The sequence below is a fragment of the Terriglobus sp. 2YAB30_2 genome (assembly GCF_052114765.1).
Classification (GTDB): domain Bacteria; phylum Acidobacteriota; class Terriglobia; order Terriglobales; family Acidobacteriaceae; genus Terriglobus.
The window spans coordinates 519,043-576,713 of record NZ_JBFRFJ010000001.1; the positions used below are offsets into that span (position 1 = coordinate 519,043).

A 57,671-nucleotide genomic window follows, 5' to 3' on the forward strand; every position below is an offset into this window, starting at 1 on the left:
AGATTATTGCGTAGCGGATGAAGCTATTGCTTCCGGCTCGTGCGTCCATGTCACCTGTCCACGAGCGTTGATCACGAACCAATAAAAGACTGTCCCGGTCAACAGAAACGCACTCGCAATGGAGAAGGCTGCGCCAAAGCTGTGGGTCGCTGCCAGCGTCGCTCCTGTCAGCCACGCGGAAAGTGTCGCCGAAAGATTCGCAAAGAGGTTCTGCAGGCTCGTCCACTTTGCGGCGGCTCGTGGACCGGACAATGATTGGGTGAGCGCCCAGTTGTTCGAGGTGAAGAGACCGAGCCCGAAGCTGGCGATCATCATCGCTCCCATGCTGACGGCCTGCCGATTCGACGCTACGACAACAATCAGAGCGATCGCTGCCACGATGCAGCCGATGCACACCGTACCTTTGCGGACCATCACTGCATTGCGACCTTGCCGCACTAGCCGGTCTGAGACCACCCCGGCAACGCCGCATGCCACCGAAAGACACCAGAAGGGCAGAGAACTGACAACCACCAGTTGCTTCGCACTGTAGTGATAGCGCTGCTCGAAGTAGTACGGAAGCCAGCTGACGAACATGCTCCACGCATAGTTGCTTCCGATGTGGCCGATGGCCGCGCCCCAGAACTGCCGCTGCGCCGCGACCTGCAGGTAAGTAGGAGACCATGCCCGCTCACTTCCGTGTGACACGCGGATCGAACGTGTGGCCACAAACCACAGCGGGATCCAGAGCATGCTCCCCAGGCCGAGGACCAGGAACATCATCCGCCATCCGGATGCGGCAACAATGGCTGTACCGGCCATGATGCCAAGCGCCGGGCCGATCTTGGTGCCGACATCGATCAGGCTATTGGCGGTACCGCGCAACTCTTCCGGAAAGAGCTTCGTGATCAGTGCCGAGGTTGCCGGAAAACTTACCGACTCGCCGCAGCCCAGGATCAGGCGCAGCGTGAAGAGCACGGCAAAGCTACTGAGGGTGATGCCAAAGAGATGCAGGTCGCGGCTGAAGCCAGTCGCTGCGGTAGCCAGTGACCAGACGACAAAGGCCAGACCGAAGACTTTAGCTGCGTCAAACCGTTCCAGCAGTTTGCCGACGGCTAGCTGCATGAGCGTGTAGGAGAGAAAGAAGGCTGAGCTGAGCAGGCCGAGCTGCTTCTCGTCCAGGGAAAGGTCGCGTTTCAGGCTGGTGAGCGCAATCGACAGGCTGCCGCGGTCGATGAAGCAGATACTCATCGCCAGCACCAGCAGCAGAAGGATCTGCCATTCTTTCGAGCGCTTCGGCGCAATCTCAGGCACGGTCGTAGGGCCTGCCTTTCACAGCCAGTTGCAGCATCGTCTCGGCCACGCGGTCATAGTCGTGCCGCAGCACGGCGCCCTCGTAGACGAAACTGCCCGTTACCGGTTCGACTCCAAGTTCGCGTACCGCATCGAGGTCAGCGACAATTGGCGCCTGGCCCTCACGGGCGTACTGTGCCAGCGATGCAGCGCTCATAGGCGCGGTATTGATCAGGGCATAGTCGAAGAGCCGGTGGCCGCCGGCGTGGTCCATGATCTTCTGGATATGCTGAGATGCGGTCAGGCCCAGGGACTCGTTCGCCTGGGTCATCAGGTTGCAGACGTAGATGCGGGTCGCCTTTGCCGTGGCGATCGCTTCGGGGATGCCACGGACCAGCAGATTGGTGACCAGTGACGTGTAAAGGGAGCCCGGTCCCACGCTGATGAGGTCCGCCTGTCGGATCGCCTCCAGCGTTTCAGGCACGGGATGCGCCTCGGCTGGTTCGAGATACAGCTCGTGAATCCGCTGCTTGCTCGCCGTGATGCTGGTCTCTCCGTGAACGTGGCTGCCGTCGTCCATCAGGGCGGCGAGGGAGACATTGTCCGTGGTCGCTGGGTAGATGCGTCCGCGCGTGGCCAGAATCTGCGAGGAGTGCTGCACCGCCTGCGCGAAGTCGCCGCAGAGATCGTCCAGTGCCGCCAGGAAGAGGTTTCCCAGCGAGTGACCTTGCAACTCGCCCTGTCCGAAGCGGTACTGGAAGAGCCGTGAGAGCAGATGCTCATCCTCGGACAACGCCACCAGGCAGTTGCGGACGTCTCCGGGGGGCAGCATGTTGAAGTCTTCACGCAGACGGCCGGAGGAGCCTCCATCGTCGGTTACCGTGACGATGGCCGCCAGATCGGCAAGCAGGCAGGGACCGTCAGCACAGCCAGAGGTAGCTCCGGAAACAGCAACATATCGCTTTAGACCGCGAAGCAGCGTGGAGAGGCCGGTACCGCCTCCGATTGCGACGGCACGTAGAGCAGTTGGGGGAACGGACCGCATTCCCGCCAGTGTACGGGAAAAGCTTTGAGGACACAGAGCCATCCCCTAGAAGGGCCGGGGCATCATAGAGATCGGTCCTCACCGGAGGTAACATTTCGAAAATGTTACTTGAGTTACCGGATCTTCTCTGAGATGATGACTTTTGATGTCGTACGATTGCCCGGCCGACACAAAAGGCGCTCAGACCTGAATGGCCGAAGGGCATGACATGGAGTGTTGCTATGCACGACTTGATCGTTGTAGTTGCTTGCCTCGGCGTGGTCCTTATCCCGGCCGCCGTCCTCGCGTTTCGTGGTGAGGAAGCCCAGGAAGAGTAATCACCCACTGTGGTAGCATCGGGCCACCGTGAAGAATCCGAATAGCGCCCACCAGCGTCTGACGCCGTCGCAGAGGAATGCATTCATCGCATGTTTTCTCGGCTGGTCGCTGGATGCCTTTGATTTCTTTATCTTTAACTTCTGTATTACGGCGATCGCCGCGGACTTTCACGTCAAGCGCGCTGTGGTCGTTGAAGGTACCTTTTGGACGCTGGCCATGCGGCCGCTGGGAGCGCTGATCTTCGGAGCTCTGGCTGAGCGCTGGGGCCGCCGTCGTACCCTGATGCTCAACGTCATCAGTTTTTCGATCTTCGAGCTCGCCAGCGCTTTTGCACCCACGCTTACATTCCTGATGATTACCCGCGCACTCTTCGGCATCGCCATGGGCGGAGAGTGGGGCGTCGGCGCGGCGCTTGCTTTCGAAACGCTGCCGAAGGAGCGGCGAGGGTTCTTCTCCGGCCTGTTGCAGGAGGGCTACGTCACCGGCAACCTGATCGCCGGCCTAGTCTACGCCCTTGTCTTCCCGCATCTGCACATTGGCGGCCCCTGGGCGCCCTGGCGGACGATGTTCATCATCGGTGCTGCACCCACACTGCTGGTCTTCTACATCCGCAGCAAGGTGGAAGAGAGTCCGGCCTGGATCGCAGGGCGTGGCGAGCGTGCCATAGCTCCTAAGAGGGGACTCTCGATGCACGACATCAGAACGTACCTTCCATCGTTCGTCTTCCTCATTCTGCTGATGACCGCCTTTACCTCCTTCAGTCACGGATCGCAGGACCTGTATCCGACCTTCCTGCAGGCCGATCGTGGGACTAACGACTTCTGGAAGGGGATGATCTCAAATGTCTCCAGCGTCGGCGCCCTGGCCGGAGGCATCACCTTCGGCAGCCTGTCGGAAAGGATTGGGCGACGGCGCGCCATTATCCTGGCAGCGTTGCTTGCCATCCCGATGATTCCGCTCTGGGCCTGGACACATCACTTTGTCCTGATCGCACTCGGCGGTTTCCTGATGCAGTTTGCCATCCAGGGGGCGTGGGGAGTGGTCCCGGCCTATCTGAACGAGATGGCTCCGTCAGCCGTACGCGCAACCTTTCCGGGTGTAGCGTACCAGCTCGGCAATCTGCTCTCGTCACGCAATGACGTCTTTCAGGAGAAGATCGCTGAACTCCACTTCGGCGGCGATCTGACAGTGGTCCTCAGCGCAACCGTCGCTATTGTCGCCGTCATTCTGGCGATCATGACGGCCCTGGCGAAGGAACGCAAAGGCCTGGATATGTCACAAGCTCTCTGAGCATTGAATCATTGAATGATGAAAGGGCGCGGCTTCTGCCGCGCCCTTTCCACTTCGCTCAAACATTATTCAATTATTTCGTTATTCAATTCTTCAATTCTTGGGTTTGAAACTCCGGATCACCTTCAGGAGCTGATCGAGTTGCTCATCGGTGAAGGTGCCCTTGAAGGCGGGCATGCTGCCGTTGCCGTTCTTGATAACGTCCTTGATCTTGTCGTCGGTCATATCCTGAATCTCTTTGGAGCGCAGGTCTTTGACCTTCAGCATCTTGCCCATGTCGGAGCCGGCGCCGTCTTCGCCGTGGCACATGACACAGTTCTTCTTGAAGAGATCTTTGCCTTCAGCCGGCGGGTCCTGCGCCAGGGCGGCGGTAGAGAAGGTTGCGACAACAGCGACGAGGGAAAGGGTACAGCGAAGAAGGGACACGATGGCAACTCCGTCGAAGAAAGAATTAGCTTGCTGTTCGATTCCATCCGTTCGGCCACGCGATGGATGAAAGGAACGATACACGGTTTCAACTACGGTTCGCCAGCGGGACGCCGCGACAGCCCAGCATGTAAGCTGCCCGCATGGCTATTCGTGTGCAATTCTGGGGCGCGGCCCGTACGGTTACCGGATCTTCTCATCACCTGGAGTGCGCTGGACGCAACATCCTGCTTGATTGCGGCTTGTTTCAGGGCCGCCGGCGTGAGGCTCGCGAGATCAATACGAACTTCGCTCTTCCCCCAGAGGACGTCAGCGCTATAGTCCTTTCCCATGCACACATTGACCACTCCGGCAATCTGCCGGGATTTGTCCGCGAAGGCTACCGCGGTCCCATCTACGCCACACCGCCCACCATCGACTTGTGCGATCCCATGTTGAAGGACTCAGCCCACGTGCAGGAGATGGAAGTTGAGTTCATCCGGAAACGCGCGCGGCGCAAGTTGTCGATCGGGCGCGATGGCGCCATCGAGCAACCGGTTGATCCTCTGTACTCGATGGAAGACGCTGCCGCAACGATCGAACTCTTCCGGCCAATGCAGTTGCACGAGCGCCAGGCTCTCAACGGCTCCACGGCAACAGAGGGATTTGCGGTCACGCCCTATGGCGCCGGACACATGCTGGGTTCGACCTGCGTTCTGATGGAAGGTACTGAGAACGGGAAGACGACGCGCGTGCTCTTCTCGGGCGACGTCGGCCGCGTCAGTCTGCCGATTATCAAAGACCCCGAGTCCGCCCCGGCCGCCGACTATCTGATCATGGAGAGCACCTATGGCAACCGCCTGCACCAGCCCATCGGACCGGTAAAGAACAAGCTGGCTGCTCTCATCAAGCGCACGGTTCAACGAGGCGGGCATGTCGTGATGCCTGCCTTTGCCGTAGGACGTTCCCAGCAGGTGGTCATGATGCTGCATGAGTTGATGCAGGAGAAGAAGATTCCCGAGCTTCCGATCTTTCTCGACAGTCCTTTGGCGACTACCGTAACCCAGGTCTTCGAAAAACACACAGAGGAGTGGGATGCAGACTTAGCGACCTTTGCTGAGTTGACTACTCCTTTCGCCTGGAAGCAGATGAGCTATACCCAGACGGTGCAGGAGAGTAAGGCGCTGAACCAGATGCACATGCCGTTCATCGTGATCTCGGCCTCAGGAATGTGCGAGGCCGGCCGTGTGCTGCATCATCTGCGCAACTCCATCGAAGATCCCCGCAACCTGATCCTGTTGACCGGCTATCAGGCGGAAAACACCCTGGGCCGCCGCATCGAGCGTCGCGAACCTGAGGTCCGCATCTTCGGCGAATGGATGCGTCTGCGCGCCGAGGTCGATTCGATCGGCGAGCTGAGCGGTCACGCCGATCAAAAGGAGCTTCTGGACTGGATGGAACCGGTCACGAAGACGCTGAAAAAGGTCTTTCTGGTCCATGGCGAGCCTGAGGCACAGCAGGAACTCAAGGCCGAGATCGAGAAACGCTACCGGCTGCCGGTGGAGATTCCGGCACGCGGCGATCAATACGTGCTTGAATAGGGAGGCGTCGTCCGGTTCAATAGAAAGCAGAGGTCGCTCGCTTGCCGCGCATTCACTTCCACCAACAACTCGCTGCGTTGAAGGATAAGCTGCTTGCTATGGCAGCCCTGGCGCATCAGGTGCTGGAGTACTCGGTGACGGCCTATGTCAACGGCGACATGTCGCTCTGCGCCCACGTTCTGGAGATTGAAGCTGCGATCAATGCCGCCGAGCGGGAGGTGGACGAGATGGCGTACGAACTGCTCAGCCGTGAGCAGCCGATGGCGATCGATCTCCGCTTCATCCTTTCGGTAATCAAGATTAATGGAGATCTGGAGCGAATCGGCGACCAGAGCGTCAATATCGCTCAGCGTGCGCGTACGTTGGACGGCCTACCGCGCATCACTCTGCCGGTGGATATCGTCCGCATGGGGGAACACGCCGGGAAGATGACCCAGTTGGCAATCCAGGCGCTGGTGGAGGGCGATGCCGCCATCGCCGACCAGGTGCTTGCCATGGACGACGAGATGGACCTCATGAACCGCGAGGTCCAGGATGTGATGGTGGAGCTCATGCAGGAGAAGCCTGAGACCACCGATTACGCCCTGAACGCCATCATTATTGCCCGGAACCTCGAACGGAGCGGGGACCACGCCACCAATATCGCAGAGGACGTCATCTTCTGGGTCCGAGGTTCCGACGTACGGCATAAGTTTGCCCTGGCCGACGCGGACTAGAGCATTTTCCTTTTGTGGCGAGGATGAATCTCACCGCGCGGATGCAGATTCGCCGCTTCACACGCCTGACGAACGCCTTTTCAAAGAAGATGGAGAACCATGAGGCTGCGGTGGCTCTCCAGTTGATGCACTACAACTTTTGCCGGGAGCATAAGACTCTGCGTATCACCCCGGCGATGGAAGCTGTTATCGCTGGTCATGTTTGGGAGATTGAGGAGTTGGTGGCCATGCTGCCTGAGCCGGGAGCAAAGAAGCGCGGGTCTTACAAGAAGCGGTCCGCGTAGTAGCATTGGCGGCATGACGAGACGGGAGATTGGGTTCCTCATAATTGGAATTGGCTTGGGACTGCTATTTTCCCTGGCAGTGACCCTCGAAGTCATGCTGACACTCCGTAATGGCAGTACACTGTCCGCCTTCAGCATCGACAAGGTAATCCTGATATTTCCGATTGCCCTGCTGATAGTGGGTTTGGCCGTGGTGGTCTACCGCAAAAAGTCGGAGCGGATTTCAAACTGAGGTACTACCGGAAAACGCTCTAACTTGACTCCGCCCCGCCACCTCGATAGCCTTAACATTATGCAGACAGCGAAAAATGCGTGTTGTTGTCCCGTCTGCTGCTGGGTGTGACGCTTCCGTCCTTTGAGTATTTCTCCGCAGCCAGCGCCCGCGTTCCAATCGCGGGCTTTGTTATTGAAAGCTTCAAGAAATTCTTCTAACCCACCGATTCGAGGAAACTTAGCAACGCCATGATGTCGCCCGATGCAGTGCAGACCGCTCCCGTAAAAGAGACCAAGGCCCAGAAGTCTGAGCGCTTGAAACTAGCCAAGAACCCGTGGGAGTCTTGGTCGGACGTGGAGGCGTTTGCGAAGGCCGGTTCTGCTTCGGTTGCCTCGGAGTGGTCCGGGCTCTACTTCAAGTGGTGGGGAATCTATACCCAGGGCGACGGAATCGGAGCCGTAGGCGGCGTCGGAGGCGAGGGTAAAGCCACCGAATACTTCATGATGCGTATCGCCGTCCCCGCCGGCTTCCTGACCAGCAAGCAGGCGCGGGTTGTTGCCGACCTGACGAAGAAATATGCCCGCAACCTGGCCGACGTTACCACCCGGCAGGCTATCCAGTTGCACTGGCTCACCATCGAGTCGCTGCCGATCATCGTGCAGGAGCTGGAGAAGGTTGGTCTCTCTCCTAAGAGCGCCTGCGGCGACGTGGTCCGCAACGTGACCGGCTGCCCGCTGGCCGGTATCGATGGGGAAGAGATTACCGACGCCTCTGGCCTTGCCAAAGAAGTCGCGGCCGAGATGAACGGAAATCCGGAGTTCTACAACCTGCCGCGTAAGTTCAAGATCGCGGTGAGCGGGTGCCCGGTGTGGTGCTGCTATCCGGAGATCAACGATCTCTCGCTTACGGCGATCAAGCGTGGCGACGAGCTCGGCTATAGCCTGCGTGTCGGCGGTGGTCTCTCCAAGGAGCCGCACATGGCGGTTCGCCTGCCGGTATTTCTCAAGCCGGAGCAGTGCATCGAGGCCGTGCGTGGTGTTTTGCGGATCTTCAGGGACCAGGAGGAGCTGCGTAAAGACCGCTCCAAGGCGCGCATCAAGTACATGTTTATGGAACATGGCTGGACGGCCGAGAGCTTCACGGAAGAGCTGCAGAAGCGCGTGGGCTTCACCTTCGAGCCTGCGGTCGAGGAAGTGCTGCCCGAAGATGTCTTCCGCGATCACTGCGGCATCCGCAAGCAGAAGCAGGAGGGCCTGAGCTCGGTCGGTATGAGCGTTCTGCGTGGTCGCGTAAGCGGCGAGCAGCTTGAGAAGATCGCCAACCTGGCCGATGAGTTTGGCAATGGGGAGCTGCGGACCACCATCATGCAGAACCTGATCATCCCCAATGTTCCGACAGAGAAGGCGCAGGCACTGGCGGCTGAGCTCGGCAAGCTGGAGCTGCACGTTGAGGGATCGGTCTTCTGGCGCGGAACCGTGGCCTGCACCGGTACAGAATTCTGCAAGCTGGCGATCAGCGAGACCAAGGGATTTTCCAAGTGGCTGGTCGATGAGATCGAAGAGCGCCTGCCGCAGTTCGATCAGCAGATTCGCATCAATGTGACCGGTTGCCCGAACGGCTGCGGCCAGCACTGGATCGGCGATATCGGCCTGGAAGGCAAGAAGGTCAAGGTCGACGGCAAGATGGTTGATGCCTTCAACTTCGCCGTAGGCGGAGCGGTCGGCAAGTATCAGCGTCCGGCGCGTCCCATCGGCTATCGCGCAGCCGCGACCGAGGTGCCGGAGGCCATCGAGCGCCTGCTGCGCGGCTACCTGGCCAAGCGTGAGCAGGGCGAGAACCTGCGCTCCTACTTTGCCCGCACCCCGGATGAGGAGCTTCGCAACCAGCTCGCAGGACCAGGGCCGGCGACGATTGGGGAGTAACAGCCTATGAGCAGTCTCTTTCCCATGTTCCTGAAGCTCGACGGCCGTAGATGCCTCGTCGTAGGCGCCGGCCGGATTGCGGATGGAAAGGCGGAGGGATTGCTGCGTGCCGGCGCTGATGTAACGGTGATCGCGCCCGAGGCGAACGACTCGGTTCGTGCTCTGGCTGCGGTCGGACGCGTGATCTGGCACGAGCGTGAGGTGCAGGCCGGAGATACAGCTGGTTTCTTCCTCGTGGTTGCCGGAACCAACGTCGCTGCGGTGAACCGTGCCGTCGTTGACGAGGCACGGGCAGCGAATATCCTCGTCAATGCTGTCGATGATCCGCCGTACTGCGACTTCTACTATGGTTCTATCGTTGAGCGTGGCGATCTGCAGATCGCTATCTCTACTGCCGGTGAGTCACCCGCTCTCGCACAGCGTTTGCGCAAAGAGATCGATGCGCAGCTTCCGCCGGATACGGGAGAGTGGCTCGCTGAGGTTGGTAAGCTGCGCCGCGAAGTAATCGAGATGGAGCCGGTTGCCAACGACGAGCGGAAGTGGATTCTGCACCAGTTGGCACAGCGTGAAACCTGTAGCAAAGATGATTGCCCGTCGCGTGCGATGGCTCGCGAACATGCCGCTGAGGTGACGCGGAAATGACGACGGCACACAAAGGCGTTGTCTATCTGGTAGGTGCGGGGCCCGGCGATCCTGAGCTTCTGACGGTGCGAGCCGTGCGCCTTCTTGAGACCGCGGACCTGGTGCTGCATGATGATCTCGTGCCCGGCTCGGTGTTGGCGCTGATTCACGCTGGAGCGGTGGTGGAGTCCGTAGGCAAGCGCTGCGGCCGAGCCCGCATCACGCAGCAGGCAATCAATGCCATGCTGGTCGAGGAGGCCCGCAAGGGGCTCTCCGTTGTTCGTCTCAAGTCCGGTGATCCCATGGTCTTTGGCCGCGCTGCTGAGGAGTTGGATGCGTTGCGCGAAGCGGGCATCCCCGCCGTCGTTGTGCCCGGGGTTTCGGCTGTCTTCGCCGCTGCTGCCACGTTGCAGACACCGCTGACGGACCGCCGTTCGGCCTCGCGTCTCATCCTTGCAACGGGCTCTCATGCTGAAGGCAAGCAGGCACCGCCGCTCTGGCAGGGAATGCTGCCCGACGAGGCAACACTGGCTGTTTACATGCCCGGACGCGACTTTGCTGCCACCGGAGCCGAGTTGCTGGCCAACGGTATGGATGCGACAACGCCTGTCGTTGCGGTTTCTCGCGCAGGGCAGCCGGAACAGTCTGTGGTGATGGGGCGTGTCGGCACCATGCATACGCTCGAGCCTGGACACGCGCCTGTGCTTCTACTGGTCGGCAGAGCCCTGGAAGATGTGGTCTTAGGGAAGATAGCCGTAGATCAGGGCCTTCGTCCGCTTCTCGCGGAACTCACTTAATCCCGCATCCCACATCGCTACGATATCGTGCGGATCTTTGTCTGCCTTGATGGCATCGATCGTCGCCTGATTCACGACTAACCGGTTCGCCCGATCCAGATCGAATTGCTGCGGATACAGATGATGCAGTGCCGCCAGGATCTCAAGACCCAGGGCTGGACCGTCGAGTCTCGTGCGATCCGTCACCACAATGCGCACGCCCGGAATCGCCTGTCCGTGGAAGGGATACTTGTGCTCGTCTTCGGCGACCTTCAGTGTGGTGGCTTCGAAGCGCACCTGCGTGATCTTACGGCTGTTCAGGTAGGTCACAAGCTCATCCGCCTTGATCCAAGGAGCTCCGAACTGCTCAAAGGGAAAGTCGGTGCCGCGGCCGATAGAAGCGTTTGAGGTCTCCACTAATCCCAGAGCCGCATAGATGGTCACGGAGGCCATGGTGCGCAGATTCGGGCTCGGATTCTGCCATGGCAGTCCGGTCTGATCGAACCATAGGCCACGGGTGTAGTTCTGGGTGCGGACGACGGTCAATGGCGCATCCAGCGGCTTGCCGTTAGGCCCGAGTTTGTTCTGGTTGAAGTAACGGGTCACTTCGCCCAGTGTCATGCCGTTCTGAGATGGAAGACCGGCCATGTAGTTGGTATAGCCATCGTGGCCGGTATCGGAGAGCGGTCCGCCGACGGTGGTGCCGGCGGGCATCGCCGGACGATCGAGAATCACGATGTCGAGACGATGATGGTACTGCTGTTCTTCCTGGGCGGCCGCGTCGAGGAAGTAGCCTACCTGTGCTTCGTACGTGTAGTAGCGGAAGCCTGCATCCTGCAGATCAACAAAGACGGCATCGAGGTTGGCGAGATCTTCGTGCTTCGGATGTCGCGCTGCTACCGACGCATAGAGCGAGATGACGGGCAGGCCCGATGCTTTGTCCTTGCCGGACTCGATGCCTTCGCGGTCCTCGGCGCCAAGAATGCCGTGCTCCGGCGAGAAGAGCATCGTGAGCTTCAGCCCAGGAAGGCTGGCGTGGGTAAGGATATCGATGGTGCGCTTCCCGTTGCGATCGAGGCCGGTGTTGTTGGTGAGCAGGCCGATGTTCAGATGGTTGTTGTGGTGCGCGAGTAGCGGCTTGAGCTGCGCGAAGCTTTGAGACTCGAGGGAATCGATGCCTGGAAGGATCTCTGCTCCAGTCGCTGTCTTCGATCCAGGTGTATAGAGGTTGAGTGCCTGCGCTGTTGCTGTTGCGATCTTGCCGCGCAAGGGGGTGATCGGAGGGCGTCCCTTGGGGTGAATCGCATTGGCCAGCAGGATGATGTAGGTATTGCTGCGTGGGTCCATCCACAGGCTGGTGCCGGTGAAGCCGGTATGACCAAAGCTACCGACAGGGAAGAGGTCACCACGTGGTCGGGAATAGGGCGAATCGATATCCCATCCATAACCGCGCAGGTATTTTGCGCCAGTCGGCTGTTCCGGCTGTGCCATCAGCTTCAGCGTCTCGGTCTTGAGCGGGAAGCTTGAAGGCCGTCCCGCGAGCTTATCGAGCAGAGCCTGCGCGTAGATGGCGACATCCTGCGCGGTCGAAAAGACACCGGCATGTCCAGCGACGGAACCCATGCGTCGCGTCGTCGGGTCGTGCACTGATCCTCGAATGAGCTGGTCGAAGTGCGGATTCACCTGGGCGTTGAGCTCATCGTCATGTGCCGTAGGAGCGATGCCCGGAATCAAGGTGCCGGGCCACGTTCCCTCGGCGCACTTGTACATGGCCTTGCTGTCCTCATAGACCAGCGCCGCGCCAACCTTCTTCGCATGTCCGCACACCTTGTCGAATGGGAGGTAGCGGGTGTGCGTCATCTTCAGCGGTTCGAAGATATGTTTTTGCGCATAGACGTCGAGCGGCTCACCCGAAAGCTTCTCGACCAGGGCTCCGGCAGTGATGAAGTTGATGTCGGAATAAACGAACTTCGCCCCCGGGGGATTGATCGGCGTGGACTCCATCGCCCGCGTGATGCCTTCCGCCTTGTCTGGAGCGGCCAGTCCCCACGGGTCTTTCAGAGAAACATCAGGCGCGAGACCGGAGTAGTGGGTCAGGACCTGACGAATGGTGATCTTTTCTTTGCCATTGGCGGCGAAGGCCGGCAGATACTTGGAGACCGGATCATCAAACTGGAACTTGCCCTGCTCATAGAGCTGCATCATTGCCGTCGCAGTCGCGATGCACTTGGTCAGCGAGGCCATGTCAAAGATCGTCTCTTCGGTCATTGGCTCCGCGGCGGTCGAGCCATCGAGGCCGATTTCGCCGGCGACCTTGCGGTCACCGTAAGCCTTGTGAAAGACAACCTTCCCATCGTGCCCAATCACTACGACACCACCGGGCAGTTGCCCAGCCTTCAGGGCGTCGGCCATCAGCGTATCGATGGAAGAGAAGTCCTGTGCGTGCGAAAAGGTACTGACAGCAAACAGAAGAGCGGCGGCGAAGACTTTGCGCATGGCGATCATTTTGGGGATAGCTTTCAGTGACTGGCGATTGCGTTAGAGCATTTCCCTGTAGGTGTAGTGTAGGGCTTCCGTATCTATGGGCGTTTTCCGCAATGAAAACGCCGCTGTACATTCCTTCCGGGATACCCAGCAACAGGGAAAATGCTCTTAGTTGTCCGTTGGTTTGTCGGCTTTGTCGACCACGAGGGTAGAGACCGATCCGTGAGTTGCGGTGATCTTCAGACCGAGTTGTTCCTGCAATGCGATGAAGAGCGGCGGGCTGGGCGCATCGTTCGATGCCCGAGGCACCTCGCCTCCGAACTGTGTCTCATCCGGAGCCCATTCCAGGTCGAAGTCATAACGCCCGCTCAGTCCGGTCTTATCCACCACAGGGCGGTCGAGCATCGCCCGCTGCATCATCGCGGCAAGTTCGCTAACGGTTGCGTTGCGTGCCGGCAGCACGATCTTCGAAGGGGGATAGACCGTGGCAATCAACGTTGGTGGATCATCCGGCTTCATCGTGCTGGGCTTCAGCTTTGGTCCATGAGGAGCCACGGTGAGCTCATAGATCGAGAAATCTTTTTGCTCGCGGTGGAAGGCAAGATGAAATCTCTCGGTGAGCAGGCCCCGCAGCATGACCATCTGTTCGGTGCGGACCGGACGGGTGTCTCCCGGTGTCAGGGCATCGATGTTGTAGTGTTCCGAATCAAGCCAGTCTGGTCCACCGGAGATGGTCCGCGGGTTCAGATCATAGGCCGCAGCAATAAGCAGTTTGAGAGTGTAGTCGCGGACGACGAAGCGGTTGTTGCTCTCCATGCGGAAGTAGCGGCCGCCTTGCGGATTATGTTCGATGGGTTTGACGGTCGCGACTTCGAACCCATCGAACTTCGGCCGGGACGTCGATGTCTGCTGCGCGGAAAGAACCGCGGTTGAGGCTGCCAGGGCTGTGATCAGAAATGGCCGGATCATAGAAGACCTCACGCAGGATCTTTGGATTGGACGAGGCTGATGCCCGCGCCGACGGCAACCGTCACCGTCGAGCCGAGCAGTACGTACCAAGTGTAGGCAATCGGAGGCAAACCGGGAATGGCTGGGATTATGTTGATGCTGCTCAGCCAGAGCACCAGATTGACGGCGAAGCCCGCAATCATGCCCACAATTGCTCCGGTCTGGGTTGCGAACTTCGTCAGCGTTCCTAGCAGAAAGACTCCGAGCAGCGAGCCGTACGCAACCGAGGCGATGGAGAGGCCGGTTTCAACAACATGGCCCTTGCCACCTGCAAAGACGGAGTAGACGGCGATGGCAAAGAGGATCACCGCCCATACACCGGTCGAAATACGCGACAGGCTGGTGCGTTCGCGTTCTGTCGCCTCAGGGCGGATCCGCATATAGAAATCGACGACTGTGGTCGATGATAGCGAGTTCAATGCGGCACTCAGGTTCGACATCGCCGCTGCAAGGATGGCGGCAATCAACAGACCGGCGATGCCGGTCGGCATCTCACGCACGATGAAGGCCGGGAAGATACGGTCGGCGCTGCTGAAGCCCGGTGTGCCGCTCGACGGCTGTCCGTAGAAGACCCAGAGGCCTGCGCCGATGATGAGGAACAGGAGGAACTGCAGAAAGACGACGCCGCCCGATGCGAGCAGAGCCAAACGGGATTCTCTGAGGCTCTTTGCCGCCAGCAGGCGCTGCACCATCAACTGATCGGTGCCATGCGATGCCATGGTGAGGAAGGTTCCACCCAGAATGCCGGCCCAGAAGGTGTAGGTCTTTACCAGCGAAAAACTGAAATCGAGCCAGTGCAATTTGCCTACCGCGGAGGCGGCTTCATGGATGTGTGTCCAGCCGCCGGGGACATGGCGGCCGAGTGTGATCAGCGCGACGAAGGTGCCGGCGATGTAGAGCGTCATCTGCACGACGTCGGTCCAGATCACCGCGGTCATGCCTCCCTCGAAGGTGTAGAGCAGAGTCAGTGCGGAGATGATGGCGATCGACAGGATGTCGTTGGTTCCTATCGCCAGTCCGACAACGATCGAGATGGCGAAGACGCGCACACCTTCAGCAGCTGCTCTGGTGATCAGGAACAGACCTGCGGTCACGGTGTGCAGGGTCGGTCCGAAGCGCCGACGGATAAGCTGATAGGCCGTAAACAGCTCGCCATGGAAGTAGCGCGGAAGAAACAGGACGCAGATCACAAGGCGCCCGATCATGTATCCCAGCACAAGCTGCAGGAAACCGAAGTTCGAAGTAAACGCGATGCCGGGGACCGAGATGATGGTCAGCGTACTGGTCTCCGCCGAAACGATGGAGAGTGCGATGGCCCACCACGGAATCGTCTTGCCGCCCAGAAAGTAGGAGCTCAGCGATTTGTCCTGCGACCGGAAGCGCAGACCGAAGAGAGTGATGCCAACAAGATAGGCGGCCACGATAGCCAGATCGAGCGGGTGCAGGCGAGTCATCTACGTGTGAGTGTAAGGGCACGGTATGATCACTGGCTATGGCGTTTTATCTGGGAATGGATGCCGGCGGGTCCCGTACCCGCGTGGCTGTCAGCGAGGATGGCCGGGAGCTGGCCCGCGTGGAAGGTGAGAGTATCAAGACCCTGCGCATTGCTGAAGGCGACGCCGACGCCCGTCGTGCCGCCGAGGCGCGTTTTGGAGCGTTGATAGAAGAGCTTGGCTCCAAAGCAGGCGTCGATCTGCGATACGTGGAGCGGAGCAGTGTCGGACTTAGCGGGGCCAGCGTTCCTGCGGTACGGGAGTTTGTAGATCGTGTGCTTAGCCGCCGTGTGGGCGGAACGGTGGAGATCGTCGGCGACCAGGTGATTGCGCTGGATGCGGCGTTTTCTGGTGGCGATGGAATTCTGGTGATCGCGGGTACGGGATCCAATGTGGGCGGACGGTTCGGAGACACGCTGTTCGGCGCCGGCGGCTGGGGGCCAATGCTGGGAGATGAAGGTTCTGGCTATTGGATCGGACACGAGGCATTGCGGTCTGCCACCAAAGCGCGAGATCGGGGAGAGAACCCGCTGGTGCTTACGGAGGCGATGCGGGCATGGAATGTAGAAGGTATCGGTGATCTCATCGCCGTTGCGCATCGGCCGGGCACTTCGTTTGCCGGGTTATCGCAGGTTGTGGTGGCCTGTGCGGATCGCGGAGATGCCGTGGCCATCGATGTCCTGCGGCGCGCGGGTGAGGAGCTGGCAACGCAGGTCGTCACGGTCCATCGCAAGATGCAGGCCGCAGGCTTTGCGGCGTCTGAGTGCGGTGTGGCGTACACGGGAAGTGTTCTCGGCAAGATCGATCGTGTCAGGGAGAGCTTCAATGCTGCGATTCTGCAGCAGATCCCCGGCGCACGATTTGTTGAGGGAGAAGTAGACGCCGTTGTCGGAGCTCTGTGGAGAGCGGCTCACCGTCGGTAGCCACAGATCCGGGTGCATGGGCTGTTTCGAATTTGTCGACACTCCAACGCAGTTCGTTATGCCAAAAACGTGCCGCCCAGACAGGTACCCAGCAGCTTGCCGTCTTCGGTAAACAGGTTGAGGTTCGCAGGCTTTCCCTCCGCAATCACCGGCGCTTCCAATCCAAGCATCGTTGCCGGATTGGTGCTCGCCAGCCCTACTGCTGTAGCCAAAGACGTCCCTGTAAAGGCACGCACGTTCTCAATTGCCTTATCGAGCGTAAGAACGCTTCCTGCCAGAACACCACGGGCGGTGGCGCGTCCATCGGCAACTGTCACCTCGAAGTCGCCTAGCATGTAGGTGCCTTCCGGCATGCCGGTGGCGGAGATGCCATCCGTGACCAGGATCCCGCGATGCGGCCCCTTGGCTTTGAGCCAGAGCCTTACCAGCTCCGGTGCGACATGGACGCCGTCGCAGATGAGCTCTGCGAACAGAGCATCGCGATCAAGGACCGCGCCGAGCACACCGGGTTCGCGATGGTCGAGCGCTCGCATGGCGTTGAAGGTGTGGGTTGCAGAAACAGCTCCGGCAGCAATGGCCGCGTCTGTTTCTGCAAGCGTGGCATTGGAGTGCCCGACGGAGACGCGAACGCCCTTCTCCACGGCGCGACGAATGACATCCATCGCACGCGGTTCTTCGGGAGCGATGGTCAACAGGCGAATGTGCCCGCGTGAAGCTTCATAGAAGCGGTCAAAGAGGTCCACACTCGGCGGCTGAATCAAGGCTGCGGCGTGGACGCCGCGCTTACTGTGCGAGACGAAAGGGCCTTCCAGATGGACGCCGACGGGGCGAGCCTGGCCTGGCTGCGCCGGCCCTTCGATGATATCGGCCAGTCCACTGAGTGCCTGCAACGTGGCATCGATCGGAGCGGTCACGGTCGTGGGCAGAAACTGCCCAACACCACGTGTTGCCAGAAAGCTTGCGACCGCCGATAACGCAGTCGGGTTCGCCTCCATCACATCGTGGTTCGCAGCTCCGTGCAGGTGGACATCGAAGAGCGCCGGAGTAATGGTGGCGTTGGGGAAGTGCTTGGCGCCGGCCGGCGTTTCACTGCTCTCGCGAGTGGAGATGTGTGCAATGCGGCCGTCCTCAAGGGTGAGGATGGGATTTTCGACAATGCCCTGCGATGTAAGGGCCCGTGCGGCTGTAAGAATCGTAGACACTACTCGGTTATGTTACCTGTTCTGGAAGCTGATTAGAGCATTTCTCCTGTTGCTGGGTATCCCGTGAAGAGCGTGCGGCGGCGTTTTCATTGAGGAAAACGCCCATAGATGCACGCCCCCTGCACTACACCTACAGGAGGATGGCTCTAACGTGTGGCGACTGGCGGTGCTGGAATCCCCAGATCACTGGCGGGTGGCAGTGTGCGGTCGTTGGTCCACTGCCGTTGCGCTGTACGTACCTTGTCGATACGCGACAGCCAGAGCTGAATGGTGAAGTCGTAACGCTCCAGGTTATTACGCAGGAAGTAAGGACGGTTCGACTTGAGCCATGCTGTTTCATATAGATCGCGCAGCAGTGAATAGTTATTGCGCAGGTCCTGCAGCTTGCCGTTTACGGCATTGATCACGTTGAGTTCGCGGCTTACTTCAAGACGGTCGTCGCGGGTCTTTGAGGCTTGCAGGCTGTATGCATGCTGGTATCCGGTTGCCATTTCGTCGGCGAGCTGGAACTTCAGGCCGATCAGGTCGAAGCGCCGCGCGCCGAGCTCCAGCGCGTCCAACGCATCGGTTTCGCGGAGGTTTGGGTTTGTTACGCGAGCCTTGGCAATCAGCGTCAGCGCCGCCTCGGCATGCAGACGCAGCTCGCGCAGCACCGGACGGAGCTGCGTCGCCTGTTTCTGTCCGTCCGAAGACCAGGGATCGATCCAGAAAAGAAGGTCTCCTCCGTCTGCCTTATAGTCAGAGTCCTTCAGAACCTGGTGGCAGAGCATCAGCTCCTTCTGCGCCTGGTCAATGGAGCCGGTCGTATCGCCGTGGAAGCTGCGGCCATAGCTGGCCTGGAACGCCGGGATCGAGGCCTGTCCCTGGTGCCATGCGGCTTCCGCGCCGAACAGAATGCCGTACCAGTCGTTGTTGGCCAGGGCCTCACCATCGTCGCGCCAGATAGTGTTGAGCTGGCCGGTGGCTCCCAACCGTTCTCCGTCGGCGGTGAAGTTCTGGATGTTGGAGAGCGCGTAGTTGTTGTTGGGATAGACGCGCGACCAATTGTTCACTCCCGGCGCGACCCAGGTCTCGAACGCCGCATTGGTGAAGGGAGTGATGTAGCTGTCGAAGCTCGCATGTGGGTTGTACTCCCAGGCCACGGCCAGCGTATCCCGCTTGAACTGCGCGGGCATCGCTTTCAGTAGAGCAGGCTCCTTGTAGGCAATATCACCCCAGAAGAGCAACCGCCGGTTCAGCGGCTTCAGGTCGGTAACGATCCGCTGCATGAAGTCGAGGTAGACCGGTCCAAGCCCACGCGCATCGACGTCGGGTTTCGTGGCGCCTTTGCCCAGGTCTACCGTCTCATCCGCACCGATATGCAGGAACGGTCCGGAGAAGATGTTCGAGAGCTCCGTGAACATATCGCGGATCAGCGTGGTGGAACCCGTCGCTCCGGGGGCCAGTACATGGCCGTGCGGTGTCTCCGCCAGCGGCGTGTACTGCTCCCAGTTGAGCAGGTAGTGGAGGTGGCCGAAGGCTTCCTGCTCGGGAATGATGGTGATGTGCAGCTTGGCTGCGTAGGCGGCCAGCTCCCGCGCTTCAGCCTGGGTCAGATGGCCTCCGGGCGGCTGCATCAGCGGATGCCCCGTGTACTGCATGGTGTGCTCGAAGTAGGGCGAGTAGATGTTGACCTTGTAGGCCGCCAGTACCCGGAGTTGCTTCTTCATGAAATCTAGTGTGGGAAAAGGGCCGCGCGAGAGATCGTCGTGCAGGCCGCGATACTTCAACGCCGGCCAGTCGCGAATGGTGGCCGTATGCAACACGGCCTGGGGTCCATTGCCGTCGATAAGTTGCTTCGCGGTCTGCAGGGCGTAGAAGACTCCGCTAGCAGTAAAGCCTGTCAGGGCGATGCCTTGCTTGTCAGGGATGATCGCATATCCCTCTGGCTTGATGGCATCATCGGGCTCTTGGGGAGCGCCTTTCGGCAGAGCGTCCGTGTAGATCGACTTCGCATTGGTGCTGCTGCCATAGCGAGTGACGAAGACGTGGACTGGAGCTCCAGCTGGTGGGGTAGCAATAGAGCGGGATGCCAGGAATGCCTTGAAGTCGTCTAACGCGAAGGCGTCTTCGGGATCGCACGGAGAGGCACATGTTACCTCGATGCCCTGGGTGAGGGGGAAGGTCTCACCTGCTGCTGCCTCGCGAGGAACCGGGATCAATGCAAGCTTCGGCGGAGTGGTGTTGGCAGAGGATTGAGCAAACAGGGAAGCAGAGCAGCCGAGGAGGATGGCTGCAGTTAAACGATGTGCCATGCAGACCACCGTACATCAGCGCTGTGGAAATGGAAATGTCGGGAATGCGACCATGAGATGATCGATCAATTTTTATGACCGGGAGAGATGTTTCAATGCGGTTTTGGCGTATTTGGTTGGTAGGTGTGGCATTGTTGCTGGGCGGAGGCGCAGTAGATTCAGAGGCGCAGGAAGCACGAAACGAAAGCGAAGAGACAAAAACGCTGCGTGCGGAGATGGCCGCCATGCGCAAGGAGCTGCAGGCGCAGATTGACCTGCTGAAGACACAGTTGGCGTTGAGTCGTGGCGCGCAGCCGGTCTCTGCTGCGGCTCCCATTCTGGCTGCAGAGGCAGCTCCGGCGCTGCCTGTTATAAAGGTCGTTCCGGCGGCGGCTCCTGTCGCGGCGGCGGAGTCATCCAGCGTCGCCATGGTAACGCCTGTCCCGGTCAAGCCGACCGAGGCGATTGTTGCTGCCGTAAAGCCTCCGGCAGTCGCCGATGGCCCATCGAGCTTCCGCTTCAAGGGCATTTCTCTGACGCCCGGAGGCTTCCTCAGCCTGGATACGATCTACCGCTCGAAGTCCATGGCCGCTGAAGTGAACACTATCTTCAGCCAGTTGCCATATGCCGGTTCGGGGCTGGCCCATGTAAGCGAGTGGTACGGCAGCGGACGTCAGTCGCGTTTCAGTCTGCTCGCCGAAGGCAAAACCGGCTTCGGAAAACTTACCGGTTACTTTGAAACCGACTTCGTTGCCGCCGGAGCCACCTCGAATAACAACCAGTCCAATAGCTACGTTTTGCGGCAACGCCAGCTCTGGGGGCAAGCTGCCTTTAACTCCGGCTGGACCTTTACGGCAGGCCAGATGTGGACCCTGGCGACAGAACACCGTCGCGGCGCGGAGCCACGTGCTGAGAGTCTGCCAAATGTTCTCGATGCTGCCCAGCACATCGGCTATACCTGGGGCCGGCTGGGATCGGTGCGTGTGACGAAGAAGTTTGGAGAGTCAGTGCAGGCGGCCTTCTCGCTGGAACAGTCGCAGGCGCTGTTCAATGCGACCAACGCACCCAGCAACTTCTTCCTCGGAGCTCCCGGCAATGCACTGGGTGCTTATAACCCAGGCTTCAACTACACCGAAAATCCGGCTCCCGATGTGCTGGCGAAGGTCTCCTATGATCCGGCGAAGGGTGGCGTATGGCGCGGACACTATGAGCTTGGCGTGATGGGACGTCTCTTCCGCGACCGCTATTATCCGACCGGCGCGGTGACACCGCAGAACGACACCAAGGCCGGTGGATCATTCTTTGTTAGCGGCCGTGTTCCAGTGGGACAACGGCTGGAGATCGGCGCCAAGGTGCTCGCAGGCCGCGGCGTAGGCCGTTACGGTGCAGCCACCCTGCCGGATGTCACTGTGCATCCGGATGGTACGTTGGCCCCGCTGCGCGGCGCTCAGGCATTCTTCCGCGCGGAATTCAAGGCGACGAAGAAGCTGGATCTGTTCACCTATGACGGCCTGGAGTACACGCAGCGGCTCTACTACCGCGACAGCAATGGAACGCTGGTTGGGTATGCTCCGCCGTCCATGGTGAATACGGGCTGCCTGACGGAGGCTGCTCCGACGGGGAATACCGGGTTCGTTCCCGGCACACCTGCGAATTGCGTCGGTGCAACGCGCATGCTGACAGCACGCTCGGTCGGCTATGTCTATCGTTTCTATGACGGTCCGGCGGGGCGCTTCCAGCTCTCGACGGTCTACAGTTACCTGACCCGCGATGGATGGGCTGGGGTAGGTGGAGCTCCGCGTGCGACCAACCACTTTGTCTACACGGGAGTTCGTTACTTCCTACCGTAGTCTAGTCGTGGAGATAGAACCAGAAAGGGCCGGCATTCGCCGGCCCTTCTTCTTGTTAGTGTGCAACTCTTAGTTCTGCTTCAGGCCTTCAAAGTAGCACCGTTCGGTCATCGCACAGAAGACGTGTTCAAGGGCCAGGTGGCACTCCTGGATGTGGGCGGTAATCGAGGAGGGAATAATCACGGTAAAGTCGCAAAGCCCGACCATCCGGCCGCCGTCCTTCCCGGTGAAGCCGACGGTAATCATGCCGCGCTTCTTCGCTTCGTCGATTGCCGCGAGGATATTCGGGGAGTTGCCCGAGGTGGAGATTCCAAAAAAGACATCACCCGTGGCGCCAAGGGCTTCGATCTGACGGGAGAAGAGGCGATCGAAACCGAGATCGTTGCCAATTGCCGTCAGATTGGAGCTGTCGACTGTCAGGGCGACGGCGCGCATGGCGGCGCGGTCATGCACCAGGCGGCACACGAACTCGGCAACCAGATGCTGTGCATCGGCGGCGGAGCCTCCGTTACCCGCGACAAGCAGCTTGCCCCCTTTTAGCATGGAGGCCGCTGTTGCTTCGGCTGCTGCAGCGACTGCCGATAAGATGGCTTCGTCGGCCAGAACCTTCTGGATGGTGGCGGCGGTTCCGTTGAGATGTTCGCGGACGAGGGATGTCATGTCCTTAGTTTCTAGGGTAGTTGTATGAGGCGCAAGTAAATCCTGTCGGCAGCGACCCCTTGGCGACGGAGTTGCGCGGACTTGATAGGCTGATTGTTGTGAGGATGAACAAAATGCTGAACGAAGCCCGTTTGTTCCCGGCGGAGCCGGGTGTACGAAAGATCGCAGAGAAGCTCTATGAGACGGTACGTGACCTGCCCATCATCTCTCCGCATGGACATACTGACCCGCGCTGGTTTGCCGAGGATCCGGCGTTTCCTGATCCCGCCGCGCTGCTGATTCAGCCGGATCATTATGTCTTCCGCATGCTGTACTCGCAGGGCGTCAAGCTGGAGAGCCTGGGGGTGCCGCAGATCGACGGCAAGCAGAAGGCAGATTCGCGTGAGGTGTGGCGGATCTTCGCGAAGCACTATTACCTCTTCCGCGGCACGCCGACGCGTATGTGGCTGGATTACACCCTCGAAAAGCAGTTCGGCCTCACAGAGCTGCTGAGCGAGAAGAACGCCGATGCGTTCTATGACACGATTGCGGCGAAGCTGCAGACACCTGAGTTCCGGCCGCGGGCTCTGTTTGAGAAGTTCAATATCGAGGTACTGGCGACGACCGATTCTCCGCTCGATAGCCTCGAATATCACGAAGCTATCCGCGAATCCGGATGGAAGGGGCGTGTGGTCCCGACCTTCCGTCCCGATGCGGTGATTGACGCCGAGTATGCCGACTTCCAGGGCAACCTGAAGAAGCTGGGTGAGCTAACTGGCGAGGATACCTCCAATTACAAGGGCTATCTGGCTGCTTTGCGCGCCCGCCGCCGTTTCTTCATCGAGATGGGCGCAACCGCTACCGACCATGGCCACTTGACGGCGAAGACGGCCGACCTGGGCGAGGCTGCTGCGAGCGCTCTGTATGCCAAGATCCATGCCGGTACGGCCGATGCCAAAGAGATGGAGCTCTTCCAGGCGCAGATGCTGACCGAACTGGCCGGTATGAGCGTGGAAGACGGCCTGGTGATGCAGCTGCATCCGGGCTCTGTGCGCAATCACAATCTCGGCATCTACAAGAAGTTCGGCCGTGACAAGGGCGCCGACATTCCGTCGCCGACGGAGTATGTCCGCAACCTGCGTCCACTGCTGGATAAGTACGGCAATGAACCTGAATTTACGTTCATTCTGTTCACGCTCGATGAGACCACCTACAGCCGTGAACTGGCTCCGCTCGCCGGACACTATCCGTGCCTGCGGCTTGGCCCGGCATGGTGGTTCCACGATTCGCCGGAGGGCATGACGCGCTTCCGCGAGCAGGTGACCGAGACCGCCGGCTTCTACAACACGGTCGGCTTCAACGACGATACACGTGCCTTCCTGTCAATTCCTTCACGTCACGACGTGGCGCGGCGTATCGACTGTGCCTTCCTGGCACGGTTGGTGGCCGAGCACCGCATCGAGGAGCAGGAAGCCTTTGAAGTAGCCCAGGACCTGACCGTCAACCTGGTGCGCAAGGCATACAAACTGTAACAACCCGTGACGAATGGGAGGGCCGGCAGAGTGCCGGCCCTTTTCCTTCGCCGGCTGGCAGGGACGTTCCGAAATTGCGGCATTTCAAGTGGTTTTACCTCTTGAGTAGCCGTTTCTCAGTTCCTTAGGGAATGCAAGTTTCTTCACGATAATCATGGGGCAGCTTTTCGTTGATATGCTTGGTGTCATAAAATTGGTTCGACCAGTTACGGGAAATGAGGAATTAGTTCGATGAGTGACGTATTGCGGCTTCCACGGTTTTCGATCGGTACCGGCGATCGGTTCGCCCACCAGGCAAAGGCGCAGCTTCAGGCTTGCGTGAATGCGGCTAAGGCCGGTGTAGAGGTGGTGCCGGTATGGAACAAGTCGAACCGTGAGCACACCATCATTGGCAGCGAGCCTTCGCTGACGCGCGCCGCCGCCGATGCTGCCGTAAAGGCGCTGGGCTGGGACAAGCCATACTTCCTCGACGCGGACCATATCAATCTGAAGACGATGGCGCGCTTTGTGGCTCCCTGTGACTTCTTCACCATCGATGTGGCGGACGACATCGGCAAGCCTGCTGCGGCTGCTGACGTGGATGCATTTGTAAGCCGTCACCCGGAGCTGGTGGGCACGGTGAACATTCCTGGTATCGCGGAGCCGTTCCGTACCGATGAGGCCTTTGTGCGCGGTGTAGCGAACAAGTTCCTCGGCGCGGTGCAGGAGGCCGGAAAGATCTATCGTGCCATCCTGGAAGCGAAGGGCGAGGGCAAATTCGTTCCTGAGATCTCAATGGACGAGACCGACCTGCCGCAGACCCCGGTAGAGCTGCTGATCATCCTGGCTGCGATTGCAGACGAGAAGGTGCCGATCCAGACCATCGCTCCGAAGTTCACCGGCCGCTTCAACAAGGGTGTGGAGTACGTGGGCGATGTCGCGCAGTTCACCCGCGAGTTTGAGGAAGACCTGGCGGCGATCGCCTTCGCCGTGAAGAACTACGGCCTGCCGGAGAACCTGAAACTGAGCGTTCACTCGGGATCGGACAAGTTCTCGATCTATGCTGCGATTCACAACGCTGTGACCAAGACCGGCGCGGGCGTTCACCTCAAGACGGCCGGCACCACCTGGCTGGAAGAGGTGATCGGTCTGGCTGAGGCCGGTGGTACGGGCCTGGCGATTGCGAAGGAAGTGTATGCCGAGGCGTTCTCGCATGCCGATGAGCTGATGGCTCCGTATGCCACGGTGATCGACATCAAGAAGGAACAGCTTCCGACGGTGGACGAAGTCAATGGCTGGACGAGTGCGCAGTTCGTTGGTGCACTGCGTCACGTACAGAGCAATCCTCTGTACAACGCGAACTTCCGCCAGTTGATCCACGTCGGCTTCAAGGTTGCGGCCAAGATGGGACCGCGTTATCTGGAGGCTCTGGAGGCGAACGAAGAGATCGTCGCCAAGAACGTGACCGAGAACCTGTGGGATCGCCACATTCGTCCGGTCTTCCTGGGCGCGTAATACTGAAGATGGATACAAAAAGCGCGGCAGAGCAGGTGCCGCGCTTTTTGCTGAGGCGAAGATGATTCTGGTTTTGATGGGAGTTTCGGGAGCAGGCAAGTCGACGGTCGGTCATGCACTGGCCGAACGGTTGAGTTGTCCGTTTGCCGATGCGGATGATTACCATCCGCCTGCGAACAAAGCAAAGATGGGTGCTGGGCAGCCGCTGAATGACGAGGACCGCCAGCCCTGGCTGGAGCGGCTGAACCAGCTGATGCGCGAATGGCACGAGAAGAGAAGCAACGGCATACTGGCCTGCTCCGCGCTGAAAGACAAGTACCGCGTGACTCTGAGCCAGGGTATGCCGGAGGGGGCTGTGCAATTTGTGCTGCTGGATCTTCCGAAGGAGACGCTCACGGAGCGCCTGGCGGCACGTCAGCACGAGTACATGAATCCGAAGCTGCTGGACAGCCAGTTGGCTACGCTGGAACGCCCGTCCGACGCTGTTATCGTGACGAATGACAGACCCGTAGAACAGGTCGTAGACGAGATTTTGAGCAAAGTGAAGTAGGAGGGGAAAGATGGGGCACAAGCTGTTTGATCTCACGGGCAAGACTGCCGTGGTGGTTGGTGGAACGTCGGGCATCGGTCTGGCAATGTCGCTGGGCCTGGCTGAAGCCGGCGCGGATGTGGTGGCGAGCTCGCGGCGCCAGGAGCAGGTAGACGAGGTGGCTGCGAAGATTGAGGCGCTGGGCCGCCGTTCGCTGCGCGTTCCGACGGACGTAAACGACCGTGCGACGCTGCAGACCCTCGCCGACAAGACTCTGGAGGCGTTCGGCAAGGTCGACATCCTGATCAACTGCGCCGGCAAGATCAAGCGTGAGCCCACGCTGACAGTTCCCGAAGAGACCTGGGACGACATCATGAGCACCAACGTGACCGGCACTCTGCGCGCCTGCCAGATCTTCGGCAAGCACATGCTGGAGCGTGGTTACGGTCGCATCGTGAACATCGCTTCGCTGAACACCTTTGTCAGCTTGAAGGAAGTCTCTGCTTATGCGGCCAGCAAGGCTGCTGTGGGCGCGCTAACCCGTTCGCTGGCGGTGGAGTGGTCGTCGCTGGGCGTGACCGTGAATGCGATCGCTCCGGGCGTCTTCCGCACGGACCTGAATGCCAAGCTGCTCGATGAGTCCCCGCGTGGACAGGAGCTGAAGATGCGTACGCCGATGGGCCGCTTCGGTAAGACTGAAGAACTGGTCGGTGCGGCGATCTTCCTGGCCAGCGATGCTGCTTCGTTTATCACTGGTGAGATTGTCGTGGTGGACGGCGGCTTCCTGGCCAGCGGTGTAAATCAGTAAGCTTCTGCGATGAAGCGGAAAAGGAGCGCCAATGGCGCTCCTTTTCATTGAAGGAAGTGTTTCCTTAGCGTGCGAGCCATCCACCATCGACATTGAGTACAGTGCCGGTGATGTAGTTGGCGGCAGGGCTGGAGAGGAAGACTGCGGTAGCGGCGATGTCTTCAGGATCGCCCCAGCGGCCGGTGGGGATGCGCTCGAGGATCTGGCGGTTACGCGTCTCGTCATTACGCAGCGGCAGCGTATTGTCGGTGGCAATGTAGCCGGGAGCGATTGCGTTGACCTGGATGCCGCGCGGCGCCCATTCATTCGCTAGTGCCTTCGTGAGCTGTGCCACAGCGCCCTTGCTGGCGGCATACGCAGGCACGCGGATGCCGCCCTGGAAGGAAAGCAGCGAAGCGATGTTTACGATCTTGCCTGGAGCTTTGCGTTCGATGAGCGCACGTCCGACCAGCTGAGAGAGCTGAAAGACAGAGTTCAGATTGATCTGGATGACGCGCTGCCAGTCCTCAAAGGGATAGTCGACAGCCTCGTGCCGGATAATGGTGCCGGCATTGTTGACCAGAATGTCGATCTGGCTAAACTTGGCGATGACCTGGTCGAAGAGCTGCTGGGCGCCTTCCGTCGAAGAAAGGTCGGCTTGGAAGGCCGCTGCGTTGCCGCCGATGGAAGCAGCGGTGGTTTCCGCTGGGCGCGAGTTGCCATGACAGGCAACTGTGGCTCCGGCTTCAGCAAGCGCCTGAGCGATGGATGCGCCGATTCCTGCAGAGGCGCCGGTGACAAGAGCTACTTTGTTATCGAGACGAAAATGATCGAGTACAGGCATGGTCTGGCAATAGATTACGGGAAATCAGGAAGTGGTAGCACGGGTTCTGGTAATGTTGGTTGGTAAAAAAAGGATTCCGTATATGAAAATTATGACAATGGCGGCAGCAGCGCTGCTCATGGCGATTCCTGTGGGTGCTCAGGAGTTCGGTCCAGCTACGGTAGACCCCGCAGAAGTACTGGCTTCGCGCGGGAAAGAATTCGTGGCGAAGGCAAGAACCGCCGAGACCGGCGTCTACAGTGAGACGCTAAAAGAGTATGGGAATCACAAAACTATGCTGGCGGCACGGGCAAAGACGGGTGCTCCCGAGTATCACGAGGCGTGGTCGGATTTCTTCGTCGTCCTCGATGGAGAATTCACTATGTTGGTGGGTGGAAAGCTGAAAGACCAGTACCCGATCGACGGGAAGCCTGGAGAGCTGAGTGGCTCGGGAATTGAGGGTGGAACGAAAATCGCACTGAAGAAGGGGGACGTTTTCCACCTTCGGCCGAAGACTCCGCATCAGGCCGTGCTGACTCCGGGTAAGACGCTGCTCTACTATGTCATCAAGGTGAAAGAGTAATGAAGCTGCTGCAGGTTGCGGATGCTGTGCGCTATGAGCGCATGACGACGGAGGAGATCCGGGAGGCGTTTCTCGCGGATGAGCTGGCCATAACCGGCTCGCTGGAACTGAGATATATCGATCTGGACCGTACCGTGGTTGGATTTGCGGTTCCTACCAGCGGCGCGTTGGAACTGCCATGTCCGGCGGAGCTGCGGGCAGACTTCTTCTGCCAGCGCCGTGAGCTCGGCATCCTGAATGTTGGCGGCCCTGGCGTGGTGACGGTCGATGGCACGGAGTTTGCGCTCGATAAGCTGGACTGCCTGTATGCCGGCCGTGGAGCGAAGCAGGTGACATTTGCCAGTAAGAGCTCTGATGCTCCGGCTGCCTTTTATCTACTGAGCTATCCGGCTCATGCGGAGTGGCCAACAGCGATGGTGAAGTTCGCCGACCTGAAGCCGGTGGAGTTGGGCGCGCTGGAGACCTGCAATCATCGCAAGATCTACAAGGCAATCCACCTTGAAGGCCTTCGTAGCTGCCAGCTCGTGATGGGCTTTACCCTACTGGAGCCGGGTTCGAACTGGAACACCATGCCGCCGCATACGCACATGCGCCGCAGCGAGGTGTACATGTACTTCGATGTGGATGCGGGACATCGTGTGCTGCATCTGATGGGACCGGCAACCTCGACAAAGCATCTGGTGGTCGCGAATCACGAAGTGGCGATCTCGCCCGGCTGGTCGATTCATGCCGGTGTCGGTACCAAGAGCTACGGTTTCTGCTGGGGCATGGGCGGCGAGAACCAGCGTTATGACGATATGGATGCACTCACGATTGCGGACCTGCGATAAATGATTGTCTCGATCAAGCCGGTGACAGAGACCGGACATGACCTGGTATCTCTTGGCGAAGTAATGGTGCGTTTCGATCCAGGCGAGACGCGGATTGCACGAACGCGCAGCTTTACCGTCTGGGAAGGCGGAGGAGAGTACAACGTCGCCCGCGGTCTGCGCCGCTGCTTCGGCATGAAGACGGCGATCGTGACCGCTCTGGTGGACAACCCTGTCGGTCGCCTTGTGGAAGACCTGATGCTGCAGGGCGGCGTCGATCTACGGCACGTCCTCTGGTCGAAGTTCGACAGCATCGGCCGGGAATCGCGCAACGGAATCTATTTCCTTGAACGCGGCTTCGGCCGCCGTGGCGCGGTCGGCATGATGGATCGCGGACATACGGCGATTTCACAGGTAAAGCCTGGCGAGATCGATTGGGATGGGATCTTCACGCATGCCCGTTGGTTTCATACAGGCGGCGTAATGGCGGCTCTGAGTGAGAGCTCAACTGCGGTGGTTCTTGAAGCGATGCTCGCTGCCAAGCGTCACGGAGTCGTGGTCTCCTTCGATGCCAACTACCGGCCTTCGCTCTGGAAGGAGCGTGGTGGCCGGCGCGCTGCGGTGGAGGTAAACCGTATGCTCGCTGAACATGTCGATGTCTTCTTCGGGCACGATGGAGACTTGAGCGCAGAGCTCGGGAAATCATCGCAGGGACCGGCATGGCATACGGTCGACAGCTTCGGTGAGATGGCGCAGAACGTGATTCGCGACTTCCCGGGATTGAAGGTGCTGGCGACGACGATGCGTCGGGTTCACTCAGCCAGCAGCAATGACTGGGGAGCCTTCGGCTATGCCAACGGCGCAGTCGCTGAGGGAATCCGGTACAACAACCTCGAGATCTTTGACCGTGTGGGCGGGGGCGACTCGTTTGCTTCCGGTCTGATCTACGGCCTGTTGATGGGACGCGATCTGAAGTGGTCGCTTGATTGTGGTGTGGCGCATGGTGCGCTGGCCATGTTGACGCCGGGCGACAGCTCGATGGCGACACTGGCAGAGGTGGAAGGTTTAATGGCCGGTGACGGCGCAGGAGTGAAGCGATAAATGGCTGCAAAGCAGGAGATTCTGAACAGGATTCGTGAGGCTTGTCTGGTGCCGGTGTTGCGCGCCAGCAGCCCGGAGAAGGCTGTACGCATGGCGCGCGCTGCGGCCGAGGGCGGTGTGATCGTCATGGAGGTCACAATGACGGTACCGGACGCGGTGCGCGTGATCCGCACCCTCGTCAAGGAAGACCCGCAGATGCTCATCGGTGCAGGCACAGTACTCGATCCGGAGACGGCAAAGGTGTGTATCGCAGAGGGTGCGCAGTTCGTGGTGAGTCCGGCATTGAATCTGCGGACGGTGCAGTATTGCCGTGAGATGGATATCGCAGTGTTTCCCGGTGCGCTGACGCCGACCGAGATCGTGACCGCATGGCAGGCAGGCGCTGACGTGGTTAAGGTCTTCCCGGCCGGAGCGATGGGGGGAGCGAAGTACCTGCGCAGCCTGAAGGCACCGCTGCCGCAGATCGAGATGATTCCGACCGGTGGAGTTACCGTCGAGACGGCTCAGGATTTTCTGTCTGCCGGAGCATTCGGCCTGGGGGTCGGAGCCGACCTGATGGACGAGCGCGGCCTGGAAAATGGCGGTGTGACCGCCAAGGCGCGCGAGTATATGCAGGTCGTGAAGAGCTTCCGCGCACGCTAGACTAGGACAAATTCAATGCTGAAAACGGAGCGCTATAAGCGCTCCGTTTCGTTTTAAACGCCGGGGACGCGGCGGGACCACAGTAGCGGCTGCCGCGCGGGATAGAGCCGCAGCAGGGCAAGATTGTCGAGATCGGCTGGGTCTGGCGGCAAGGCCTTCCAGATGGCTGTATATTCCGGCCTCTGGTAGGCACGGCCGGCCAGGTAAAGCGAGAGAGGGCGGAGCGGCAGGTCGCGGAAGTTCAGCGCGTCAGCGCGATAGCGCCACTGCTGCTTGTTCTCAAGCGACGGAGCCATGAAGGCGACGGCGGAGCGCAAGCCTTTTCCATCGCTGGTCTGGAAGGTCCACTGCGATTCGAAAGGTGTGGAGAGTACCTCGCAGGTAAGGGCCAGGCACTCCAGATGAAAGATGGAGTTGGCGAAAGGAGCCGTGGTTGCCAGCGCTGCGGGGAAGTTGCCATCCAGTGAGATCAGCGTCAGCAGGACTTCGCGGAAGCGGCGCAGGCAGTATCCGGAGATGGTGGCGATATTGGCGAAGCGGGCGTATTCGCCGGCCTGCGCAACCCAGCAGATGCCATGGATGGAGCGCGTATCCCGCTCTCCCTGGCCGAGGGTAGAGTCGTACATCCAGTGCGCGTAGTCCGCGAACCAGGAACGAAGCCCCTTCAGATCGGTATCCGGAAAGTCTTCCGAGGTTGCCAGAAAGCTGATGGCGCGGACAACCTCGACGAGATAGATGGTCTCAAGGATCCCGGTAGCCCGCCCCTCGGCCACGCCTTGAATCGCCTGCGCGTGGTTCAGCGACGGGTTCATGCGTGTCTCCGGAGTCAGGAACCAAGCCCGCAGATGAAGCAGGGCAGCGCTGACGTACTTCGCGTCTTTGGTGATCAGCCAGGCTGCGGCAAGTGCCGGAATCACCTGCGCCATACGCAGCAGAGCATCTCCATGAGCATGAAATGCATTTGGATTGCGTTCGCCTTGATGCCGTACCCAGGGCTTCTCCGGATCTACATCCGGAAACCATTCAGGATCTTCAGAGTAGAAGTCGTTCGGTGTTGCCTGAGATCGTTCCGCAGGAAAGGCCGTGATGGTCGTGGGCTTCTGCTGAAGATAGATCCCCGCCAGACGAAGGATGCGGTCGTGATCGATCGCTGCAATGTCAGGCCGGGTGGTTCCCGCGGGCAGGCCGGGCATCTGGGCGTGCATTCTAAGGCCGAAGGCGCCGGTGATGGCAAGGAAGTGACGGCGATCCATGGCTGGAAGCATACCGGATATTTCTGAGTGTGGAACTAGGGCATTTTCCCTGTAGGTGTAGAGTAGGGCTTCCGTATCTATGGGCGTTTTCCGCAATGAAAACGCCGCTGCACACCCCTTCCGGGATACCCAGCTACAGGGAAAAATGCTCTAAGACGCTCCGCGGCCTTTGAGAACCGCCGGTATGGTCATGACCAGAATGCGCAGGTCGAGCGTCAGCGTCCAGGTATCGATGTAGCGGAGATCCAGAGCGATCCAGCCGTCGAAGTCGAGGTTCGATCGTCCGGAGACCTGCCATAGGCCCGTCACCCCCGGCTTTACAGAGAACCGGCGCATCAGGCTCAGATCAGAGAACCGGCTGACATCGCGTGTGGGGAGAGGCCGCGGCCCAACCAGAGACATATCGCCGAGCAGGACATTGAACAATTGTGGCAGCTCATCAATAGAAGTCTTCCGAAGGAGTGCTCCAAGGCGCGTGATACGTGGATCACGCTTGATCTTGAAGACAGGACCGGAGGTCTCATTCAGGTGTTCGAGTTGCGACTGCTGGCTCTCCGCGTCCACCACCATGCTGCGGAATTTGTACATGGAGAATGGATTCTTGTTGAGGCCATAACGCGTCTGCTTGAAAATAACCGGCCCTTTGCTGGTGAGCTTGACCGCAATGGCAATCAGCAGAAAGAGAGGAGAGAGAACAATAATGCCCAGCAGCGAGGTCACAAAATCGAATGCCCGCTTGAGGAATCGGCGGCTGTCATGGTGCACCATCTGCATCACCACGCGGTCCTGATCGCGACGGAGCTTCTTGGTGATGGAGGTCGTAAAAATGTTTGTGAGGTACTGAGACTGCACTCCCGCGGCCTCACACAGATCGATCACGCGCTGAATCTCTTCGTAGTGCGACTTCAGAGGAAGAGCAATGAAGACCTCTTCTACCGGAAGACGCATCAGCACATCATGCAATGCAGCGACTTTACCGAGATAGGGAGCATGGATGCGTTTTTCCGAATCCGGCTGCGGTTTTGAATCGACGAAGCCAATGACCCGGTAGTCCCATTGAGGATGGTGCGGAAGATCCTGCAGCAGCTTCCGTGCCAGCGGACCGCTGCCGATGACCAGCGCCGTGCGGGGAGCACGTGTGTAGCTGTGAACGTAACCGGCTGAGATGGCCAGCAAGCCGCGGCTGGCATAGATAGAACCCGTTGCCAGCAGAAAGAACAGTGCGCCTGGACGAACGATGTTGCCGCCTGTCGAGCGTTCGATGAGCGCGAAGATCGCGACAGGGGTGCAGAAAAGCCCTGCCAGCAGAATGCGGCTGGAGAGATGCCGGAACGATGCTGCGCGATAAAGGCCCGCGGTCCAGAGAACCAGTCTCCATGCGGCTAGGCAGATGAGAAACAGAAGCAGATTGCGCAGGGAGATGCGAAGGCCGAGGGACGCCTTGAGATGTGACGGCTCGATTGAAGTGCGATAGTTAGCCAGTGTTGTGACGGCGAGGCTAAAAGAGAGGAGCAGCAGGTCGAACCATACGACAGCGGAGTTGGCGTAAAGACGGACAGCAGCCTTACTCTCCGTCATACCGTATCCCGAAACCGCGTGAGACGTATCGCGTCCAAGGGAGACAGGACCGTCGGAAATCATTCCTGGTGTTGCCATACAACCGATTCCTTTTGGCGCCCGTAAAATAACTCAGCTCAGGACAGCCATTCAAACCCATGGAATGAGCAGGGGGAGCGACTCTGCTCGTACAGCCTAAGTGAGATTAACACCGCAAATCACTGATTTGAGGTCGTTATGTTGCAACTTTCGTGTCATCTAATGTTCGCTTTGGTGCTTCTGCGCTCATTGATGTAACTATCGGTATCGAGTGCACTCTCGACCAGTTACCTTTGGGGCAAACCTTTGTCTATATCCCCATAAAAGTAACGCGGCCCGCCTGTGGCGAGCCGCGGATTACCAAGTGATTCGAGGGTTATACCATGTGTTGCGGAACCTCATGCCGAACGGCTGCATGTCCCTTCCGCAACCTGGCCAGCACGTTGCTCATGAAGACATACAGCACGGGGATAAAGATCAGGTTCAGCACGGTCGAGAGCAGCATGCCTCCCACAATGGCAGTACCGACGGAGTGACGTCCTAACTTACCTGCGCCTTCTGCGAAGACCAGGGGAAGTACGCCCAGGATGAAGGCGAAGCTGGTCATGAGGATGGGGCGTAGGCGAAGCTCTGCAGCTTCGATAGCAGCGTCGACAATTGATCGGCCCTGCTCGCGGAGCTGTTCTGCGAACTCGACGATCAGGATGGCGTTCTTCGCCGAGAGACCGATCAGCATGACCAGACCGATCTGCACGTAGACGTCATCCACAAGTCCGCGAGCCGCAATCAGTCCAAGAGCGCCGAGCACGGCCATCGGTACGGCCAGAAGGATGATGAACGGCAGCGCCCAGGACTCATACTGTGCCGCCAGCGTGAGGTACACCACCAGCAGGCCGAGGCCGAAGATGACGATGGCCTTGCCCGCAGACTCAATCTCTTCCAGCGCCAGACCCGACCACGAGTAGGTCATGCCCTGGATTTTGTTCTTCTCGAAGAGCTTCTGCATATTCTCGAGACCCTGGCCCGAGGAGAGCCCAGGCGCGGCGGAACCGAGAATCTCAGCCGAGCGGAAGAGATTGTAGTGCGAGATGATCTGCGGTCCCGAATCTTCCCGGATGCTGACCAGGTTATCGAGCGAGATCATCTGCCCGGTATTGGAACGCACGTAGTACTGGCGGATGTCCTTCGCATTCTTGCGGAAGCCGGCATCGGCCTGAATGTAGACGCGGTACGAGCGATTGTTGAAGTCGAAGTCATTCACATAGGTTGACCCCATGAAGACTCCGAGCGCGTTGTTGATCTCAGAGAAGGGAACGCCGATGGCCTTTGCCTTCTCGCGGTCGATGACCACGGTGATCTGCGGATCATTGGCCGTGAATGAGGTATAGAGGCCCGTCAAGCCCGACTTTGGATCGCGGCCGGCGCCTACGATCTGATGTGCCACGCGATCGAGATCGGCAGGCGTGTTGCGGCCCTCATCCTGAAGCTCGAACTGGAATCCGCCGAAGCTGCCGATACCTTGAATCGGCGGTGGCTCGAAGGCAGCGATAATGCCGCCGGGAATCTGCATCAGCTTGGGAGCAACGCGCGCCACGACGGCTGAGGCTTGATGTTCGTCGCCCTTACGTTCTGCCTGCGGTTTCAGCGGGGCGAAGATCAGGCCCTGGTTGGAGGCGTTGCCGCTAAAGCCGAAGCCCATGACGGCAAAGGTGCCTACGACCTCAGGTTCCTTGGAGAGCAGCACCTGTGCCTGGTCGGCAAGGTTCTGCGTATAGGCCAAAGATGCACCCTGGGGAGCCAGCACCTGCATGATGAAGTAGTTCTGGTCTTCGCTGGGAACGAAGGCTGTGGGCACACTGCGATAGACAACAGCCGTTGCAACCAGACCGCCGATGAATAACAGGAGCATGACCCAGCGAATGCGGAGCACGAAATGGATCAGCTTCGCATACTGACGTCCCAGCCAGAGGATGAAATCGTCGATGCCGTGAGCGAATCCGCTGTAACCCTTGGCCAGGAAAGGAATGTGCGTCCAGTCCAGCATGTGGTACTTGGCCTCTTCGCCGCGCAGCAGAATTGCCGACAGAGCCGGCGAGAGCGTCAACGCGTTGAAGGCAGAGATGGCGATGGAAAAGGCGATGGTCAGCGAGAACTGTTTGTACAGAATGCCGGTGGTTCCCGGGAAGAAGCTAACCGGGATAAATACCGAGATCAGCACGAGGGAAGTCGCAATGACGGCGCTTGTTACCTCCGACATGGCTACCGAGGTCGCTTCGTGCGGGTCCTTGATCTTTCCATGGGAAAGGTGACGCTGTACGTTCTCGATGACGACGATGGCATCGTCCACCACAAGGCCGGTAGCCAGGGTGATGCCGAACATCGTGAGCGAGTTGATGGAGAAGTTGAAGATCTTGATGAAAGCGAAGGTGCCGATCAGCGAGACCGGGATGGTGACAGCCGGGATAATAGTCGCGCGCCAATCCAGCAGGAAGAGGAAGATGACGATGACGACGATGATGATGGCTTCAATGAGGGTATGAACAACCTCATTGATCGATTCGCCAACGACCGTGGTCGTATCGAACGCAATCACATACTTCAGTCCCGGAGGGAAGTTCTTCGCCAGGCGGGCCAGTTCGGCTTTCGCCGCTTTATCCACGGCAAGAGCATTGGCGTTTGAAAGCTGCTGAACACCGACACCCACACCCGGAATGCCGCTGTACTTCAGCGTACTGCCGTAGGTTTCGGCGCCGATCTCGGCGCGGCCTACATCCCTCAGGCGCACAATACCCGCTGAAGTGTTCTTGAGGATGATGTCTTCGAACTCTGAGGGTTGCGTCAGACGGCCTACAGCCCGGACCGCAATCTGATAGGTCTGGTTGGGATCGGCTGTCGGCGGTGCGCCCACGGCGCCGGCGGCGACTTCGACGTTCTGCTCCTGCAGCGCGCTGACAACGTCTGTAGCAGTCAGGTTACGGGCGGCGAGTTTGGTCGGGTCGATCCACAGGCGCATGGCGTACTTACGTGCGCCGAAGATGACCACGTCGCCCACGCCGGTAATACGCTTCAGAGGATCCTTGACGTAGAGGTCGACGTAGTTGGAGATGAACTCCGGTGAGTAGCGGTTATTCTCCGCGTAGAAACCACTCGCAAAAACGAAGTTCGGGTTGGCTTTGGTGATGGTGACGCCGGTGTTTTTGACGGCCTGGGGTAGAACACCCTGTGCCGATTGAACTCTGTTCTGGACGTCCACGGCTGCGATATTGAGGTCGTAGCCCGTCTGGAACGTAATGGTGATGCTGCTGGTGCCATCGTTACCGGAAGACGAGGTCATATACCGCATGCCCTCGACACCGTTGATGGCGGTCTCTAACTGGGTCGTAACGTCGTGCTCTACCGTCTGCGCATTGGCGCCGATGTAGACGCTGGTTACGGTGACCTGAGGAGGCGCGAGCTGCGGATAGAGCGAGATAGGTAATTGCGGAATGCAGACCGCGCCCGCAAGAATGATCAGCAGGGCACAGACGCTCGCAAAAATAGGGCGCCGAATAAAAAATTCAACCACAGAAGTAATCCTCGATAGGGGAGAGGCAGTTAGCTGAGCGGTTTAACCGGCATGCCTTCGGCCAGGAACTGCAGGCCGGAGGTGATGACCTTGTCACCCGGTTTAAGTCCTTCGAGCACGGGATAGGTGTTGCCAATGGGGTCGCCCACTTTGACCGCGACCTGATGTGCGATATAGCCGTTGCCTTGGGGCGCGGCGATCGTCACAAATGGCTGACCGTTGATGCGGGTGATTGCCAGCACTGGAACGGTAGGCTTGGGGGTGACATCCCAGGTCACACGGGCCTTGACGATCTGGAGATTGCGTACCGGGGCCGAGCTGGGAACCGGTGCCTTGGCCAGAACGCTCTGCATCCCGTTCTCCACCTGGGGAGAGAGGAAGTAGATGTTCGACTTCACGAGCGGCTTGCCTGTGTCATCCAGAATCTCAACCGGCAGGCCATTGCGCACCTGTGCGCCGCGTTCCGTCGGGATATAGATGTAGGCCTCGAGCTGTGAGTTCTCATCGACTGTGGTGAGCAGTGTCGTTGCCGAGACATAGTCGCCCTGGTGAACAGGGATGTCACCCACGATGCCATCGAACGGAGCCCGGATCTGGTAGTACGCCAACTGCTGGCGTTGGGCCGAAGTGCTCTCCTGAGAGGCCTTGTAGTCGCCTTCGGCGTTCTGGAAGTTCTGCAGGGCGATCTCATAGGCCTGCTTGGAGACGACACCGGCCTCGAAAAGGCCCTTCTGCCGGTCCAGCTCTGCCTTGTTGTACTGCAGAACGGCCTTCTTCTGGTTCTCTGTTCCTGCGGTGGAAGCGACCGTGGCCTGCTGCTTCAGCGGATCGATGGTCATCATCAACTGGCCGGCACGCACGTGATCGCCGCTCTTCACCAGAATGCGGGTCAGGTTGCCGTCTACCTGCGGCTGCAGCGTGGCGGAGCGCCGGCTCTTGATTGTGGACACATAGGTATCGCCATTGGGGACAGGGTTCAGCGATACCGCGGCCACCTGGACCGGCATGGCCTGCATCTGCTGGGGCTGCTGCTGCGCCGGAGCGCTCTGGCGGCACCCTGTCGTGGTGATGGTGGCAATGGAGACGAGTGTTGCTGCTACTGCTAGGGGGATGCGCATACAGGGCTTCCTCTGAAACGAACCTGAAATCTCTGGAACATCCAATTGGATGTGCAGTTTGCGTCGCGGATGCACGAAGAAAAGAAGAAAGTGCGGGCGATTGTTTCGATCTAGAAGCGTTCTCCATCCTAGCCCCTATCTTCTTCTGTCCAAAGGGGGAGCCGTAGGAATCAGAGCCTTGCCGGAGAGTGGTATCGTGATGAATGAAATACCCCGGAAAGTAAAGCGGGATGGGGTGGCCTATATAGGACAAAATGGGCCATTCAGACTTCCCTGGAGTGACGGCATTCGATGCGAGTAGTCCGCTGGCTGATCGTCCTTGTGGCCCTGTTTTTGGCGTTCCAGTTCATCAGCCTGTACCTGAGCTGGCAAAAGCAGGCCATTCTTGGCGCCGTACTGGTGGTTACGGCCATTGTCATAAACCGTATCTCCACCTCCAAGGTGGTCACCATCAGCCTGATGCTGCTTTCGGTCGTCATTACCAGCCGGTATGGCTGGTGGCGCATCGGGCAATTGATCGACTATTTCTCGGACGAGGCCAATAACCCATACAAGATCGATTCGGTGTTGATGCTGATCCTGCTGTCCGCAGAGATTTACACCATCCTGATCATGGTGCTGGGCTATATACAGACGGTATGGCCGCTCCAACGGCGTCCTGTGCCCCTGCCGGCAGATGAAGAGTTGTGGCCGCACGTCGACCTGCTGATTCCTACCTACAATGAGCCGCTCTCCCTAGTCCGCTATACCGCCCTGGCGGCCTTGAACATCGACTATCCGCCGGAAAAGCTGCATGTTTACGTTCTCGATGACGGTGTTCGGGACGAGTACCGGCTGTTCTGCGAAGAGGCGGGAATCGGGTACAAGATCCGGGAAAAGCATACGCACGCCAAGGCCGGCAACATCAATACGGCACTCGAGACGATGGACTCGCCGCTGGTCTCCATCTTCGACTGCGACCACGTGCCCACCCGCAGCTTCCTCCAGATGACGGTCGGCTGGTTCCTCAAGGACGAGAAGCTGGCCATGCTGCAGACGCCGCATCACTTCTACTCGGCGGATCCGTTCGAGCGCAATCTGCGCCAATACCATAGCATTCCGAATGAGGGCGAGCTGTTCTACGGCATTATTCAGGACGGCAACGACCTATGGAATGCGACATTTTTCTGCGGGTCGTGTGCCGTCATCCGGCGTAGCGCCCTGGATGAGGTAGGTGGCATCGCGACGGAGACGGTGACCGAGGACGCCCACACATCGCTTCGACTTCAGAAGCTGGGATACAACACGGCGTACCTCAACATTGCGATGGCTGCCGGATTGGCCACCGAGACCCTGGCTGCGCACGTGGGACAGCGAATCCGCTGGGCACGTGGCATGATCCAGATCCTGCGTACTGATAACCCGCTGCTGGCGCGCGGGATGAAGATGACCCAGCGGCTGTGCTACTTCAATGCCATGGCGCACTTTTTGTATGCGGTTCCGCGCCTGGTATTTCTGTGTGCCCCACTGATCTATATGCTCTTCAGCCGGACGATCATTCCCGGCTACTGGGTAGCTATTCTTGCGTACGCCCTGCCGCACCTCATCATCTCCAGCATAACCAACTCGCGCGTGCAGGGGACACACCGGCACTCCTTCTGGAATGAGATCTACGAGACGGTGCTGGCGCCTTACATCCTGATGCCAACCACGTTGGCACTGCTGAACCCCAAGCTCGGCAAGTTCAATGTGACCGATAAGGGCAGCACTCTGATGGAGACGCGATTTGACCGGTCTATCGCCGCGCCGACAACATGGCTGCTGCTTTTCAACCTCTTCGGTCTGGCACTAGCCCCCTATCGCTACTTTGTGACCGATCCAGGGCACCCGGGTACGGTGTTGAGCAATACCGCATGGATCGTTTTCAACATCATCATCCTGGGAGTTGCCGCGGCATGCGCGCACGAGCAGAAACAGCGCCGTAAGGCGGTTCGTATCGAAGCACGGATTGGCATACGAGCGCACCTGGCCGATGGGCGCGAGATCTCCGGATCGACCTTTGACATCTCGGTCGGCGGAGCCTCGATCGTGTTGGATGAAGATGTGCGCCTTCAGAAGGGAGACATCATTGAGATGTCTTTCCCCATGCAGACGAAGTCGCGCACGGTAAAGGCCAAAGTACTGGCGATTCTCGCAGGTGAGATCCGCATTGCGTTCTATCACCCGACCGTGGTTGAGCAGGAGACCCTGGCGCGCGTGCTGTACTCCCGTGCTGATTCATGGGTGAGCATCGAACGCGAAGTCGAAGTCGATCGCCCGCTGGTCAGCTTCGCGAGAGTGGCCAGGCTGTCACTCACCGGGCTGTACCAGGTGACGCGTGGTCTATTCGCATCGAAGAGCATCATCCTCTTCGCTCTTCTGCTGCTTGGCGGAATGGGGTATGCCCAAACAACGCCGCAGCAATTTGCGCCGCCGCAGGTTCAGTTGCCTCCGCAGACCTTCCGCCCACCGGCCGTTGGAAATGGGCCGGCTCCAGCGCCGGCACCGGTGAAGAAAGCTGCAGCTCCTAAGCGTCAACCAGTGCCGGCAGCTCCGGCTCCTAAGGCGGAGCCGGTGAAGCAGACCGCGGTTCAACCATCGAGGCCTGCTCCTTCGACAAGTCCCGTAGCTCCTTCACCAGCACCGGAGGCCCAGACGCCGGCGGTCGCTCAGAGCGCGCCCGAGACAGCACCGACTGCCGGTACCGCAAAGCCGATCCGGATCACGCTGAAAGACATGGGAATGGATAGCGGCATCGAGCTCCGGGGACCGCATAGCTACTACCCCGTGGGGTTTTCGTTACCGTATACCTTTGTTTCCCGGCATGCCGTACTGAAGGTCAGCTATAAGCTGGCTCCGGGTGTCGCACCTCACCCAGGGATGTTGAGGGTCTCTCTCAATAACAGCAACGTCGGCGAGATTCCGGTTGTGAACACCGGCGGTTTTGCCTATGCCGAGATCGATCTTCCGACCGATACACTCATCCGCAACAATGGTCTGACGTTCGAGTTCACCAGCAACGGCATCTTTCAGACAGAGGCCCAGGCGAAGGCGCAGGCTCAGGGCTGGATCGGCGCCACCTCGACGGTCGAGATCACAGGCGACAGCCTTCCGTTCCGCAACGATATCGGTCTGTTACCGATGCCTTTTCTCGATCGGGACCTGCAAACGATCACCACGATACCGTTTGTCTTTCTCTCGCAGCCTGGTCTAAAGACATTGCAGGCTGCCGGTGTGGTTGCGTCGTGGTTTGGCACGCAGGTAGGTCCGAAGCCCATTCGATACACGGCATCTCTGGAACAGCTCACTGAAGGAAACGTCGTTGTCTTTGCCGACAGCGCGGCAAGGCTTCCGGAGAGCATGAGACCCGCGCAACCGGAGCCGGGGCCCTACATCGCGGTGCGGAGAAATCCTTACGATGCCAACGGAACCGTGCTGATCGTCGCTGGAAATGATGAGGATCAACTGTTGGCCGCGGCGCGTGGCCTGGCGCAGAGAAAAGGCGCTCCCACAGCCAGGATGACGGAGCCGTCGCAGCCGGAGGGAGACACGCTGCGTATCAGCGATGCTTCGCCACCTTCACAGCGTGACATTGACGATGCTCCCCGCTGGATGCCGACGAATCGCCTGGTAAGTCTGGCCGACTACTCCAGCAAAGACCTGCTTAAGACGGATGGATCCCACCCGGTGCCGATCTATTTCCATGTGCCGCCGGATCTCTTTTATGGGGAAGTGCAGAACCTTCGCATGCTGGTCAGCTACCGCTATAACGCGACTACCATCCTGCCCGGTTCGGCGCTGCGGACCTATGTGAACGGAACGCTGGTCAATGAGGCTCCGCTTGCAGTGGGAACTGGGACGGTCGATCGTCAGCGGCAGATCGTCGTGCCCGTGGCTGCAATGCGTCCCTTCGGTAATACGCTGCAGTTCAGTTTTGATTTCATTCCGACCAAGGTGGGCGCGGCTACCGAGGGAGAGATTCTGAGCAACTCGGCACTGGATATCCGGAACCTGCCGCACTATGCGGGTCTGCCTGACCTGGAACTCTTTGCCAATGCTGCGTTCCCGTTCACGCGCCGAGCCGATCTTTCGGAGACGACGGTGATTATGCCGGCGAATCCCACCGCGAACGAGATCTCTCTGTATCTGCATCTGATGAGTCACAGCGGCTCTCAGACTGGATATCCGGTGTTACGAGTTGAGGTCGCCGGCCCTGATGCTGTCCTCGGAAAAGACCGGGACTACGTGATCCTGGGCAGCGTACAGAGCCAGCCGGTCTTCACTTCGCTGGACACGTCACTGCCGGTAACCTTCGCTGGAGATGCCATCCAGGTGAAGCAGGGACAAGGATCGCTGGCTCGGTTGAAGGATCTGTGGCAGCGGATTGCGGGGCGCTTCGTCACGCGCGAACTTCCTTCTAATGACGGAGGCCGCATCGATGCCATGATCGAAGGAATCGAATCACCAGCGTCGCCAGGGCGTTCCCTTGTCCTCATCGCCTTGCGTGACGACGGTGCGGCCAAACTCTTCGAAGATGTCTTTGTAGATCGCTCTCAGTCGAGCGATATCGGCAGCTCGGTCAGCCTTCTGCGTAATGGAAAGTTCCATTCGTATGGCATGAACGACCGTGTCTACTATGTGGGGAATCAGTCACCGTACCGGTTGATGCGTATCTGGATGGCGCAGTACTTCATCACGCTGGTGATCGCCATGGTGGTCTTCAGCCTGACGCTGGGTGTCTGGATCCGTAAGTATCTGGCAGAGCGAGCTCAGGCTCGCCTTGCGGTTGGCTATGAAGCGGTGAACAGTTAAGAGCATTTTCCCTGTAGATGTCATGTAGGGCTTCCCGATCTATGGGCGTTTTCCGCAATGAAAACGCCGCTGCACGCCTCTTCCGGGATGCCCAGCAACAGGGAAAATGCTCTAACTCTTCACCGCTTCGCAGTCTACGGCTGGTCTGGGTTCTGGTCTAGGCTCGATTTTTGGGGAAGGCCTGCGCATGTTGCTGTTCATCAGAATCAGGCCGGCGATCACGACCAGTACTCCTACATAGGCCAGAGGCGCAACCTGTTCATGCGCCACAAGCCCCCAGAAGATGCCCCAGATCGGCAAAAGGTAGGTCACCGCGACCACGTGGGTCGCGGGAATGTGTGCCAGCAGGTTGAAGTACAGGAAGTAGGCCACGCCGCTCCCGGCAAAGCCAAGAACCAGGATGGCAAGGACGGGCGGTAGTGTGATGTGGGCGGGATGGCGGGTGAGAGCAGCTACGGGAGCCAGCATCGATGCTGCCAGCGAGAGCTGTGCTGTCGCCAGGCCGATGGGATCGAGTCCCTGTAGCTTCGCCTTCGCGATAAGAGTAGCGGTCGCGTAGCCGAGCGTCGCCAGCACAATCACGGTGATTCCGAGAGTAAGGCTGCCCTGCCCAGGCGCCGGATCGGAGGTGCGGCTGTAAACCACCAGGGCCACGCCGCCGAAGCCGATCAACACACCGAGTATCGTTGCCAGTCCCATCTTCGTGCGGTGCACGGCCATGCCTAAGAGCATGGTCCAGATCGGGAGAGTTGCATTCAGTACGGCAGCGGTATTGCTGGGCACCGTCTGCTCTCCCCAGGCGAAGAAGCTGAACGGAATGGCGTTATTGAAGAGCGCCACGGCGAGCAGCCAGGGCAGCATCTTTCGCGGAGGAAGCCGGTTTCCCCTGAGTTTCAGCAGGACAAGCAGCAAGGCTGCGCCTGAGCCGGAACGCAGCATTCCGACCCAGACGGGCGGGAAGGTGGTGGCCGCAATCCGGATCATGAGGAACGAGATGCCCCATACCGCCGAGAGTAGGATGATCTGCGCGATGTGCCGTGGCTTCATGGAGCTTAACTTTCGCAGGTTGGCATGGATCGCGTCCAGCGAATTGATATGATTACTTGCATCGAAATTCCTGATGGGAGTGAAGCTGTGCTCGACCTCAAGCAGGTACGGACCTTCGCGGAAGTTGCGCGCGAAAAGAGCTTTACCCGCGCTGCCAGTCAGTTAAATTATGCGCAGTCCAGTGTGACCGCGCAGGTGCATGCGCTTGAAAGCGAACTTGGATTGCCGTTGTTCAACAGGCTTGGCCGGCAGGTGGAGCTGACGGCGGCAGGCACACAGTTCCTCGCCTATGCGACCCGTTTGCTGGTGCTCGCTGAAGAAGCGCGTACCTCTGTGCAGAAGAGCGGTCAGGTGGTGGGCCCGCTGGTGATTACGGCGTCGGAGAGCCTGTTGACCTACCGTCTGCCGGATCTGCTGCGGAGTTTCCAGTGCACTTACCCTGGCGTACAGCTTACGCTGCACACCAGTACGCAGTGCGCTTCGGTCAGCCCACTGGAGCCAGGCATCGACATCGCCATCACCATCGATGAGCCGATCGAGGTGCCGCAGCTCCTGGTGAAGTGTGTCCGCCGGGAGCCGATGCTGGCCCTCGTTGCCAAGGAGCATGCGCTTGCCGGCCAGAAGAAGGTTACGGCAGCGGAGATTGCCGAACACCAGATTCTGCTCACGGAGCGCAGTTGCAGCTATCGCGCATTATTCGAGCGCACGCTGGCGCAGTGCGGCGGCCGTGTCAGTAAATGCCTGGAGTTCGCAAGCGTCGAGGCGCTGAAACAGTGCGCGCTCGCGCGCATGGGTGTCGCGGTGCTGCCGGAGGTCGTTGTGGCGGAAGAGCTGGAGAAGGGAAACCTGGTTGCGTTGCCATGGCCGGAGAAGAGGCTCTCGGTCTATACCCAGGTCGTTCGCCATCGGGACAAGTGGTTTTCGCCGGTGATGCAGGCATTCTGGTCCATGGCCCTGGAGATGTTATCGGAACGGTAGAGCTGTGTTTGCAGCTTCACCGTTCCGCATGGAGAGTAGAGACTATTTCGACGTTGTTGCCGCAGCGGGAGGTTCTGCTGCAGGTTTCGGCGCCTCGAGCAATGATGTCGCGACAGTGAGCTTTTCGCTCTCCTGCGCTGTCGAGATGGCGAGGATGCGAATCTTATCGTTGTTCGGCAGGGTGATGGTCTTCGCGCCTTCCGCGAGGTCGATCGGATAGGCAAAGAGATAGGAATACTGATAGGGCTGGTTGAGTCCCTGCGGCGTATGAATGTGCGAGGCGTACCAGGCGAGGCCGGCCGTCTTCAGGAAGCCGGGTTTCAAGCCGATATAGTCGTCCGGATAACGAGGCGCCGGAGGACGCGCCTCGCGCTGTTGCAGGTCTGCGGGCGGCCAAGCCGCATGATTGGCTGAGATGGCCCAGTCGCGACCGGGCTGTTCCTTCCAAAGGCGCGTATCCCACTGACCGATATAGCCAGTCCAGTCCTGGATTTTGAGCGTCGCAGTATGAGTGCCGACCTTGAAGACACCTGTCTGATCACCATCAGCAGATGCGGCAAGGACATAGACACGGTTGAAGTGTCCTTCAGGAAGCTTGATGGTCTGGCCTTTTGCTACCACCGCATTTGCATTGCCCGTCTTCGCGGATGCAAGGTCGAAGACAACGCCGTGATAGTCGATCTTGTCGGGAAGCATCTCGGCGGGGATTGCGTTGCCTTTGCCGTCGAAGCCACCACCATTGGTTGCGGTATCGTCGTTGCTGCCCGTGGCAAGGTCATACTGTAGCGGCACGGCCTGGGATTGAACCGCATTCAGCTTCGCCGTAGCATTGGCAAGCCGAATGGCAAATGTTCTTGGCTGATAGGCCGTGAACGATGTCTTGAGGACGCCCTGTTCGACGACTGCATTACCCAGGGATTGCTCCTGCGCGTTGACTTCGCGGGCGGAAGCAATCGGGCCTGCGAAGGATACCTGGACATCCTGCGCCGGTTTGCCGTCAAGCTCGACCATGCGAAGGATAGTTTCATCGCTGTCTTCGGCTTTCTTCAACGCAAGCACGCGGATGCGCGAGTTGTTCAGGTGGACGAGGGAGAAAGATTTCCCAAGCGTTCCCTGATGCTTGCCTGTCTGGAACGCGATGACGGGAGCGTTCATGCGATAGGCCTGCCAGTCTGTCTGCGCACTATGCCAGTCGCCGTCGTGCCCAGAAAGGCCGAAGGCAAACTCGTGATGTCCCCAGTCCTGGTTGGCCTGATCGGAGTAGGGAATCGGCCGTCCGTTGGCCGAAGGCTGCAGTCCCGGAGAGCGCAGAAGTGTCAGCCGGATGGTGTTGTCATTCGGCTTGTCCGACGCATTCTTGAAGTCGGTCAGGAGCGTTGCTCCGAAGCTTCCGCTCTTGTCCTGCAGATCGATCCACTTGTGTGAGGCAACCTCGAACTGCCGCTCGTTGGCATTGGGTCTTTGAACCGTTCCGAGATCCCAGTTGTAGGTGGCATTCTCGTTCGAGGCGCTCAATGGGAAGGCGACTTTCAGGTTGGCCGAGCTTGTCTTCCAATCGATACTGTTCGCCCACACCACACGGTTGCCGGCGTTTCCGGCGGACAGGCTGATGGTCTGCACGAACTTCGAACCCTCGGCTTCGCGGGTTACTTCCAGAGCCACGCGGACAGGGCCATTCTCCTTGATGCGGATCGTGGGTTTGCCTGCGACAAAGGAGCGAGGCGCCGCCTGCTCCTGATCGAAGTCCATATTCCATGCCGGCCACTGCCTTGGCTTGTCATTGGAGATGGCAAGACGTACAGGAGCGGAGAGAAGTTCCTTCTTCGTCTGTTTGTCGTAGATGCTGGAGACATCGCCATCTCCGTTGAGCTTCACGAGATAACGAGCATTCTCGATGGAAGAGTTCGTTACCTTGAGGCCGGTTGAAGGTGCCGCCTTTTGTGCCGCCTGCACGTGATAAACGGCGTACCCCACAGATGGGACCGTTGCGAGGAAGAGAACCTTCCCCTCGGCGATCTGAGCCGGCACTTCTTTGCCTTGGGCATCGGTCACTGTGACGCTCTTCGGGGTCGCTCCGGCAAAGTGGAGATCGGCTTCGACCACATCTTCCCGCTCAACATTCAGCGGATTGAAGAGCACAACCGGGATGCCCGCGCCTTCGGTGTCCAGTCCGGAGGCAATCGCCTGGCTAGCGCTGGTGAGAACGCCGTTGAACTGATTGGCGACAATGGCATCGTCATTCCACGCATACTCATACGACTTCGGTGTGGCGGTTCCAGCGGCGGTGTCATGGAAGTGGCCTCCCAACGCCAGCATCCAGGCATCGTTCAAACGCTGTTGCGGATAGGCGGCGCCTCCCATCCATGCTGCCGCGAGCGATGACTTCTCCGCGGCGTCGGCCAGAAGCTCATTCTTCAGCACCCAGCGCTTGTGATAGGCCTGCGAGGTCAGCGAACCGGCGGAGTGATTGATGAGCTCAAGGTCGCCCTTCACCGTCGGCAGCTTTGAGGTCATGGACGGAGGTATATCTTTGAAAAGCTGGTCGGCGGTCGCAATGACGACGTGAACCGGGCCCTCGCCCACCTGTACTTCCGCTCCGCTTTCGGCTGCTTTGGGTGTCTCCCCCATGGCAAATGCGCCTCGCGGTGGAGTCGGCAGAACGGTCTTGCTCTTCGTTACGATCGCTTCCAGAAGTTTGACGGTGGACTCCTGAGTCGCGCCGCCCACATCTCCCGTGCCGACGTAGTGATAGTCGGCGAACAGGCCTGTCACCTTTCCATCAAGATCGACGCGCTTCACCCAGTTCGGCTCTACATTGCGGCGAGGCGGGGGAAGTGCGGCAAGCTGCTGCGGTGAAAGGCGGGCACGCTCTTCACTGGTAAGTTGCGGGGCGTTGGCGACAGCCTCCGTCGGTTCCTTGCTCAGGTCGGTGTAAGTATTGCTACCGTAGCCACCGGGATTGAGGGCTGCGATCACACCCTTTCCATCAGGGCCGTACCACATGCCGACGTTGAACGGGATGCCTTCCGGCGTCTGCTCCGGCGAGTTCGGGCCGCCGATCTTTGGTGCCGGCTGCCATTCGGCATTCAGCTTCTGGGTCGAGAAGCCCTTAATGCCGGCATGGGCAAGAATGCTCGGCAGCGATGCCGGGAAGCCGAAGCAGTCCGGCAGCATGTACTCCTCGCTGGCCTTGCCGAAGTCTTTGCGGAAGTAGCTATTGCCGTACAGGATCTGGCGGAAGACACCTTCTGCGCTGGGAAGATTGACGTCACCTTCTTCGACGGAGGAGCCGGCGGGATACCAGCGGCCGGCGGCAACATAGGTGCGCATCCGTTCGTAGTCGGAAGGGAAGTACTCCTTCATCAGACGGTAGCGATTAGCTCCGGTCCAGTTGAAGACGTAGTGCGGATAGCGATCCATGTAGTCGAAGTTCACCCGCATGGTCTTCAGCAGATATTCGCTGATGGTCTGCGGAAACTCCCAGCGCCACTGGGTATCGAGATGGGCATAAGGAACGACATAGAGCGTCGGCTGGCTGGTGATATCGGGAGCCTTCATCGTCTGGGCAAAGGCTGCGCTGGAGAGAGCGCCGACCCACAGGACGCGGCGGATGAGTCTCTGCCTGGAAGTGTTGCGATGTCCGACGTTGAAGCCCGGGCGCGAAGAATCCATCGATCGCATCTGACCGCTCCTCGTTCCTTGAATCTGTTGTAGGGGAGAAAGAGAAAAGCCCCGCGGCGTTTGCCGCGGGGCTCGGGGTTTAGAACGCGTATCTCAGACTGAACTGGAACTGGCGTTCCGACGCGTAGGTTGTTCCCTTGTTGGTCACCTTACCGAAGGTGCTGCTGGTCGGGCTCATATCGGGGTTATCAAGGTTGGGATGGTTGACGAAGTTGAACGCTTCGGCCTTGAAGACCAGTTGATGGTTTTCGTGACCGGGGATGACGTGGAAGGCCTTCTGCAGCGCGGCGTTATAGCTCTGGAAGCCGGGGCCGTAGATGGAGCCACGGGAGCCACGTGCAGCAAAGGTTCCAGCGGCAGCAGGTTGATAAAGGCAGGTTGAATTGATCGGGCCGCAGCCTGTACCAACTTCAAACCACTGTCCTGAGGTGCCGAATGAGTGCGGCAGAGCAGACTGGCGGGTGCGGTTGTAGTACTGGTTGCCGGAACCCGGTCCAACACCAGCCTGATCGAGGTTGCGCGTAACACTCTGCGGACGTCCAGACTGGGCCTGGATGGTTCCGGAGAACTGCCAGTCGCCAACCACCGTGCGAACGAACGGGTTGCTTGCATGGGTTCCGTAAGGGATATCCCAGACGTAGTTGGCAACCATCACGTGTTTGGTGTCGAAGTCGCTCGGACCATAGAGGTTAGCGTTGCTAAAGGCGTTGGGAATGTTTGTACCGTTCGAAGAGCCGTAATCCAGGCTCTTGGACCAGGTATAGGCCACACCGAAAAGGAAGCCCCTGGTGAGGCGGCGCTTCACATTGGCCTGCATGCCGTGATAGATAGACCCACCGTTATTCTGGGCCTCGATGATGGTCGAGAAGCCCTTGTACGGACGAAGCGCATCCGGAGCCTTGACGGTCGGGTTAGCCTGAATCGTACCGGGCTGGAGCGAGTTGATATTTGCCAACTGTTCCAGGTGGTAGCCGCGACGGCCGACATAGCTCAGGGTGAACGTGGCTATGTTGGTGAACTCGTGTTCCACCGTCAGGTTCCATGCCCAGGCCTCTGGGCTTGGATAGGTGTAAGCGTGTGAGGTGAAGGCCAGCGGAGTGACGCTTCCGGCGGCGCCGCCGGGATTATCAACGCTTCCCTGGCTTACCGTAGAAGCCGGCTGGAACGGAGCATTGCCGCCCACGTGCACCGTGTCGCTGATACCGAGACGCTGCATGTAGCGGCCGGCGCCGCCGCGGATTACCGTACCCGGCTCAACCTGGTAGGCAAAACCTACGCGAGGCTGGATGTTGGTATAGACCGTCGGCGAGTAGTTCGAATCGTAGCCGCGGAAGAGTCGCTGGTAGTTACCGTTGAGGATGCTGTCAGGAACATGTCCCTTGGCTGCGCCGGGGAAGCCGGATCCCGGGATCACGACGCCGTTGTACTGATCTCCACCGGTCAGGAAGCCCGTGGTCGTGTTGACGGCGGGAGCCAGTGACGGGTTGTAGTCCTTCGGGCTGAAGAACGCCTGGTTACCCCACAACGAATGGTAGGGCTTCATGATGCTGTAGCGGACGCCATACTCGAGAACGAACTTCGAGGTCATGCGCCACTGGTCCTGGGCAAACATCTCGAACATGTTGCCGCGGAACGGAGTATAGGAACGCTGGCCGATTTCGCCGTACGTGTCGAAGAGGCCGAGCGCGGTATTGGCAACTGCCGCCTTGGAAGTGGAGCCGCCACCGCGGTTATCCGTAAAGACGAAGAGGCCGTTCTGGTTGTTCGTGGTGCCAGGGCGCGTGTTGTCGACGCTGATCTGGTCGTAGTTGTTCTCGCCGGCATACTCCCATACTCCGCCGAACTTGAGCGTGTGGTTGCCCTTAACCCACGTGAACGTATCGCCCACGTCGTAGACCATACCGCCGGAGCGCGACGGATATGGACCGCCGTCGAGCGTGCCGAAACTGCCAAGCTGAATGGTTGGGATCTTGTTGGGAACAACCTTGTTGGCAGCGCCGAAGAGGTAGGGATAGTTAATGCCGTACTTGGTACGGTCATAACGGCCCGAGGACGTGTCGATGTTGATGTCGACGTGGTCCGCTGCGCCGGAGACGAAGGCATCGTTCACCATCGTGGAGCTGACAGTCCAGGTGTGATGCAGAACCGCGATCTGGTTCGGGCGATGGAAGATACGAGGATTGGTGTTGAAGTTGCCGAAGTGCGGCTCGTAGTCGTCGTAGTTGTAGTTCAGCAGGCTGAAGCGCAGGCGATGCGCGTCACTGGGGACCAGGTCGATGATGATTGTGTCCTTACGCTGCTTCTCGGCGTAGAGGGCCGTATCGGTCCAGTTGCTGGAGGCATTTCCGACGAGGTTGGGTGTCGGATAGGCGTTCAGCAGGCCAATGCCGTTCGGGCTCAGCTGTGCGGTCGGGATGACGTTGTTGGCGTAGGCAACACCCGTGGTGGGATTCACGATCTGCACCGGGGTGCTGTAAAAGATGTTCGAGCCAAGCAGTTCACCGAAGTCACCCGTGCGCATACGCACTGTCGGCACCTTCAGTGTGGCGCTGGATGTGTCATCGTGGTTGTACTTCACCCACTCCTGCCCTAACAGGAAGAAGAGCCTGTTACGGCCGGTGTTGAAGTGGCCGGGAATAAAGACCGGGCCATTCAGGTTCCAACCGTACTGGTTGTAGCGGAACGCGCCGCGCTTCAACCCGGCACTATTGCGCTGCCAGGTGTTGGCATTGAGATAGTTGTTGCGGAAGTACTCAAAGACACTGCCGTGGAAGTTGGCCGTGCCGCTCTTGGGAACCAGGCGGATCAGGCCGCCTGAGGTGCGGCCGTACTCGGCCGGGTAGTTTGAGCTGAGGACCTGGACCTGCGAGGTGGAGTCGACGTCCGCCACGCCAGTGCTGGTGCCGTTCGAACGGGTACGCACCATCGGTGCACCGTCGAAGGTCTGCATGCTCTCCTGCGAACGGGCTCCGTTGATGTTGAGCGGATTATCGAGACCGAAGCCAAGGGCCGCCATCGAGTTGTTGCGGACGACACCGGGCTCCATCTGGGCCAGGTAAAGCGGATTGCGTCCGTTGAGCTGGATGTTCTTGACCTGCTCCTGGGTGATCAGCTGGCCGACCGAGGCGCTCTCGGTCTGCACCGTATTGACGTTTGCTTCGACGGTGACGGAGGTGGTGCTGTCACCCACCTTCATGGTTACGTCGACGCGGCGTCCAATGTTGGGATCGACCTGGATACCGCTGAGCGTTACGCTCGCAAAGCCCGAGGCCTCAACGCGCAGGGTGTACGCCCCAGGTGTGACGTTGGTGATGGTGAAGTTGCCTTCGTCGTTTGAGACCRCATGGATCTCAGCGCGGGTAGCGTTGTTCTGAAGGGTGATATTCGCCTTCGAAACAAGCGCTCCGGAAGGATCGGTAATGGTTCCTGACAGTGACGACGTATCCTGCGCAACGAGTGAATACCCCGTTAAAAACAGATACACCAGAACGGATAGAAATATCCGTATAGGGATTTTATGGCGTTTCATCCAGCCTCCTCGAAAAAGTACAACGACATCGTTTACGTAAAATTATGATTGCGCTATCACAGCAGCAACCTGTTTAAGCGTTTGGAATAAGTATTGTCAAGATAGAGGCACCGATTTTATTGTGGAATACTGACGCTACCAGAAAACCGGTGATATGGTAGCTCTCTCAGATTTGAGGCCATGATTGCATCAACAATCGAAGAAAAAACGGGCAACGCTGCAAGATGTAGCAAAAGCAGCCGGAGTGGCCCCCATGACCGTCTCCAGGATGATCAATGGGCATCCCTATGTCACGCCGGCGACTGCCAAGAAGGTCCGTGAAGCGATCCGGAAGCTGAACTACCGTCCTAATCATGCCGCACGCATGTTAACAGGAAAGTTATCCCGCTCGATCGGTCTGATTGTTCCTGACATTTCCGATACGTTTTTTTCGGTTGTAAGCCACGCCGTCCAGGAGACGGCCCGGGCCCAGAACTACCTGGTATGGCTTGCCGCGTCTGAGGACGACCCCGCCATTGAGGCGGCACAGGTCGAGAGCATGACCCATCACCCCGTGGACGGCATTCTTCTGGTTCCTACCCAGAGCCGTGAGCCGTATCTCAAGGCCATCGTTGCCGGGAATACGCCGGTCGTGACGATCGATCGCCCGATTGAGGTGGCCACAACAGATTCGGTCGGCGTTGAAAACCAGGCCGGCGCCGCGATGGCCGTGGATCACCTGGTAGAGCATGGTTACAAGAAAATCGTTTGTATTTCAGCGAATGCGCACCTCCGGACCATGAAGGATCGAATTGCCGGCTACAGGGATTCGCTCCGGAAAGCGAAACGTTCTTATCAGAACGAGCTGGAGTTGAAATCGAGTGCTTCTTCAAAGGCGGTGCTGGCCGAGCTGCTCACCGCGCGCAACCGTCCTGACGCTATTTTTACGGCGAATAATGCGTCCACGATCTGGGTGATTGAGGCCCTCAAAGAGCTGAATATTCAGATGGGGAAGGACATTGCGCTGGTTGGTTTCGATGACGTCGACTTTTTCACTCTGATTACTCCCGCGGTTACCGCGGTGCGCCAGCCTGCCGCTGAGCTGGGAAATGTGGCTACCCGGCTTCTGTTACAGAGGATCAACGGGGAGTTCAAGTCGACAAGCGTCAGAACGATTCTGCCCGTGACGCTCACCATCCGCGAATCCTGCGGATGCCGAAGAGCAAGTGCATAGTCTAGCGGATCCCCCAGCCCTGCGGGGCAAGCTGTGAGAATGTGACGCCGCCGGAAGGCGGTAAGAAACAGGAGATGCCTTGAATCGCTATCTGGTAAAAGCAACCGCCGTCGGAGCCTTGGGGGGCCTTCTATTCGGCTTCGATACCGCCGTCATCGCGGGCACGACACAGCAATTGACCGAAATCTTCCATCTCACGCCGGCGACGCTGGGCATCACCGTCTTCATCGGCCTGGTTGGAACCGTAATCGGCGCCATGGGATCGGGAGTACTGGGGCAGCGGTTCGGCGGCCGGGAGGCTTTGCGGTGGATGGCCGTGCTGTATACCGTCTCTGCCATTGGTTCCGCAATTGCCTGGAACTGGGATGTGTTGCTGGTTGCGCGCTTTATCGGAGGTCTTGGTATCGGGGGATCATCCGTCCTCGGACCGGTATACATTGCTGAGCTGGCGCCGGCAAAGTGGCGTGGCCGCATGGTGGGCCTGTTTCAGGTCAATGTCGTCGTCGGCATCCTGCTGGCGTATCTGTCGAACTTCCTGATTACCTTGATGCACCTTGGCGCCGCCCAGTGGCGGTGGGAGTTCGGGGTGGCGTTTCTGCCGTCTCTCTTCTTCCTGATCCTGCTGTACGGCATCCCGCGTAGCTCCCGCTGGCTGGTGACGACGAACCAGACCGATGAAGCCCTGGAGGTGCTGCGCCTGATGGGCTCACCGAACTCAGAGGCCGAGCTGCAGGAGATCATCGATTCCGTGCATCTGGAGCGCGGTGTCACGCAGGAGTCGTTGTTCCAGTGGAAGTACCGGCTGCCGATCTTCCTGGCTGTCTCCATCGGCATGTTCAACCAGCTTTCAGGCATCAACGCAATCCTTTACTACTCGAACTTCATCTTTGCTTCGGCCGGATTCAGTGAAAGCTCGGCGGCGTTACAGACCGTCGGGGTAGGCCTGGTCAATCTGCTGGCGACCTTTCTGGGAATGAGTTTGATCGACAAGTGGGGGAGGGTGACACTGCTGATCGTGGGCGCTGCCGGAATGGCTGCGGCCTTGGCAGGGACTGCCGCGATCTTCTATCTGAACGCGCATCAGGGCCTGCTGATCTGGATGCTGGTCGCCTTCATCATCTTCTTCGCCATCTCCCAGGGATCGGTGATCTGGGTCTACCTGGCGGAGGTCTTTCCGTCGCGCGTCCGGTCCAAGGGACAGAGCCTGGGATCATCGTCCCACTGGATCATGAATGCGGCGATCGCGGGTGTCTTCCCGACGATTGCCGCGAAGAGCCAGGGGCTTCCGTTTGCGTTCTTCGCGGTGATGATGCTGGTGCAGCTTGTGGTCGTGCTGGTGGTGTATCCCGAGACGAAGGCGATCTCTCTGGAGCAGATCCAGTCGAAGCTGGGCGTGTCCTGACAATTGCGGGTAGTTAAAGGCAAAAGCCCCGAACCATGTTCGGGGCTTTTGCTATATGGATAGGTATTACTCGTCGGCGACGACGGTCTGCTGCTGTTCTCCCAGCCCCTGGACTCCCAGCCGGATGACGTTTCCGGCACGCAGGTAGACCGGAGGCTTCTGGCCCAGGCCGACTCCCGGAGGGGTGCCCGTGCTGATGATGTCACCAGGCTGCAGGCTCATGAAGCGGCTCAGATAGCTGACCAGGTGGGCTACGCCGAAGACCATGGTCGATGTTGTGCCGTTCTGGTAGCGGTGTCCGTCGACCTCCAGCCACATGGAGAGGGCCTGCGGGTCGGGCACCTCATCGCGGGTGACCAGCCATGGGCCGGTCGGGCCGAAGGTATCGGCGCTCTTGCCCTTGACCCACTGTCCAGTGCCTTCAAGCTGGAAGGCGCGTTCGGAGACGTCGTTGATGACGCAGTAGCCGGCAACATAGTTCAACGCGTCCGCTTCCGAGACATACTTTGCTTTAGCGCCGATCACCACGCCAAGTTCGACCTCCCAGTCTGTCTTCAGGGAGCCGCGGGGAATCACGACGTTGTCATTGGGGCCGCAGATCGAAGACCCGGCCTTCATGAAAAGAACCGGTTCCACCGGTACTGCCATGCCAGACTCGGCGGCGTGGTCTGAATAGTTCAGGCCAATGCAGAGGAACTTGCCTGGCTGGGCGACGCATGAGCCCAGGCGGACCGTCCCTTCGACCAGCGGAAGGGAAGCAACATCGGCTGATGCAATCTTCTGCAGCCACTCCGGCGTGAGATACTGCCCGGCCAGGTCCGGAACAATCGAAGAGATATCGCGGATGCTGCCGTTCTTGTCCAGGATGCCCGGGCGTTCTGCCCCAGGGGCTCCATATCGTAGAAGCTTCAATGCCGATCTCCTTGGTGATAAATGCGTGTGCTCATGAATAGATTAGTCTGCCTTATGCGGCTGATGCGAGTTTGTGGCGACCCTGGTGTAAAGATCGATATGGGAACTCTATCGCTGTCAAGAAGAGCACAGAGCGTAAGCTGTATGACGGAATGGTAGATTCGAGAAACATTCCATGGACGACTTCTACGACTGGCTGGTTAGAAAGTGGTTTGACGGTTCCGGCGCCCAAGAGGCCCTTTCTGGCGATCTTATTGCGTGCGAGGTGAGCGGCGTAGGGCGGATTCGCGGCTACGTCCGAAAGGGCTATGACATTGAACTCCTGTAGGTGGCTGGTGTTGTCTTTTTGCTGCCTGGTGGTGGGGACAGCGGCCGCACAGCAGGATCGATCGCCGCTTGCACCCTATCTTTATCGTTCGCACTTTCAGCCTGGCGCTGGCGTTGCTTCCAATTCCGGCTCTCGCGATGGATGGGAGAGCTTTCCCCTCGCGGAGGATACGGGCTACGACCCTACACTGGGCGTCGAGACATCCCATGGCCTCAGCTCCGTTACCCGCGAGGTGATTCCGCATCGCGATGGAAAGCTGGCTGTCGGTTTCATCCGCCGCGTGCACGTGGTTGCCGGACCCTCGTCTTCATTGGCATTTCGGCTCAAGGCCTCCTCGACGAGCGGGATACCGGTTTCAATCCACATCTATCGAGGTGAAGAAGAGGTTGTCCTGCGATCGGCGATTCAGGGAGGCGGGCAACGCGTACAGGTCGCCTTGCCGGCGTCTTCGCACCGCATCACCGCAATTGCAGTTGCGGCGAATCTGACTCATGTCAGCAGCGGATGGCCTGAGCGGGTTGCCATCTCCGATGTCGAGCTTCGCGCACAGGCGACGCGGCACTATCTGCTGAAATCGCCCACGGCCCTCTGGGATGGCTTTCGAGAGCTGTACTACCTGCAGCATGTGCTGCGGACTGGCGATCAGGTCGCTGTCGAATTCGATGGCCCCAAGCCATCCTTCCATGCGCGCTGGGCTATCGAAGGTCCGGACGGCCAAGTGATCGATCATGGCTCTGGTCTCAAGGTGCAACACGCTATCTCGCTGTCTGATCCCGCCGGTGTCTGGACTATCCGTGTGGAAGGACAAGGCGGCTCCTCAACAGTGCTCGCTCTGGTTCGCTCCGTGGTACCTCAGCCGTTACTTGGCGTCGCTGTACACGCGGTCTCCCCGGAGCTTTTACAGCTGGTCACTGCCCGGCGCGACGAACTGCGGAAAGATCTGGGGACGAATCTTGCGTTTGGGCTGGGGGCGAATATCCAGGAGATGGACCCGCAGTTCCTTCTGCCGGGGCTACCGTCTTACTTCAATCTTGTTCAGAAGCCGACGGAGCTTGCCCTGTGGGATGCGGTCTCTTATCGCACGACTGGCGAGAATCGCGAACGGGAGGAGGCGCTCCACATGTTGCGGGAGATTGCCTCATGGCAGCAATGGATTCACCCCTGGTTTCCAGCACATGGATATCACAGCTATTACCCGCTCGGCATCATGACGAAGAACATTGTCATGGCAGAACAGTTTCTGGGGAATGCGCTGCCCGCGGACCTGAAGCACACGCTTGATGAGGCTTTGTTGCAGCAGTCCATCAGGCCTGTTTATGAGGAGTATGTCGTAGAGGATCGCCTTCAGTTCGACATCAGTAACTGGATCGGTCATACCGTCGGAGCAGCGCTGCTGGCGGCTCTACAGAGCGACAATCCCGATACCGCCGGTTATGCCCTTGCCCTCTACGCGAAGGAACGTTCGCATCTCGGGTCGGCATATACCGCAGACGGTTCCTATGGTGAGGGAATCTCCTATCATCGCTTCGACTTTGAAACGACGGCGCTGGTGGCTGCTGCGACAAAGGAGCAGCTGGGGATAT

Annotated in this window: 41 protein-coding genes and 1 pseudogene (1 of these 42 running past the window's edge); 24 read left to right on the plus strand and 18 right to left on the minus strand. The window is 59.1% G+C overall.

Annotated elements, in window-relative coordinates; genetic code table 11:
- Positions 1-3 precede the first annotated feature (3 nt).
- Both AB4Y89_RS01980 and AB4Y89_RS01985 read right to left on the minus strand, forming a co-directional pair.
- On the minus strand, positions 4-1,293 hold the full coding sequence (locus tag AB4Y89_RS01980; protein ID WP_442299235.1) for an MFS transporter: 1,290 nt from the start codon (positions 1,291-1,293) through the stop codon (positions 4-6).
- Positions 1,286-2,317 (minus strand): gluconeogenesis factor YvcK family protein, encoded by a 1,032-nt coding sequence (locus AB4Y89_RS01985; RefSeq protein ID WP_442299236.1) that lies wholly within the window; start codon positions 2,315-2,317, stop codon positions 1,286-1,288. The genes AB4Y89_RS01980 and AB4Y89_RS01985 overlap by 8 nt, the downstream gene beginning before the upstream one ends.
- Before the next feature lie 345 nt (positions 2,318-2,662).
- Between AB4Y89_RS01985 and AB4Y89_RS01990 the strand changes: the two genes are divergently transcribed.
- A complete protein-coding gene (locus tag AB4Y89_RS01990) occupies positions 2,663-3,925 on the plus strand; it encodes an MFS transporter (protein WP_442299237.1) in 1,263 nt (420 codons plus the stop codon).
- A 93-nt stretch (positions 3,926-4,018) separates the two neighbouring features.
- On the opposite strand, the gene AB4Y89_RS01995 is transcribed toward AB4Y89_RS01990, so the two are convergent.
- Complete coding sequence (locus AB4Y89_RS01995) at positions 4,019-4,351, minus strand: c-type cytochrome (protein WP_442299238.1); 333 nt, start codon at positions 4,349-4,351, stop codon at positions 4,019-4,021.
- 143 nt (positions 4,352-4,494) lie between these two features.
- On the opposite strand from AB4Y89_RS01995, the gene AB4Y89_RS02000 reads away from it, so the two are divergent.
- The 7 genes and pseudogenes from AB4Y89_RS02000 (at position 4,495) to cobA (ending at position 10,485) form a co-directional block, all read left to right on the plus strand.
- Positions 4,495-5,931: an MBL fold metallo-hydrolase RNA specificity domain-containing protein gene (locus AB4Y89_RS02000; protein WP_442299239.1), complete on the plus strand. Its 1,437-nt coding sequence runs from the start codon at positions 4,495-4,497 to the stop codon at positions 5,929-5,931.
- A gap of 41 nt (positions 5,932-5,972) precedes the next feature.
- Positions 5,973-6,647, plus strand: coding sequence for a phosphate signaling complex protein PhoU (gene phoU / locus AB4Y89_RS02005; RefSeq protein WP_442299240.1), 675 nt, complete (start codon positions 5,973-5,975; stop codon positions 6,645-6,647).
- Between the two features lie 11 nt (positions 6,648-6,658).
- Positions 6,659-6,931: pseudogene (locus tag AB4Y89_RS02010) on the plus strand (IS1 family transposase); the annotation flags it as partial.
- A 55-nt stretch (positions 6,932-6,986) separates the two neighbouring features.
- Positions 6,987-7,163 (plus strand): hypothetical protein, encoded by a 177-nt coding sequence (locus AB4Y89_RS02015; RefSeq protein ID WP_442299241.1) that lies wholly within the window; start codon positions 6,987-6,989, stop codon positions 7,161-7,163.
- 230 nt (positions 7,164-7,393) lie between these two features.
- Positions 7,394-9,067 carry a nitrite/sulfite reductase gene (locus AB4Y89_RS02020; RefSeq protein ID WP_442299242.1) on the plus strand — a complete coding sequence of 558 codons (1,674 nt, stop codon included), beginning with the start codon at positions 7,394-7,396 and terminating at the stop codon, positions 9,065-9,067.
- A gap of 6 nt (positions 9,068-9,073) precedes the next feature.
- Complete coding sequence (locus AB4Y89_RS02025; protein ID WP_442299243.1) at positions 9,074-9,709, plus strand: precorrin-2 dehydrogenase/sirohydrochlorin ferrochelatase family protein; 636 nt, start codon at positions 9,074-9,076, stop codon at positions 9,707-9,709.
- Positions 9,706-10,485 carry a uroporphyrinogen-III C-methyltransferase gene (gene cobA, locus AB4Y89_RS02030; RefSeq protein WP_442299244.1) on the plus strand — a complete coding sequence of 260 codons (780 nt, stop codon included), beginning with the start codon at positions 9,706-9,708 and terminating at the stop codon, positions 10,483-10,485. The genes AB4Y89_RS02025 and cobA overlap by 4 nt, the downstream gene beginning before the upstream one ends.
- Here the strand turns inward: cobA and AB4Y89_RS02035 are convergent.
- From AB4Y89_RS02035 to AB4Y89_RS02045, 3 genes are all read right to left on the minus strand, one after another.
- A complete protein-coding gene (locus tag AB4Y89_RS02035; RefSeq protein WP_442299245.1) occupies positions 10,429-12,960 on the minus strand; it encodes a serine hydrolase in 2,532 nt (843 codons plus the stop codon). The genes cobA and AB4Y89_RS02035 overlap by 57 nt on opposite strands.
- 156 nt (positions 12,961-13,116) lie before the next feature.
- Positions 13,117-13,917 (minus strand): TIGR03435 family protein, encoded by an 801-nt coding sequence (locus tag AB4Y89_RS02040; RefSeq protein WP_442299246.1) that lies wholly within the window; start codon positions 13,915-13,917, stop codon positions 13,117-13,119.
- 8 nt (positions 13,918-13,925) lie between these two features.
- Positions 13,926-15,410, minus strand: coding sequence for a sodium:solute symporter (locus AB4Y89_RS02045; protein ID WP_442299247.1), 1,485 nt, complete (start codon positions 15,408-15,410; stop codon positions 13,926-13,928).
- 38 nt (positions 15,411-15,448) lie between these two features.
- Between AB4Y89_RS02045 and AB4Y89_RS02050 the strand changes: the two genes are divergently transcribed.
- Positions 15,449-16,372: a BadF/BadG/BcrA/BcrD ATPase family protein gene (locus AB4Y89_RS02050; RefSeq protein ID WP_442299248.1), complete on the plus strand. Its 924-nt coding sequence runs from the start codon at positions 15,449-15,451 to the stop codon at positions 16,370-16,372.
- Positions 16,373-16,428: 56 nt separating this feature from the next.
- Here AB4Y89_RS02050 and nagA read toward each other — a convergent pair whose 3' ends face one another.
- Together nagA and AB4Y89_RS02060 are read right to left on the minus strand one after the other, a co-directional pair.
- A complete protein-coding gene (gene nagA, locus AB4Y89_RS02055) occupies positions 16,429-17,574 on the minus strand; it encodes an N-acetylglucosamine-6-phosphate deacetylase (protein WP_442299249.1) in 1,146 nt (381 codons plus the stop codon).
- Positions 17,575-17,720: 146 nt separating this feature from the next.
- Positions 17,721-19,868: a glycoside hydrolase family 20 zincin-like fold domain-containing protein gene (locus AB4Y89_RS02060; RefSeq protein ID WP_442299250.1), complete on the minus strand. Its 2,148-nt coding sequence runs from the start codon at positions 19,866-19,868 to the stop codon at positions 17,721-17,723.
- A gap of 95 nt (positions 19,869-19,963) precedes the next feature.
- On the opposite strand from AB4Y89_RS02060, the gene AB4Y89_RS02065 reads away from it, so the two are divergent.
- The gene (locus AB4Y89_RS02065; RefSeq protein ID WP_442299251.1) at positions 19,964-21,697 is read left to right on the plus strand and encodes a hypothetical protein; all 1,734 of its coding nucleotides are present in this window, start codon (positions 19,964-19,966) and stop codon (positions 21,695-21,697) included.
- A gap of 69 nt (positions 21,698-21,766) precedes the next feature.
- Here the strand turns inward: AB4Y89_RS02065 and AB4Y89_RS02070 are convergent, their stop codons facing one another.
- The gene (locus tag AB4Y89_RS02070; protein ID WP_442299252.1) at positions 21,767-22,357 is read right to left on the minus strand and encodes a D-sedoheptulose-7-phosphate isomerase; all 591 of its coding nucleotides are present in this window, start codon (positions 22,355-22,357) and stop codon (positions 21,767-21,769) included.
- A 113-nt stretch (positions 22,358-22,470) separates the two neighbouring features.
- Here AB4Y89_RS02070 and uxaC point away from each other — a divergent pair, with 113 nt between their 5' ends.
- The 4 genes from uxaC (at position 22,471) to AB4Y89_RS02090 (ending at position 26,699) form a co-directional block, all read left to right on the plus strand.
- Positions 22,471-23,868: a glucuronate isomerase gene (gene uxaC / locus AB4Y89_RS02075; protein ID WP_442299253.1), complete on the plus strand. Its 1,398-nt coding sequence runs from the start codon at positions 22,471-22,473 to the stop codon at positions 23,866-23,868.
- Between the two features lie 231 nt (positions 23,869-24,099).
- A complete protein-coding gene (locus tag AB4Y89_RS02080; protein ID WP_442299254.1) occupies positions 24,100-25,362 on the plus strand; it encodes a tagaturonate epimerase family protein in 1,263 nt (420 codons plus the stop codon).
- Between the two features lie 61 nt (positions 25,363-25,423).
- A complete protein-coding gene (locus AB4Y89_RS02085) occupies positions 25,424-25,912 on the plus strand; it encodes a gluconokinase (protein WP_442299255.1) in 489 nt (162 codons plus the stop codon).
- A gap of 10 nt (positions 25,913-25,922) precedes the next feature.
- On the plus strand, positions 25,923-26,699 hold the full coding sequence (locus tag AB4Y89_RS02090) for an SDR family NAD(P)-dependent oxidoreductase (protein WP_442299256.1): 777 nt from the start codon (positions 25,923-25,925) through the stop codon (positions 26,697-26,699).
- A 64-nt stretch (positions 26,700-26,763) separates the two neighbouring features.
- Here AB4Y89_RS02090 and kduD read toward each other — a convergent pair whose 3' ends face one another.
- On the minus strand, positions 26,764-27,522 hold the full coding sequence (kduD, locus tag AB4Y89_RS02095) for a 2-dehydro-3-deoxy-D-gluconate 5-dehydrogenase KduD (protein ID WP_442299257.1): 759 nt from the start codon (positions 27,520-27,522) through the stop codon (positions 26,764-26,766).
- A gap of 82 nt (positions 27,523-27,604) precedes the next feature.
- On the opposite strand from kduD, the gene AB4Y89_RS02100 reads away from it, so the two are divergent.
- Genes AB4Y89_RS02100 through AB4Y89_RS02115 form a run of 4 tightly spaced genes read left to right on the plus strand, consistent with a single transcriptional unit; the run spans position 27,605 to position 30,636 of the window.
- Positions 27,605-28,084 carry a hypothetical protein gene (locus tag AB4Y89_RS02100; RefSeq protein WP_442299258.1) on the plus strand — a complete coding sequence of 160 codons (480 nt, stop codon included), beginning with the start codon at positions 27,605-27,607 and terminating at the stop codon, positions 28,082-28,084.
- Entirely contained in the window at positions 28,084-28,914 is an 831-nt protein-coding gene (gene kduI / locus AB4Y89_RS02105) for a 5-dehydro-4-deoxy-D-glucuronate isomerase (RefSeq protein ID WP_442299259.1), read from the plus strand. Before AB4Y89_RS02100 ends, kduI begins: the two co-directional genes overlap by 1 nt.
- Positions 28,915-29,994 carry a PfkB family carbohydrate kinase gene (locus AB4Y89_RS02110; protein WP_442299260.1) on the plus strand — a complete coding sequence of 360 codons (1,080 nt, stop codon included), beginning with the start codon at positions 28,915-28,917 and terminating at the stop codon, positions 29,992-29,994.
- Positions 29,995-30,636 carry a bifunctional 4-hydroxy-2-oxoglutarate aldolase/2-dehydro-3-deoxy-phosphogluconate aldolase gene (locus tag AB4Y89_RS02115; protein WP_442299261.1) on the plus strand — a complete coding sequence of 214 codons (642 nt, stop codon included), beginning with the start codon at positions 29,995-29,997 and terminating at the stop codon, positions 30,634-30,636. It abuts the gene before it with no gap.
- A 53-nt stretch (positions 30,637-30,689) separates the two neighbouring features.
- Here the strand turns inward: AB4Y89_RS02115 and AB4Y89_RS02120 are convergent, their stop codons facing one another.
- The 4 genes from AB4Y89_RS02120 to AB4Y89_RS02135 all read right to left on the minus strand — a co-directional run bounded on the left by AB4Y89_RS02120 (position 30,690) and on the right by AB4Y89_RS02135 (position 38,168).
- A complete protein-coding gene (locus AB4Y89_RS02120; protein WP_442299262.1) occupies positions 30,690-31,901 on the minus strand; it encodes an alginate lyase family protein in 1,212 nt (403 codons plus the stop codon).
- Positions 31,902-32,039: 138 nt separating this feature from the next.
- Positions 32,040-33,545: a sugar transferase gene (locus AB4Y89_RS02125; protein WP_442299263.1), complete on the minus strand. Its 1,506-nt coding sequence runs from the start codon at positions 33,543-33,545 to the stop codon at positions 32,040-32,042.
- A 316-nt stretch (positions 33,546-33,861) separates the two neighbouring features.
- Entirely contained in the window at positions 33,862-37,050 is a 3,189-nt protein-coding gene (locus tag AB4Y89_RS02130; RefSeq protein ID WP_442299264.1) for an efflux RND transporter permease subunit, read from the minus strand.
- 29 nt (positions 37,051-37,079) lie between these two features.
- Positions 37,080-38,168, minus strand: a complete 1,089-nt coding sequence (locus AB4Y89_RS02135) for an efflux RND transporter periplasmic adaptor subunit (RefSeq protein WP_442299265.1) — start codon at positions 38,166-38,168, stop codon at positions 37,080-37,082.
- 291 nt (positions 38,169-38,459) lie between these two features.
- Here AB4Y89_RS02135 and bcsA point away from each other — a divergent pair, with 291 nt between their 5' ends.
- A complete protein-coding gene (gene bcsA, locus AB4Y89_RS02140; protein WP_442299266.1) occupies positions 38,460-42,998 on the plus strand; it encodes a UDP-forming cellulose synthase catalytic subunit in 4,539 nt (1,512 codons plus the stop codon).
- 111 nt (positions 42,999-43,109) lie between these two features.
- Here bcsA and AB4Y89_RS02145 read toward each other — a convergent pair whose 3' ends face one another.
- Positions 43,110-44,045 (minus strand): DMT family transporter, encoded by a 936-nt coding sequence (locus AB4Y89_RS02145; RefSeq protein ID WP_442299267.1) that lies wholly within the window; start codon positions 44,043-44,045, stop codon positions 43,110-43,112.
- A gap of 48 nt (positions 44,046-44,093) precedes the next feature.
- On the opposite strand from AB4Y89_RS02145, the gene AB4Y89_RS02150 reads away from it, so the two are divergent.
- Positions 44,094-45,023: a LysR family transcriptional regulator gene (locus AB4Y89_RS02150; protein ID WP_442299268.1), complete on the plus strand. Its 930-nt coding sequence runs from the start codon at positions 44,094-44,096 to the stop codon at positions 45,021-45,023.
- Positions 45,024-45,065: 42 nt separating this feature from the next.
- Here the strand turns inward: AB4Y89_RS02150 and AB4Y89_RS02155 are convergent, their stop codons facing one another.
- Complete coding sequence (locus AB4Y89_RS02155; protein ID WP_442299269.1) at positions 45,066-48,704, minus strand: alpha-mannosidase; 3,639 nt, start codon at positions 48,702-48,704, stop codon at positions 45,066-45,068.
- Positions 48,705-48,783: 79 nt separating this feature from the next.
- Complete coding sequence (locus AB4Y89_RS02160; protein WP_442299270.1) at positions 48,784-52,233, minus strand: carboxypeptidase regulatory-like domain-containing protein; 3,450 nt, start codon at positions 52,231-52,233, stop codon at positions 48,784-48,786.
- 184 nt (positions 52,234-52,417) lie between these two features.
- On the opposite strand from AB4Y89_RS02160, the gene AB4Y89_RS02165 reads away from it, so the two are divergent.
- Together AB4Y89_RS02165 and AB4Y89_RS02170 are read left to right on the plus strand one after the other, a co-directional pair.
- Positions 52,418-53,446, plus strand: a complete 1,029-nt coding sequence (locus AB4Y89_RS02165; protein ID WP_442299271.1) for a LacI family DNA-binding transcriptional regulator — start codon at positions 52,418-52,420, stop codon at positions 53,444-53,446.
- Positions 53,447-53,525: 79 nt separating this feature from the next.
- Positions 53,526-54,848 (plus strand): sugar porter family MFS transporter, encoded by a 1,323-nt coding sequence (locus AB4Y89_RS02170; protein WP_442299272.1) that lies wholly within the window; start codon positions 53,526-53,528, stop codon positions 54,846-54,848.
- A gap of 66 nt (positions 54,849-54,914) precedes the next feature.
- Here AB4Y89_RS02170 and AB4Y89_RS02175 read toward each other — a convergent pair whose 3' ends face one another.
- Positions 54,915-55,760: a fumarylacetoacetate hydrolase family protein gene (locus AB4Y89_RS02175; RefSeq protein WP_442299273.1), complete on the minus strand. Its 846-nt coding sequence runs from the start codon at positions 55,758-55,760 to the stop codon at positions 54,915-54,917.
- 175 nt (positions 55,761-55,935) lie between these two features.
- On the opposite strand from AB4Y89_RS02175, the gene AB4Y89_RS02180 reads away from it, so the two are divergent.
- Together AB4Y89_RS02180 and AB4Y89_RS02185 are read left to right on the plus strand one after the other, a co-directional pair.
- Positions 55,936-56,088 (plus strand): hypothetical protein, encoded by a 153-nt coding sequence (locus tag AB4Y89_RS02180; RefSeq protein ID WP_187142958.1) that lies wholly within the window; start codon positions 55,936-55,938, stop codon positions 56,086-56,088.
- A gap of 10 nt (positions 56,089-56,098) precedes the next feature.
- A protein-coding gene (locus tag AB4Y89_RS02185; RefSeq protein WP_442299274.1) for a heparinase II/III domain-containing protein crosses the window boundary here: on the plus strand, positions 56,099-57,671 show its 5' portion. It continues 1,139 nt past the right edge of the window; 1,573 of the gene's 2,712 nt are visible here — the first part of the coding sequence; it begins with the start codon at positions 56,099-56,101; its stop codon lies off the right edge, out of view.

Bases quoted from the DNA above. Each gene is read 5' to 3' on its own strand.
- kduI (WP_442299259.1), top strand. From the start codon at position 28,084: ATGAAGCTGCTGCAGGTTGCGGATGCTGTGCGCTATGAGCGCATGACG.
- AB4Y89_RS02120 (WP_442299262.1), bottom strand. From the start codon at position 31,901: ATGCTTCCAGCCATGGATCGCCGTCACTTCCTTGCCATCACCGGCGCC.
- AB4Y89_RS02125 (WP_442299263.1), bottom strand. From the start codon at position 33,545: ATGGCAACACCAGGAATGATTTCCGACGGTCCTGTCTCCCTTGGACGC.
- AB4Y89_RS01985 (WP_442299236.1), bottom strand. From the start codon at position 2,317: ATGCGGTCCGTTCCCCCAACTGCTCTACGTGCCGTCGCAATCGGAGGC.
- AB4Y89_RS02085 (WP_442299255.1), top strand. From the start codon at position 25,424: ATGATTCTGGTTTTGATGGGAGTTTCGGGAGCAGGCAAGTCGACGGTC.
- AB4Y89_RS02035 (WP_442299245.1), bottom strand. From the start codon at position 12,960: ATGCGCAAAGTCTTCGCCGCCGCTCTTCTGTTTGCTGTCAGTACCTTT.
- bcsA (WP_442299266.1), top strand. From the start codon at position 38,460: ATGCGAGTAGTCCGCTGGCTGATCGTCCTTGTGGCCCTGTTTTTGGCG.
- AB4Y89_RS02045 (WP_442299247.1), bottom strand. From the start codon at position 15,410: ATGACTCGCCTGCACCCGCTCGATCTGGCTATCGTGGCCGCCTATCTT.
- AB4Y89_RS02020 (WP_442299242.1), top strand. From the start codon at position 7,394: ATGATGTCGCCCGATGCAGTGCAGACCGCTCCCGTAAAAGAGACCAAG.
- AB4Y89_RS02135 (WP_442299265.1), bottom strand. From the start codon at position 38,168: ATGCGCATCCCCCTAGCAGTAGCAGCAACACTCGTCTCCATTGCCACC.
- AB4Y89_RS02070 (WP_442299252.1), bottom strand. From the start codon at position 22,357: ATGACATCCCTCGTCCGCGAACATCTCAACGGAACCGCCGCCACCATC.
- AB4Y89_RS02090 (WP_442299256.1), top strand. From the start codon at position 25,923: ATGGGGCACAAGCTGTTTGATCTCACGGGCAAGACTGCCGTGGTGGTT.
- AB4Y89_RS02065 (WP_442299251.1), top strand. From the start codon at position 19,964: ATGCGGTTTTGGCGTATTTGGTTGGTAGGTGTGGCATTGTTGCTGGGC.
- AB4Y89_RS02115 (WP_442299261.1), top strand. From the start codon at position 29,995: ATGGCTGCAAAGCAGGAGATTCTGAACAGGATTCGTGAGGCTTGTCTG.
- AB4Y89_RS02155 (WP_442299269.1), bottom strand. From the start codon at position 48,704: ATGCGATCGATGGATTCTTCGCGCCCGGGCTTCAACGTCGGACATCGC.
- AB4Y89_RS02025 (WP_442299243.1), top strand. From the start codon at position 9,074: ATGAGCAGTCTCTTTCCCATGTTCCTGAAGCTCGACGGCCGTAGATGC.
- AB4Y89_RS02000 (WP_442299239.1), top strand. From the start codon at position 4,495: ATGGCTATTCGTGTGCAATTCTGGGGCGCGGCCCGTACGGTTACCGGA.
- AB4Y89_RS02060 (WP_442299250.1), bottom strand. From the start codon at position 19,868: ATGGCACATCGTTTAACTGCAGCCATCCTCCTCGGCTGCTCTGCTTCC.
- AB4Y89_RS02080 (WP_442299254.1), top strand. From the start codon at position 24,100: ATGAGTGACGTATTGCGGCTTCCACGGTTTTCGATCGGTACCGGCGAT.
- AB4Y89_RS02050 (WP_442299248.1), top strand. From the start codon at position 15,449: ATGGCGTTTTATCTGGGAATGGATGCCGGCGGGTCCCGTACCCGCGTG.
- kduD (WP_442299257.1), bottom strand. From the start codon at position 27,522: ATGCCTGTACTCGATCATTTTCGTCTCGATAACAAAGTAGCTCTTGTC.
- AB4Y89_RS02110 (WP_442299260.1), top strand. From the start codon at position 28,915: ATGATTGTCTCGATCAAGCCGGTGACAGAGACCGGACATGACCTGGTA.
- cobA (WP_442299244.1), top strand. From the start codon at position 9,706: ATGACGACGGCACACAAAGGCGTTGTCTATCTGGTAGGTGCGGGGCCC.
- AB4Y89_RS02180 (WP_187142958.1), top strand. From the start codon at position 55,936: ATGGACGACTTCTACGACTGGCTGGTTAGAAAGTGGTTTGACGGTTCC.
- uxaC (WP_442299253.1), top strand. From the start codon at position 22,471: ATGCTGAACGAAGCCCGTTTGTTCCCGGCGGAGCCGGGTGTACGAAAG.
- AB4Y89_RS02150 (WP_442299268.1), top strand. From the start codon at position 44,094: ATGATTACTTGCATCGAAATTCCTGATGGGAGTGAAGCTGTGCTCGAC.
- AB4Y89_RS02040 (WP_442299246.1), bottom strand. From the start codon at position 13,917: ATGATCCGGCCATTTCTGATCACAGCCCTGGCAGCCTCAACCGCGGTT.
- AB4Y89_RS02145 (WP_442299267.1), bottom strand. From the start codon at position 44,045: ATGAAGCCACGGCACATCGCGCAGATCATCCTACTCTCGGCGGTATGG.
- AB4Y89_RS02100 (WP_442299258.1), top strand. From the start codon at position 27,605: ATGAAAATTATGACAATGGCGGCAGCAGCGCTGCTCATGGCGATTCCT.